The following is a 57671-nucleotide window of genomic DNA, read 5'->3' as shown; positions in this document are numbered from 1 at the left end:
AAATCCTGCAACATTTCAAAGCCTCCATCAATTAACGCTTGCTTTTTAACTCTACTCCATTTTTTTAATTTCTTTTCGAACTCAATAGCCTGATTAGGATTTGTAAAATCCTGATAAAAAACTAAAGAAACCGATCTTCTGCTATGCGTATAGGCTTCTGGATATTTACCTGCATTATGTTCCATAACTCTCCTATTAATATCAGAAGTCACTCCTACATAAAGAGTATCATCATTACAAAGAAGAATATATACATAATAGAATTTCATAATGCTGTTTTTAATTCTACATATTATCTCGACTAAACTATGTCACGTCGAAAGTTTATACGGAGCGGAGACGAAACTCTATTATAACCGCGATGCCCTTTGTCACGTCGAGCGTCAGTCGAGACGATCAGTACAGTCGATTCCGCTACTTATATTAAAACTGAAAATAAATAAATTCTTTATAATCAGAATACGTCCCCAGCGCTACAATCGCAGCAATACACAACGTAACTTTCAACCAACTATAGCTGCCTGAAATAGGTTCAATTTTAGTTCTTGCATTCCATTCAACAAGAATAAAAATAAAAATCAATAATAGAATTTCATAACTGTAGCGTTCATTTTCCAGGTATTGTATTTTAAAATTTTGGTCAGTAAAAATACGACTGATATAATCAAAAGCATCTCCTATCGATTTTGCACGGAAAAACACCCAAGCCAAACACGTTAAAACAAATGTACTGAGAATACTAAAAAAAACTTTCAGAGAACTAAAATCCCATCCTAGTGCTACAGTTTCTATATTAGACCGATTGGTATCTCGAAGTAACAAGGGCAAAAAATACAACGCATTGATAAAGCCCCAGGCGATAAACGTCCAGTTAGCACCATGCCAAAAACCACTCAATAAAAAAATAACAAATACGTTTCTGACTTGTTTTAATTTGCTGCCTCTACTTCCTCCCAAAGGAATATAAACATAATCCCGAAACCAAGACGACAAAGAAATATGCCAACGGCGCCAGAACTCGGCTATATCTCTGGAGAAATACGGATAATTAAAATTTCGCAACAAGTCCAATCCAAATAATTTAGACATCCCCAATGCCATATCCGAATAACCCGAAAAATCGCCATAAATTTGAAAAGCAAAATAAAAAGCGCCCAATATTAACGATAGGGAATTCATTGATTGATAATGATCAAAAATGGCATTGGCATAAGTGGCACAAGTATCAGCAATAACTACTTTTTTAAACAATCCCCAAATGATTTGATACACCCCTTCTTTGGCTTTTTCAAAATCAAACGTTCGCTTTACTTTTACTTGCGGTAACAAATGCGTGGCTCTTTCAATAGGACCAGCTACTAACAACGGAAAATAACTGACAAATAAGGAATAATCAACAAAGTTATATTCGGCTTTGATTCTTTTTAGATAGATATCAATAACATAGGAAAGTCCATGAAACGTATAAAAAGAAATTCCAACAGGTAAAACTACATTCAATAATAAGGGGCTAGTTTGCAATCCAAAACCGTTCAACAATTCCGAAAAGGAAGCAGCAAAAAAATTATAATATTTAAAAATACCCAAGAATCCGAGATTAACACTTATACTCAACCAAAACCAAAATTTACGAGCAGTTTCTGTCTTAGCTTTTTCAATTCGAATACCGGTATAATAATCTAAAAAAGTGGAGAACACCAACAGGAATAAAAACCTCCAATCCCAACAGGAATAGAAATAGTAACTGGCTACAATAAGCAGTGCATTTTGAGTGCTTTTGGTTTTATTAAAAACAAACCAATACAACACAAATACGATGGGAAGAAAAAGAGCAAAAGATAAAGAATTAAAGAACATAGAAGGCTTTGAGATTTGAGAATGTAAAATTAAGATTTATTATCTAACACCAATGCAAAATGTTGCTCAACCATTTTTTGCAAAGAGAAACCATTTTCCACAATTACTCTTGTATTGGATTGTATCGTTGCATGACCTAAATAAACCTTTTCAAGAATTTCTTTCAATTCATGAATATCTTTAGCTTTAAAAATATAGCCGTTTTCTCCATCAACTAATACTTCCTCATTACCGCCAACATTTGTAGTTATTACAGGAACATTAGCAGCTAGACTTTCTAATATAGACAAACTAAAACACTCCATGTGGGTAGGTTGCAGCATATAATCATAATTCAAAAACACGGCTTTCAGGTTGGGACTGCTGCCCATAAAAGCAAAACAATGCTCTACATCATGCTGTTTCATCTTTTCAACCAAAACACTTTTGTAAGGTCCGTCCCCGTAAAGATCAATTTTAATTGTCTTCTGTATTGAGGAAGGAAGCAGTGCGACAGCAGTAATTAAATCTTGAATGCCTTTAGATTCCCTTAAGTGGGAAGCTACTAAAAAATTTGGCTTTACTATGTTGCGATGATTTCTTACTTGAATATCTTCTAGTATAACACCATTGTAAATAGTCTTTGATTTTTTTACTAAATGAGGACCGAAATCATTTATAATTTCATTTACTGTATAGTTTGATACCCCAACAAATAAATCAATATATCTGGAAAACAAAATTCCTTTGATTCTTTTCTCGATTCTCTTTTTTAAGGAATAGTGGTAAATTGGTCTCGGATTATGGTCTATGGCAATTATTTTACCAGTACTGTACTGCTTTATTTTATAAAAAAAAGGAGTACATAATTCGATAAAATGGGTTATAATATGCGTATACTCTGTTTTATTAGTTTTACAAAAACTTAGAAAATAATTTTCTACCGCTTTATCCTCACTGCCAAAAACAGTTAAAGTGTTATACTCCCCATGATCCGATTGATTCGGAAAAAACCAATCCACCTGTATACCATTTGCTGCACATTGTTTGTCAAACTGCCAAAAAAAGTAATCCATTCCTCCCACTCTATCCGGTAGCAGTTGATAATTACAGAGTACTGCTATTTTTTTAGATTCAGTCATTAAATTGTGATAAAGTACTGACAATTCGCTTACTGGTTCCAAATAAGTCTTTACTTATTTGGAAATTAATCATTACCTTTCGTTGTGTTGTTCTGCCCTTAGGGTTAGATAAAGCAACATTAATCTGAGCAATTAACTCGGCAGTGTTTTTGGATACTGTCACAGATTGACTATCAATTACTTTTTTATAATGAACGTAATTCAAAAATCGCTGATCATTGTACAAACCATTTTCGGGATTTCCAAAAACGGTATTAATGACAGGCTTATCAAATAACATAAAGTCTAAACTCATGGTGGAACACATATTAATATTCAAATCAACATATTCTAATATGGAGCGTAAATCCATAATATCTTCCTCACTTGGAATACGTTGTGACCAACTTTCGACATGGTTTTCACGGGTCAGAATCCATTTTGGATTATTCCAGATAATTTCTGGAAACTCCGCTTTAATGGAAGCAAATCGAAAAGACTCTTCTGCGGGTGAAGTTCGCACCAACAATTGGCAAGGAATTCCTATTTTATTTTCTCTAAGTGCTAAAGCAATAGCACGTATCACAACAGGATCATTTGCTCCGATACTGGCATCGGCACAACTGAAACAAATCAATTTGTGATTCAGTTCTAAATTAAACTTGGAATAAAAATCCTGCTTTTCCATTTTGTATTTATCCATTACGTAAGGCTCAAATTGAGGCGTACCAACCACTTTTACATTTTCCTCCTTTACATTCGGATAAAAATACAATAATTCGTTTTTCATCAAATCACTCCAAACCAAAAAATAATCAAATGTCCCAAGCATCCTTCCTTTTGATGCCAAATTATCCCAACTAAAAATAAAAGTACTTACAGGTATTTTTGATTGAATCGCAGCATATAAAAAGGGAGCTAAATATGGGGGCCGTTGATGAGTAAAAAAGACATGAGAAGGCTCATCTTCTTTAAGTAATTTAAAATATTCTTTAGTTATTATATTTTTAGATAAAGAAAGAAATTGCAATTTTTCAACAAATAAAATACTCTTTTGTGAATGAATAAAATGAGTGAAAAAGTAAATAATTTTAATCAATATAGATCGTAAAGAATTTGTTTTAGGATAACCAGAAACCAAATTATCATTCATCCCATAAAACGTCTTATGTTTTTTTAAATGTGCTAATTCTTTCCATTTTCTAAAAATCCATGTCAGCTTACCTTCAGTAAAAATAGAAAGTTCTTTAATAACGATACGCGATGATACCGGAATAGAATGATAAGCTGATATAGGCAAACCGGAATAAATGATAACCTGATCAAATTGTTGTGTAGCTTCAGCAATGAAATCACTCATTACAAAATTTCTGAAGCCTACTCCATCTGTTATTACTATTCCTAATTTTTTCATTTTTTTAAGTTAATTTTATATGTACAATTTTCCATGGCAACATCAAATGTCCTTTAAATTGTGATCCTTCAACAATTCGAGTGGCAATATTTTTTCCTGCTGCACTTTTATGATCTTCATAATGGCTCATTATTGCTTTAGCATCAAATATATCTTCGTAAATAAATAGCTCTCCTTTATTTCCAATTATATTTTTCAAATAATTTTCATCATAAATATTTACATACATAAATGACTCAGGTTCTCCATTTTCATCAAAAACATCTGATAGGGCCTTTTTTGTTATTAAAACTTCATCACTTATTAGCATCCGTATAAATATATCACCCTTTGTAACACGAATGAGCTCATTAATTGCTTTTCCAATGTGAGGAATATGAGGAATAGTATTCGAACATATTGATACTTCATAACTCTTATCCTCCACGACTAAACTTCTAATATCTCCTAATTGAAATTGATAATTTGTGTTTTCTTTGAAAATATCAATTGCATCAATTATATGTTGTTCTGTGATGTCAATACCTAAATATTGAAAACCATCTTTTAATTTTTTTTCAAGACTTAAAATAAAGTGTCCCGTACCACAACCTGCATCGAGTATGGAATTATAACTTTTTGCTTTTTCAAATATTAATTGCGAAATTTGCTTTGCCGCTTCCATTTCACTTTTGATTCCTTTTGCTCTATCTCTTAGTTCTTTGTGATAATAACTTCTTTCCGTCCAATAATTCCATTTTGCCATTTTATTTTCTATTTGCAAATATACTTATGCATTTTTAATTCGTTTCTTTTAAACAATACCTTTATTAACAATATATTTTATATTAATCCTTTCAAAAAAATTTCGACAATAAATTCCTCAGTCATTGCCATGGACTCTTTTGTTGCGCCAGCAATATGAGGAGTTATAATCACGTTATAATTTTGATTTGCCAAAAGGACTAACGGATTCACGGCAATTGAATCTGGATCCAATTCATTTTTCAAAACATCGGTTGCAACTCCAGTTAACACTCCATTTTCAATCAGAATGGCCACTTCTTTTTCATCCCATATACCACCTCTCGAGGTATTTATTAAAACCGAATGTCTTTTAAAGTGAGATAACAATTCTTTGTTTACAAAATTTTTATTTTCAACCGTATAAGGAATATGAATACTCACGATATCGGCCCACTTACACAGTTCTTCAGGAGTTTCAAATTTTTTAAATTGACTCTTTATCGAAACTGTATCAAAAAAACCGACTTCCATATCAAAAACCCTTGCAAATTTGGCCACTTGATTACCTACTCTTCCTAAACCTAAAATCCCTATCTTTTTTTCTTTTAAATTACTATTAATGAATAAATTTCTATCCCATTCTCCATTTTTAACATGATGAAATGAGGAAGGGATTTTCTTTATTAAAGACAATAACAAAGCCCAAGTATGTTCGGCTGTTGATGGGATTGTGCCAAGGAATGCTGTTTGATTTTTTAGTGAAATTACTTTTCCCCCAATACTTTCAAAATAAATCACATCAACATGATCTAATCCAGTTGTAGCGGTCAAAATATATTTTAGTTTTTTTGCTTTCTGAATAATTTCTATATCTATTGAAAAACCTAATCGCACAAAAAGGACTTCAAAATCGCTAATCATCGCAATTAATTCTTGTTTACTTTGTACATTGACTGTTTTTACTTCAAATTGATTTCGCAAAGCTAATAAAGCTTTAGGACTAAAATCATTAGACTCAGTGATTAGTATTTTCATTTTTCCAATCTTGGTATAAAAGTGTTGCCAATTTAAAATCTCTTTGAGTATCAATGTTTGCTAACCAATCAGGATTCATTATAAAAGCTAATTTATTTTCGACCATAAATGATTTTTGTTCAAAAAAAGCCTTTGTTCTAACTGCATAAAAACAGCCATTTCTATAATAAACTGGATTTAAATCTTGTCTTCTTAACGTTTCACCATTTTCTAAAAATGAAGTTAACATACTATTATCAGCTAAATTATACATTCTCGCTGGATGAATCTCATTCATCGGTACTACACTTATAACACCATCAGTTTGCGGATTTTCTTGCAACAATCTAATTATATCATCAAGGTCTTTAGGGGTTCGTAGGGGAGATGTAGGCTGCAGCAAAACTATTATATCAAACTCTTCATTAAGAAATTTGTAAGCATGCTCAACTGCTGTTACAACATTACTAGTATCATCAGCTAATTCCAAAGGTCTTTTAACTACTTCTATCTTATAATTACTTACCATAGCTGCTATTTCATCACTATCGGTAGAAACAACTATTTTTGAAACTAATTTAGAGCTATTAGCGCATTCTATTGCATGTGCTATTAAAGGTTTACCGCCAAGTAACTTGATGTTTTTTTTCGGCACTCCTTTGGAACCACCTCTAGCGGGAATAACAACTAAAATTCTCATTAGTAGGTAATAGTTTTATGAAATTGTAATGGTAATTCATTTAATAATTCAGCAATCTGAGTTCCAGCATTCCCGTCTCCGTAAATAGAGGAGGAAATTGATTTTCCTCTTTCTACAGAGTCTAAAATAGCTTCTTCAATCCTATCCTGACAATAATCAACATCTATACTATTACCCCCACGATCTCTTCTGTTTTGACGAGAACCTATATTAACAACAGGAACTCCTAAGAAAGCGCATTCCCTTATCCCAACACTAGAGTTTCCAATTAAACAATCGCTGTGTTGTAGCAATTGTAAAAAATCTTTCCCTTCCATATTCTTAAAAAAATGAACATTGGGTAACTGGTGCTGTTCTCTAAAAGCGCGAATGCCTGTTGAAGTTCCGTCCGCTCCGGCATCCACGTTGGGCCAAAACCAAAGTGTGGGTTTATTTAACTTATGAATGGCTTCCAGGGTAGCTTCAATATGTTTTCTCGAATCTTGATATTCGGTAGTTACGGGATGCTGCATAACGACTAAATAGCCTTCAGACAAATTGGGTTTTGCTCCTACTCCACCATATTTTTCATAGGGATCAAAATGAAGTGTTTTACTTAGCAGTACTTCGTCAGCCAAATCAATGGATGGGCATCCGGTATTAAAAACCATCTCAGGATCTTCTCCCAATTTGATCACTCTTTCTTTAGCATTTTCAGAGGCTACAAAATGATAATCCGCCAGTTTTGTGATGGCATGACGCACTTTTTCATCAATATTTCCGGTGACTTCACCACCCTGAATATGTGCCAAGGGGATATTCATATAAGAAGCCGCAATAGCTGTAGCCATAGTTTCAAATCGATCGGCAACGGTTACGACTATATCCGGTTTTAAATTATCAAAAACGGTAGATAATTCCAAAATTCCAATTCCAGTTGTTTTAGCTGCGGCAGTTAAATTCTCTCCTTCCAATACATTAAATACTTTTGCAGCAATAGTAAAACCGTCTTTCTCAATATAATTCACAGCAGAACCATAACGATCCAACAAAGCGGATGCGGCAACAACTAATTGCAATTCCAAATCAGAATGATTTTGAATCGCCGACAAAACTGTTTTTACACGACTATAAGAAGGACGTGCCGTTATTACTACAACTATTTTTCTTTTTGGCATTTTAAGTGTATTATTCTTGGGTTTAAAAGTAGACAAAAAACGGGAAAGGGGGAAAGGTAATTTGATGACATTTTAATAACATACGTCAGTTCGAGTGATTTTTAAGGCTAAAAAACGATTTATTAATTAACAACTAAAGGATTAGCTTTAAAAATCGTATCGAGAACCGTGGTGCAACAGAAGCTTCTCGATACATTTTTGGCTTACTATATCTTTGTTTTCACAGCCTTTTCTGTGAAGCCAAAAACACTCGAAGTGACGTCCTGATAATAGAAGTGACGAATTTAAACTTTTCGTTTACAACAAATCTCCTTCATTCAAAAAATCCCATTGATCCAAATCCCTAATCAAAACCTTCCCTATTACTTCTTGAAATCGCAGAGCGTCAATCCCAAACCCTTTTGGCTTTTTAGCCTCTAAGTCATCAAAAGTAATAATATGATTTTTAGGCAATTTTTTATTGACCGCCAATGATTTTTCGAAAATCTGTTTGAGCTCAGAAAAATTACTGTTGTTATTTTTATCAATAGGATTGGAAATTGCGGTTGCAACATTTTTGACGGCTAAAACTAAATCTTTGGTTTCCGCGATGGTTAAAGATGCTTTGGCATCCGGACCAAAAAGTTGCCGGTCAAAAACAACATGAAATTCGAGAATACTGGCTCCCAAAGCAGTTGCTGCGATACAAGTTTCTATTCGGGCAGAATGATCTGAAAAACCAACTGCTATTTTATATCTTTCTTTTAATTCATTAATCACATTCAAACCATAGTGTTCTGGCATAGTCGGATAAGCAGTCGTACATTGCAAAATAGAAAAATTAACTTGTCTTTCCTTCAGGAAATCGACGGTTTGATCTAATTCCGCATAGGAACTCATGCCCGAAGATAAAATTACTGGCTTTCCTGTTTGTGCAATTTTCTCTAAAATCAAGAAATTATTCACCTCACCGGAGCCTATTTTATAACATTTAATTCCTATCTCCTCTAGCCAATCCACAGCTAAATTGCTAAAAGGGGAGCATATAAAGTCAAGACCCAAACTATCGCAATGACGTTTGATACCTTTCCATTGTTCCAAAGAAAACCCCATCCGTTTCCAATAATCAAAGCGGGTGTTGTCTTCTAATGAGAACTGCACTCGAAAAGGCTCGTGTTCACTACTTTCCGCTTCAGCTATATGCAGTTGAAACTTCACGGCATCAACTCCCGTTTGGGCAATTGCATTAATATAGGAATATAGAATACCCAAACTACCTTCATGTGCCTGACCAATTTCAGCTATAATATATGGAGATGATTTTTTTAGTGACATTTTTTCTTTAAGGATTGAGCTTTCTTCTTTTCTAGAAACAAAATTATTTGTTTTTTAGATTTCCAATTTTAGTTTTACTTATTATATTTTTGTTGGTATTAGCTACAATTCAATTAAAATTCAGAATTAATTAATTTTAAAACTTTTATTAATAAATAATGCATCTGTTTTTGAGGCTAATCCATCATTCGTATACAAAACATCATAAAATCTAACCAGTTCAAATCTATTTTCCAGCAAGAAATTATAAATATCACCGAATGAAGATTGTCCAATATAATTTTCATTAAAAAATATCTCAACATATACAAATTGGATTCTATTTTGTTCCATCATTGAGGAAGCTCCCTTCAACACATTAAGTTCATAACCTTCAGTATCTGTTTTTAATAAATTTATATATGAAACATTGTTATCATTACAAAATTCATCAAGCGTGATGACCCTAACCAAATATGTTTCATTAATTTTTGCAGCCCCATAGGCTCTCTTCAAAAGAGAATTTAATGCACTCCACGAATACTCATTAAATTGAAGATTACCACAATTAGAACCTATTGCTAAATTATGAAGACTAACATTAGTATTACTAAAATTAGTTTTTAAATATTCAAAACAATATTTGCTTGGTTCAAAAGCAAATATTGTTGCGGTTGAATAGCTATGATTCATTTTTTTTAATGTTTGTCCTAAATTGGCTCCAACATCAAAAAAAACAATACCCTTATCTGGTAATTTATTTTTGATTGCCAGATACAGGTCTTCATTAAGTATCAAAATTTTATTTTTTTTATGAATTTTATACCCTAGCAAATCGAATATTTTTTTTAATCTATTTTTCATTTTTTTATGTCCTAAAATTTCAACTGACTTAATTGTCTCATTTTAATTATTAAATCTACTTTTACTGGTTTTCTATATTTCAATATTTTTGGCAAACTAAATATTACCTCTAACATAATCATAAAAAACACTTTAAAATATTTGATATCTTTTAACGCATACTTTTTGAAATTATGCCAATAGAGCTTAAAAACATTAAGCAGAGGATAAGGGTAATAAACTAAAAAATAATAAGTTGAATTTTTTAATTGTTTGCCAAATCTAAAATAATTATGACCTTTCATTTTTCTATCTTCCAAATCAATACGATGATTAATTTTAATTGTATTAGTATAAATAATATCATACCCCTTGGCAATAACTTCAATTGAAACACAAGATTCTTCTCCATAAATGTCAATCCACAATGGGAAACCGTTAATAGTTTCATAAACATCTTTGCGAATCGCAAAACCACATCCTTTAAATTCGTTACAATAATATTCCTCTTTATTACTTTCAATTTTATTTAACACTTTATTGTCTGAACTATAAACCCCTTTTATTTCTTGAAAAGCAATAATTCCTACTTTAGTATATTTTTGAAAAACAGCTTTAGTTTGGTCAATAAAATTAGAACTCAAAGGATGTGCATCATCGTCTAAACCAATTAATATTTGTCCTTGTGCTTTTGGATAAAGCATATGTCTAGCAGCAGAAGCACCTATACTTTTTTTTGTCGAATACCATTTTACCCAGTTGTGCTTATCTTTTAATAGATCCGAGTCATCTGAACAGCCATCTAAAAAAACTAGTACTTCATGTGATGATAAATCAAGTATCCTACTTAATACTTCAAGTGTTTGATTCAATTCATTTCTTCTGTTTTTTGACACAATAAGTACTGAAGCCTCCATAGAATAGTTCATTTTATAATACTTTTCAACAATTTAAATTTATTCTCGAATTTCACTGCTTTAATTAAGAATAGCCATATTTGGGGATCAATCCTGCTAACTTTAGAACGTTTCCAATAATCTAAAATTCTTCTCGATAACAAATAACTCAATTTCTTTCTGTCTGCAGTTACTAGTGAATTAGCATTATAAACATAAAAAGAATTAAAGACATCTACTAATAGCTTAATTTTAGTAATAAAATCAGACTTGGACAATTGGCTAATCTGATAATAGTATTCATAGACCTGCTCTGAAGAAAGAGTAATATGCGAATATGTCCAAAACCCGGAAATTATTGTTGATCGTTCTTCAAAATGCTTTTTTAAATTTAGAGGTGAACGATGATTACTATTTTCTAAAATTCTATATTTCATAAAAAAATCTGGTAAATTTGCAACTTGGCCCGTCTTTACAACACGAGTCCATAAATCCCAATCTTCACAAGTATTAATAGTTTCATTGTATCGCAAATTATTTTTCTGAAAATTATCACTTCTAAAAATTACTGATGAATGGCCAAAGGAAGCCGTAAAAAGCAAACAACAATTAATGTATTCATGATTCGTTGGATATTCCCAACCTGATACCGGATTTTGTCGCATATCTTGCAACCAGTAGCCTTGCGTTCCACATAGTATTATTTCTTTATTTTTATCCAAAAATTCCAATTGCTTTTCAAATCTATTAGGATATGACCAATCATCGGCATCCATTCGGGCAATGAACTCATAGTGAGGAAGTAATTCGTCTAATCCCTTATTCAACGATTTAGCAATACCCAAATTAGCTATATTCTTCCTATAAAAAATTCGTTGATCCTTGTATTGTGATATAATTTCTTCCGTGTTATCCGTTGAAAAATCATCATAGATGTACAAATCAAAATTGCCAAAACTTTGATTCAAAACAGAATCAATACTTTCTCTTATATATGGAGCCGCATTATAAGTAGGCAGTAAGACTGCAAGTTTTTTCATTGTTTTTTTCTCTTCTTAAAAAAATTAACCATAAATTAATTTTTTAGCAAATTGTTAATGGTTTTCTTTAAATAATCAGCCGAAAGATAATCTTCTAAATCACTTCGATTCAAAAATAAATTAGCTGGATTTTGTCTCCATAAATGATATAGTTTTTCTATTATCGAGGCGATTTTTGGAATATCGTCTACTTCTGACCAAAATTCGTAATCATTTCCTAACAATCTTTTCGTTTCACTATAGAAAGGGGCTAATGAAAAAATAGTTCTATTAGCTTCGACACAATGCGGGAACTTAGCGGGTAGAAACGGACTGATCTCAGATTTTGCTTCTAAAATAATATTTACTGCGGTATGTTTTTGAAGATGATATACTGCTTCAAAAGAAATGTTCCCGTCTAGAACATGGAGTTCCGGAATACTTTCTTGATATTCTCCAAGCATTTTACTATAACCGGAAGAAGGACCTACCAAAAGAAGACGAACATCCTTTTTAGCCCTTGGGTATTTATTTAAAAATAACTTTAATCCTTCAATTAATCCTTCCGGCGAACGCTGTTGCATCAGGTTTCCTGCATGAAGTAAATTGAATTTTGAAACGTCAAAATAATCTGGAAAAACCATGTTTTTCAGCATATATTTTGCGTTTTGATGTGGTATTACAATCCCTGTTTTTAGAAAATTAGGATAATAGCTACCCATCCATTCTAACAATAATTGACTAGGGAACCCGCTATATTGAGCTTTCTGAGAGACCTTTAAAAAAAAGGCTTCTCGAGCTTTATAACTCGATTCAACCCAATTGTATGGTCGGGGGAAAAAATGAAACGGATAAGGATCATGAACATAAGCTAACCATCTATCATGTAATTCTGGAATCTTTAAAAGAGCATAATGAGGTCTAAAACTTCCCCCTTTACTCAAGGTAAGAACTAAATCAGGTTGAAATTTGAGTTTTTTTAAAGCTCCCACAATACTATTGGTATCATTAAAAAAAGTAAAAGAAAACCCAAATAGCTGTTCTAAAAAAGGAGCAGCATTAATAGTTGAATTTCTGGAAAAAACGCGCTGCAGACGACTTAAAAGATACAACGGACTATATTTTATTTCTGGAATAGAAACGCAATTAACGTCAGAAAGCTGTATGTTTTTTAATGTATAATGGTATACCAAAACATCATAGCCAGATTCGACTAGATTTGTAATTAGGGCAACATTGGCCTTAGAGCCACTACTGTCTTCAATGTTTATAGAATCAACTACCACAAGTATTTTTTTCATAAAATATTACCAATTTATTCTCCAATCAATATTTCGTTTCACAACCTGTGAGAGATTACCCGCTATAATAGTCTGATTTTCATCAAAAATCCCCGTCACGACACTTCCTAAGCCAATTAAATTAATAGATTCGATTTTTACACCCGGAGCAATTAAGGACGAAGAACCAATGTAGACATCATCTTTAATAGTTATTGATAAATCTTTATCACTGTTCTTAGTGTGAATCGAACCATGAGTCCAAAATTGACTATTTCTACCTGCTATCCATGTATTATTTCCTATTTGAATGTTATTCCATAAATCAAAATAATGATTGTTAATAATCCTTGAGTTAGTCCCAATAGAAAAATTTGCACCACCTTGGATTATGTTTCCAGAATGAATTACAGTATTAGATCCAATAAGCAATTCGTTACAAAATATAGTGTTATTGTTAGCCAAATACACATTATCCCCAATGGTAACCTTATTACAATTGATATAACTTTTTCCGATTTTTACATTTTTACCGATCGCATAGCCTAATAATTCCCTTAACAGAAATACTCTTAAAGAAGAGAAAGGCAAATGTTTGATTATTTTTAACACAATTTGTTTTGTTGTCATTCGCAATTTCACAATTTGTTTTGTTTAAAAATATTTAAGTATTTAACAATTTTATCACAAGCATCTCCTTTTCCATAAGGATTTAATTGTAATTCAAAAATTTTAAAATGATCTAACTTATAATTGATACTTTCAACTATGTTATTTTTATCCGTTCCTACTAATTCAGAAAATCCTGCTTCTAGGCCTTCAGGTCTTTCCGAAACGGTTCTGGTGACTAAAACCGGTATTCCCAGGGAAGGTGCTTCTTCTTGAATTCCTCCTGAATCAGTAACAATCAAATAAGATTGTTGCATCAACCAGACAAATGCTGGATAGGAAACAGGTGCGATAAGATATATATTTTTTTTACCATCCAATTCCTCATAAATGACATCCGTTACATTTGGATTCATATGAACAGGATATACGATAGCTACATCATCTCTTTCCGAAATGGTTAGGAGAGCACTACACAAATTTCTAAAACCATCACCATAATTTTCTCTGCGGTGTCCAGTTACTAAAACTATTTTTTTATTCGTTGGGATAACATTTTTTAAAGACTCAATTTCCGGATACAAATATTCTGGTGATTCTATTTTATTAATCGTCCATAATAAGGAATCTATAACGGTGTTGCCCGTTTCTACAATATTACTGTTAGAAATCCCTTCGTTTAATAAATTTTTGGTAGCCTGATTTGTAGGTGTAAAATGAATATCGGCCAATCTGCTGGTGACTTGTCTATTCACTTCTTCGGGAAAAGGAGCTTGTTTATTATACGTTCGTAGTCCTGCTTCAATATGCCCTACCTTTATCCCTGAATTAAAAGCTGCCAAAGCTACTACAGATGAAGTTGTAGTGTCTCCATGCACTAAAACTAAATTAGGTTTTGCGTCTGCAAACACTTCATCAATTTTAAATAATATATTCGCACTCAAACCATTCAGGCTTTGATTGGGTTGCATTAAATTCAAATCATAATCTGGAATAATACCAAAAAAATCTAAAACCTGATCCAGCATTTCACGATGTTGCGCCGTAACACATACTTTTACTTCAAAATTATTATTTAGGAGTTCATGATACAATGGCGCCATTTTTATAGCTTCAGGCCTGGTACCAAAACAGAGTAGAATTTTCATTTATTAAATGTTATTGCTTTTTTTATTCTATACGCTGATAATCTTAAAGGGAAGGTGGCATAAAAAACTTGCCATTTAAATTTTTCAAAAAAGGTCAATGCTAGTAAATTCATGAATTTATTAAACAAATCATACTCTTTAAAACCATAAGATATTGTAACAAAATAACGAATTAAAGAATGGGTAAACAATCCTTTTTCTTTCAGATTTTTGAGAACCAATACAATAGCATCCACGTTTGAAGATGTTCTAATAGGATCAAGTCTATAATACTGTCCTGTCATTGAATTAGAATGTTTTCTTGCAAAAAATAAACTTTTTTCTATTGAAATTCCCTTAATGCCTGTTGACAATATCCTAGAATATAATTCCCATTCTTCCGCATGCAATAGATGTTCAACATAACGATTATTAGTAAAACACTCTTTCTTCCATAAAACAGCGCAAGAATTAAATGGCAAATCTTGATTTAATAATCTTTCAACATCATTTATACCAATAAAAAAAGTATCGTATTCTTTTGACATATCAAATTGATAATCAAAATCATCATAAAAAACATTTCGAATATACCTACAAAATGAAACGTCATTTCTAGATAATTCCAACACGCACAATTCTAAATTTAAAGGATGAACAATATCGTCATCGTCAAAAAAGATAACATAATCTCCTTTTGCCAAATCCAATCCGTAATTACGTGTCCCCGGTAATCCTTTTTTGTATTTTTCAGGACGTTTTAAATATTGAAATCGTTTATCCTCTTCCAGTAGTGGTGAAATAACTGCAACGGTATTATCAGTACCACCATCATCTATAATCAAACATTCCCAATTTGTAAAAGATTGATTTATTATAGATTTCAAAGTTTCTACAATATAAATCTCTCTATTATAGGTCGCCATGATAATCGTTATTTTCGGTTTCATTTACTTAATTTGAAAAATGAATATTTAATTATTATTTTAAAAGAATTCTTGTCAATTATATAAAAGTTATTTTTAATTAAAAATAATGATTGTAGAAAAATATTTTCAGGAGATTTGTTTAATATCCAGATTTCTAATTTCTTTTTAAAAAATACTCTTTTAAGTAATTTAATGTTAGAAAAGTTGATGTTTTTTAATAAGTGTTCTTCAAAATTTTTAATTTTTACATTATGTTTTATTAACCACTCATAGCTTACAACCTGACGAGTCAGAACATTTGTTAAAAAATCTGCAACTACTTCATAATCTTTTTCTAAAATTTTTTTACAAAAATTATTATAGGTTTTTTTTATATTATTCCTAAAAAGTTCACCAGCTTCAATATCATTATTTATTTTGCTTGTTAAACTATCTTCGTGTTTTCTATAATTATATAATATTTTCTTAACTTGAAAATAGCTACTATGAATAATTGCACGCAACCAAAAATCATAATCTTCTATTAGAAATAAATTTTCATCATATCCTTGATTTCTATCAAAAACTTCTTTTTTATAAAGGAAGCATGAGCCTATAAAATTTCCAAAAATAATATTTTCAAAACCTACAAAATGAAAATCTATTATCTTTTCACCGTCCTTATTTATCAAAGCAATATCGCTATAAACAATATCAACATTGTTTTCAAAAAGAGATTTATTAAGCTCTTCAAAAGCATCTAATTCATAAATATTATCATCGCTAGTCCAAGAAATAAGCCCCCCCCTTGCTTGATTATGACCTATATTTAAGCTCGCAGGAAGCTTTTTGTTTTCTTCATTATTTATGATTCTAACTCTATCATCTAACGCTGCATATTGATTGACAATATCCAAAGTACTATCGGTCGAACAATCATTAACGATTATTAACTCAATATTTTTGTATGTTTGATTCAAACAACTTTCTATAGATTGCGACAAATATTTTTCTCCATTGTGCACTGGAAGAATGATCGATATCAAGTTATTTTTTTCCATTGCATAAATTACTATATACCCCCCCCCATTTTTGATCTATTATTTTTTGGGCAAAATTTTTATTCGCAAAAATAATTGCTTTATTGCTCATTTTTGCATACATCTCTGTATCTTCTATTAATAATTTAACTTTATTAAACATACAATCAATATCATATTCATTACAAACAAAACCAGACACTCCATCTTCAATAGTATACTTTACACCTCCAGAATCAAACGCAATTACTGGTAATCCACAAGCTTGCGCTTCTAATGTTGCTAATCCTTGAGTTTCTCTTCTTCCGTCTGGCAATGCGACCGCAGGTAACAAGTACAGACCATGATCCCATAATTCTTGTCGCACTTCCATTTGGGACTTCCTTCCTTTCATAAAAACCTTATCTTGCAATTTATATTGTTTGATCAAATTTTCTAGATTTCCCCTCTCCGACCCTTCCCCAATAATGGTCAAACTAACATCCATTCCTTTATTAATAAGTTGAGCTACTGCCTCAATACAAAAATGATGTCCTTTTACTTTGTCCAAACGGCCAACAGTAATCAATTTCAATGTTTTATGCATTTTTATCTCTTTATTTGGATAAAAAAAGCCCGTATCAACACCGACAGGAATGATTGAAAGTAATTCTTTTGGGCATCCTAATTCAATGATTTTATCCGCCAAATAGGGAGTATTAGCCGTTATTAAATTTCCGTTAACAAATAGATTATTATAATAGCCATTATTAGGAATAAAGCCATTAATAGGGAAAAAAGCATCATGTCCATGAAAAGTTACTACTAATGCAGGTTTAAAACCAGTTTTTTTTAGAATATCTAAAGGTTTTGAATTGGTTCCGTATTGAACATGAAAAATAGCAACTTCATTAAATTGATTATAATAAAACCATTGAAATAACCAAGTTAAACTGAATTTCGTGTTTTCTTTATGAAAATTAATAATTGGTTTAATATTTTTAAAATTTGAAACTAAAATAAAGAACCATTTTAGCAATCTTATACCCTTATTTTTTGGGATCCTATAGTCTTCTATTATAATCTTTTCTTCAATTTCATATTTCTTTATTAAATCCAGTTGTTTACTAGTTTCAAAGTCCAATAATTCTCCAATTAACAATCGTACATCATAGCCGCATTTTATGGCGGTAATAATTTGTGCCAAAATAAACGTTTCAGACAAATGAGGAAATTGCTCTATTTTAAAAATAATTTTATTCATAAAATTTAGATTTCTAAGTAATTAGAACCTTTTATTTTATTTCTCATAACACTCTTTTTTATCGCAGAAACATCTACTTTCCTATATTTTTCAAATAAAGATTTTGCTTTTTCTATTTCAAAAGCAATTACTTTAAAAATTACTTTTTTCAACATATATACCTTAAAATTAAATAGTTGCTTGTGATTATCGGTATTTATGTTTGCATACTTTACATACACACTATTCAGAAATTGCCTAAAGTATTTTTCACTACCTGCTTCTCCTATCTGATAATTACTATTGTTACTATCATGATAAATAATTGCATTAGGTATTATACCAATTTTAAAACCATGGAACAATACTCTTTGACAATAATTATCGTCCTCCCCATATAAAAAAAACAAAGGATCAAATCCTCCAACTTTATAAAAAACATCTTTCGGAATAAACCAAGCTGCAGCATTAATAAAGTATATTTCATAAATATCCTTTGAGTAACAACCTACAATAAGATCTGAAACTAAACTCGACGCATTAAAAGGACTAACAATTTTTAGGAAACTATAATCAACAGCACTTCCATTTCCATTTAAATGAATTGGCGATATAATTCCATAATATGAATTTTGTTGATAGGCAGTAATTAATTTTTTTATACAATCTGTTTGTGCAAAAGCATCTTGATTCAATAAAAATACAGCATCAGCTTCATTTTGTAAAGCATAATTTATTCCTATATTATTAGCTATACCAAAACCGTAATTGGTTGTTTGTGATAACAACTTTACTGAAGGAAAATTTGTTTCAATATAAGTAACAGTATCATCAGAAGAATTGTTATCTACAACTACTACCTCACTTTGGCCGACAATACTTTTTAAGCATTTATCGATCCAATCCATTCCATTATAAGTCACTATAATTGTTAATACTTTCATACGTTTTAATCCAACTTGTTTAGTATGCTTTTTAATTTAACTGCTCCTCCCGCTAAATCAATCCACAGGCGGGTATTATCATCATTGAATGCATCTAATAAACTTCCAAAATCAAACAAATATACATTGAACCCTTTCTTTAAAATTCTTTTTTGCAGGATCCGGCCTGGGCAACCCATCGCTACTACTACTACTTGAAATACGTTCTTGTTTTTATCTAACTCCGCTACCAATTCCTTCTCTATTCTGTCAATTTCATTATAGGAATTAGCCTCCGGTGTCTTAATGTGCTTTTCTGAAAATAATTTCCTTAACACCTCCGGCTTGAGACTCTTATTACCCACAAAAATAGGGTTAGTATTTTTCAAAAAACGCAAAAATTCAATACAGGCTTCTTGATTGAATGTAGCTAGATAATGCAACGCAACAGGCGTATATATATTTTTAAAATCAATAAAAGACTCTGTTACTGCTAAATATTTGAGTGCGTCTACATCAGAAACCAAATGCATATTGGAAGTCATACCTTCTTCATAACCAAACAATTCAGAGTTTAATGGAAAAGCTTTATGAATATTATAACTTTTATACTTTATAGCTTGTCTCATTTCTTTAGCCATTTTTTTATGCGACTGGTGCAATATATCATCTTTTCCAAGCATTAAAAATATATCTCCATCACCAAATCGCATATAAGCTCCAATTTTTTTGTTGGAAATACTGTTTTGAATATCTATTAAGGTTTCTATTGACGATCTTATCTTTATATTTTGAGTAAGGAACAGTTTTTCTTTCTCTGAAATTTTTGGCCAAATTTCTTTAGTTTTATATATTCCGTAAAAATTCAATATTGCTTTAATTTTATTTTTGATTAACTCCATTCTGATTTTAAAAATGTTTTTGGTGACCAAATTGATGTATATTCAAAACCTGTATTATTTACATCATGACTAAGAATATTAAAATTAATAGCACTTTGCCAATCTTCAAAATTATCATCGCCTGGAACATGTAATACAAAACGTATTGAATAATCCCCGGGTAACAAACCGGCCGAGTCTATTTTACAATTTATTAAAGTCGTTTGTTTTGGATAATATATATTATTCATCTTACCGCTTGAACAAATAGCAAATTGTTCATCAAAACTGTTATAAATAAACCAAACTGCGGCATATTGACGAGTTTCTTCTAGATCCGGTTGTATAATTAAATCCAAGCTAATAATTTCGCCAGCAGAGAAAAAACTTTTATGTATGCCTTTTATATTTGTCAATTCACATTGCAAAATTTTTGGTCCTTTACTATATTCTTTAATTTTGTTAATGACCGGATTCAAATAAGTTAATTTATTTTGCTGATTAATATAAAAATCAATTGCGGCATTTGTGCTACCACTGAATACGGAACATCCATTATTTAAAACTATACATCTAGAGCATAATTTTCTTACTGCTGCCATATTGTGGCTTACGAATATTACTGTTCTGCCATTCGTTCGGGATATATCTTGCATCTTTCCGATGGCTTTTTTCTGGAATTCATCATCCCCTACTGCTAAAACCTCATCTATTACCAATATTTCTGGCTCAAGAAAAGCGGCAACTGCAAATGCCAATCGCACTGTCATTCCGCTACTATAACGCTTTACAGGGGTGTCAATATAACGTTCGCATCCTGAAAAATCAATAATTTCGTCCAGTTTTGAAGTAACTTCTTTTTTGGTCATGCCTAGGATAGCGCCATTAAGATAAACATTTTCTCTACCTGTCAGTTCTGGATTAAATCCTGTTCCTACTTCAAGTAAAGAGGCAATTCGTCCTCTGGACTTGATGCTTCCGGTTGTGGGAGCAGTGACTTTAGACAATATTTTTAACAAAGTAGATTTTCCTGCACCATTTTTCCCAATAATCCCCAAAACCTCCCCATGCATTAGATCAAAATTAATATCTTGTAAAGCCCATACATAATCACTCGTACCTTTAGTACTTCGGTTATTGCTATCTCCTATTTTTAAGTATGGGTTTTCTTTACCACGTATCTGATGCCACCACCGGTTCAAATCATGACTCAATGTACCAGTGCCTACCTGCCCCAAGCGGTACTGTTTGGATATATTTTCGGCTTTTAATATAATGTCTTTACTCATAATTATTGTACGTACTTAAAAAAATCTGTAGTTCAACAGCTCTTTCTCTTTTGATCCTTTTTTAGATCTTTGTATAAACGAACATATTTTTAAAAAATCTTATGATTTATAAAAAATTAGTGATTTTAGAGCTAATTTAATTTCACTTTTGATGTCTAATTTAAAATGAAGTGAATATTTAATTTTAAGATATTCAAAATATGTTTTAGGTACAAAATTATTTCTTTTTAAGAAATAACTATTAATTACTATTTTTTCCAAATTTAACATCTCTTTTTTAAAACCTATTGGTTCATATAAAGCTTTAGTATTTGATTTTAATAATTTTATTTGTACCTTTTTAAAAACATTAATATCATTATAATTAATATCCAGCCCGTTATTTAAAACCTTATTTAAAACAATACGCTCATCCGACAATAATTCCAGTTCTAATAAATTAAATAGGTTGCGTTTTGTTTCAAACACACTTTGTTTTTGTTTAGCACCATTTTTTTTAGAAACCTGACTATTGTGGATGCGATAATGCAGTAAAACTTCCTGTAAATTACGGAAAATTCCTTTCGATATCAACCTAACCCATAAATCATAATCTTCTGCAGGTTCTTTTAAAACATCATAAACAATATGCAACTCATCTAATGATCGCCTTCTCATCATTACAGAAGGGTGTGCCATACAATTTCCTTTTAAAAATGCTAATTTAATAGCGTCATGATCCTCTGGTAGTTTTATAATTCTATTCGACCCAATGATACTAAACCATGTCCCACATACTATGACATTCTGATTCGCTTCTAAAAAAGCAACTTGCTTTGCAAAACGTAGCGAAAGGCTAATATCGTCTCCATCCATTCTAGCTATATATTTACCTTTAGCTAATTGTAACCCCAAATTTAAACTATTCGAAAGCCCCGTATTTATCGGTTTTTGAATTAACTGAATACGAGAATCATTAAATTTTTTTATAATAGAAACGGTTTTGTCTGTTGATGCATCATCTATTATTATAAACTCAAAATCCTTTTCAGTTTGATTTAAAATACTATTAATAGCTTCATTTATATACAATTGACAGTTGTAAACTGGCATCAATACAGTTATTTTGGGCGGAGAATTTAAATAAGAATCCATTCGGGAGGTATTAAATCATTAGCCTTTTTTTCGACATTTGCAAACCAAAGCTTTGGTGCAATTACTACTTTGGTGGGGTTATCATTCAACCAAGCAGCCCACCAACTAAAAGTACTGTTAGCTATAATATTATGACTACAAAAACTCATTAAACACATATCCTTCCAACTATTTTCATTTTTATTATGATCTATAAATAATTTCGGATAAGGTAAATACTCAAATTGTTCCTTTACCCAATCACTATCATCCGAAAAGAATAGTAATGTAAATGTTTTGTATTGAGAAGCTAATAATGAAATCGCATCCAAATAATAACCTAAAGCACAATTACCATGAAATTGTTGCGTGATTTTATCATTCACATAATCTCCTCTCCTAATATGTACCGAAATTGTATTAGATTTTTCAATAATGGATAATATATTTTTATTTTGCAAGTCTAATTCTTCTATGGGAAATGAAAATATCTTTTTTATAAATTTTTCATTTCCAATAAAATATTTATAACTCTGAAAGTAACCATTTATATAGACTGGAGATCTTAAATCTAAAGCTTTTTTATAAAATCCAAAATAAGGTTCGATATATATTTTAGGATAATTTAGACTACATTTTCTTTTTAGCTTATTTAGATTCGTCAAATGATGAAATGAAATTATATTCGGGCTAGAAGCCTCATTATATGCGTTATTAAAAATAGCTAGCTCAAAATTTCTAGGAGTGCAAACATCTCTTGTTCCATTTAATTTAAAGAGCTTCTTATCTATTAAAACTAATGCTTTATTATTTTTTGCAAGAACACTTGCAAATGCAAATTGAAACATTTGGTTTCCAAGACCTCCTTGAAGTTGAATGATAATCATTTTTTTCTTGCTATAACATGATACCCAAAACATAACAGCTCTGATGAATTAGAATCAGTATCCGATAAATTCTGAAGTAATGCCTTTAACTTAATAATTCCATTAGTTTGGGTTTTATTAAACTTTTTATTACTATACTTTTTAGCCATATGCGGTAATCTATTTACCTCTTGAGCTAAATACTCAAAATAATTTCCGTTAGGAATTATTTCAATAGTCTTAAAACCATTTTTTTCTAACTCTTCTTCATAAAAAAATCTATTAAATCCAGAATAAAAATGATATGGTGCAAAATGAGTTAAACTACAAAATGGCGCTGTTATAATTAGATAACCATCACTTTTCAGAAGTCGTGAAAATTCTTTTATTGCCTCTCGTGGATTAACAATATGCTCAAAAACCTCAGTACACATTACGGCATCAAAAGACTCATCCTCTCTTGGAATAGAGGCAATATCAGAAATAATATCAAGGTGACCATAATCCCACTTTACCATTTGCAATCCTGAATTTAAATTTTCTGGCTTATATTGTGCAAAGTCTTGTGAAACATATTGAAGATGTTTACAAAATTCCTTAAATTGTTGTTCCCCTGCACCCGCATCTAATATTTTAAAACCTGCAGGAATTTTTTTTAAAGCTTCCTCAAGCCAGTTAATCCTTGTACTCTCATTTAAAGTCCCAACGATTATAGGTTGACTATTTTTTTTGAAAATATATTTTTTTATGGTCTGTTTTAAATTCATTTGAAAAATTTTTAGAGTTAAAATAATGAAAACATATCACCTTATTCCTTATTTTATATTTATTCTATTAACAATTAAATTTATCATTTCAAACTATTGGTCTATATAATAAGCTTTTCACAACTACCTGTCGAACAGCATAACACAGTTTGGATGTTAGTTTTTCTGCCAATTTTCCTTTCTTACAAATATTGTATTAATATGAGTATCCGCATATAACATATAACCTTTATTAACGATATAGTCTATTAGTTTTAAATTTTTTATTCCATTTCCACTGGTAGAAAAAGAAATTGTTTCAATACAAATAACAATAGGATAATTATTTTCAAAGTCTAATTCTCTAATAATAATCTCATCAACACCTTCAGCATCTAAACTTAAAAATTGCGGAAAAATACCATTTGAAAAATTTTTTAAAACATCCGCTAATGTCTCAACTTTAATTTTTTCAATACTTTTTATTACATAATTACCTTGTAAGGAATACTTATCTGCTTCTTCTTTTGAAAATGTATTCAAAGTAGGTGAAGAGATAATATAAAAATCTAATTCACAATTACAATCACTAATACCAATGTTCAGATTTATATCTTCTTTTCTATGTTTTAAAAATTCCTTAAATAGAGTTGGATCTGGTTCTATATTAATTCCTCTGCAACCATTCATATAAAATAAAGCTGTATTGCTAATAAAATAAGGATGATGAGCACCAATGTCAATGTAAGTTGGTTTCTGAATACCCAAATTATCAAAAATAAATTTGACAATTAAATCTTCTCCACTTTGTGAATATGAGATTTTCTTGTTATTGCCATCTTTAGAACTAAAAAATTTCGCAATGAATTTACGTTTTATTTTACTTAATAACATATTCCTCTATCTCAATTTAGTTCTTAATTATTATGTAATGCAGGAAACCTTATCAATTTCCTTTTTTAAAATGAAAATGTATCGACTTCGAAAAGATAGAAAATGTTTTAAAATAATTCTTATTCAAATAAAACTGATCGCCAACTTGACCTTCAATTTCTGATTTAACTAAATAGAACCCATTATAATTCATAAAATTCTCAATATCCACTCTTAAAGGCTGGCCATTATACAATTCAATATCTGCAACTTCAAGCCAAATAGCCTTTATCTTTTTCATACAGTCTTTTGCCCCCATTAAAACCTTTAATTCAGCGCCTTGAACATCCATGTGTACAAAATCAACTTCATCTATTTTGTTTTCTACAAAAAAGGAATGCAGTGTTAACGTATTTACGTTTATTTGTTTATCAAAAAACAACCATTTTTGATTATTCTCCTTTTCAGGGGAAAGTAGTGAGCTGGACTTATTACCAAAATTCCAATCTAATTCGTTTGATTCATGATCTGGATGCCCTGAAGACACGTGAAACTCTGAGATCCCTTTTTCATCCGAAACTGCTACAGGCATCAGTATTACGTTTTCGACTTTATATTTCTCTAAGTTCCCAGTAATAAGTTTCTGATTTTCAGGTAATGGCTCAAATATATAAATAGAAGAAAAAGGAAAAATTCTCGAGTATCTAATAGACTCCTCTCCTTCGCAGCCTCCAATATCTAAAATTGTTAATTTATCATCCGTTTTGAATAATTTTAAAAGATCTTTTTTTAGAGGTGAATCAGTAAGAATATAATTATTCCTATTATATAAAGTCATACTTGTCATTTTAGTGTTATTTATCTCCGTTTTCTAAAATTCTAAACCGTATCTATAAAACTCTTCTCCGTCTTATTAAAAATCAACACACCCACAAAGAATACAATAACTGTTACTAAAAACGTATAACCCAATCCCCAAATGGAAATTTGTCCTACATCCAATAACATATAACGGGCAGTTTCTATTATATAAGCCAATGGATTGTATTGCACTAACCAGCCATAGGAAGGCAATTTTTCTTTGATCAAAGCCATAGGATACATCACTGCCGACAAATACATCAACAATTGTACACCAAAACCAATCAAATTACTAAAATCCCTGTATTTAGTCACCAACGATGAGATAAACATTCCCAATCCTAATCCTAAAACACCCATCAGTACAATTAACAATGGGAAGAACACCACAGAACCATTAAGTCCAACAGTAGCTCCTTTTAGATAATAGAAAACATAAAACGCTATAAATATCAGAAACTGAATTCCAAATTTAATCAAATTAGAGATAACGATGGAAATAGGCACAATCAATCGCGGGAAATATACTTTACCAAAAATACCCGCATTAGCACCAAAAGTATTTGAGGTTCCCGTAAGACAAGCCGTAAAGTAATTCCAAACCGTGATTCCCGCCAAATTAAACAAAAACGGAGGTACTGTTCCAGTATCAATTCCCGCCAAATTGTTAAAAATAATGGTAAAGGTAATCGAGGTAAACAAAGGTTGTATCAGGTACCAAAGTGGTCCTAAAACGGTTTGTTTATAAACGGTAACTACATCTCTCTTTACAAAAAGCATTAGCAGATCACGATATTGCCAAACTTCTTTGAGGTTAAGTGAAAAGAATTTATTTTTTGGTGTTATTTCAAACAGCCACGTGGTATTGGTATGTTCGGGTTGGTTCATTGGTTTATGCTAAAATCCTAGTTTTGGTTTTGTCTTATCAAACATGTCGTTAAATGCTTTGATTTCGAAGCAAATATAAATAATTTGTACTTTTTATTTCCCAAAAAAAATGACGTCGTATTGTCTTTATTTTGAAGTAAAATCTTGTATTTAATTACTGCAAAGAATCATATCCACCATAAAAAACGAAACTTCCGGGCACGCTTCGCGACTCTAACTAACAGTAGTAAGGCGAAGCCCACTTGTCAATAAGAGTTGTTTTTCAGCGAATATACTATTCCTTTATAAATAATAGCAATAATTAACAATCAATCGACAATATTGATACATTCGAAGTGTATACCTCTGTTTTTACCTTAATTTAGTAATCCTCATATACAGCATATAGGTTCTGGATTTTCGACTCCGTTTAGTCCTGAAGCTTCGGGAGGGATAAAAATAAAATTCTTCGGTTAGTGCAATAAATAGCGAGTCCTTAAGTCAATATCATACTTGATTTTTCTACTAATAAAAAAGCCCCAAAAAAGTTAAATTCTTTTTGGGGGCATTTCATGCTCTGTATATTTTATCTCTTTTACGCCTCCACCTACTATTTTTATTATAATCCCTTCTAAACTCATAAATCTTCCTTCTCAGGCAAAGACCTAAAAACCAAAACAAATTAAATCCTATTATTTTATACCATTCCATACTTCAGATATAGAAAGGTACAAGAATTTAACTCTCATCATAAAGTAGCTTACTCCTTTATTGACAAGTAATAATCACGAATTGACATCTAGTTGAAAAGCCAAAAAAAAAAAACATGTTAGCATCTTTAAATTACTTTTACTAATTATTAAAACATTAATAACTAACAATATAATGTTTATTTTAGCTAATTTACTACTGAATCAGTCACTATTTATATGGAATCGCGATTTTTTGGATGTATTTTCAGTTCTATGATTTCTTTTTCCAGTTCTTCAATTTTTTCTTTTTGCAATATTAAAAGTTCTGTTTTTACATTAAAACTAGGGATATTATTTTTTTTAATTTCTATACTACCCTCTTCTAAAACCAACCAATTCAAAGATATCTCGGGGTATGTTTTTATGAAACTTCTAAGATTGTCAATAGAAACTTTCTGTTTTTCATTTTTTAAATCATTTAGCTCTGCCTTATCAATACCAAGTACTTCAGCGAGGTCAGCATATGTCCTAATATGTCCCTTTCCTTTTAGAAAATTATAGGCTGTAAAAAAGCGCTCATTATCTGTCATTTTAAAAAAGTATAAAAGTTTAGTACTTATCTTTTATTGTGTTCTACAAGACTTTATCTATTGTTAAATATATTTATTTTTTCTTACAAATCATCCAAGGAATTGCTATTTATTAGAAGCATTTCCAATTTACTTAGATGTAACTTCAAGTAGTTTAACACTAAATTCCTAATTGTAAGGCTATAAAAAAGACACCATCAAAGCATCTTTCATTTCTTTCTCTTGCAACTATCATTGAGATGCTTGGTTCTCATACATTCATAAAATCTCCCTCTCAAATAAAGACCTAAAAACCACACGACAACTCCCCCTATTATCTCATACCATTTCATATATCAAATATAGACAGTACAGCAACTTGGCTATTATCTCAACAACAGAAACTCCTTTATTGACAACTATTAATCCCGAATTGATAAGTATTTCGTATCGCTATAAAACAGAAAAGATACCTTAAGCAAGGTATCTTTTCTGTTTTATAGCGTGATTTGAATTAATTATAACACTTTAATGGAAAAATAAATCTGATTCATTTTTCCGTTTTTTTCTAAGTTACTTACATTAATTTCAACTTCTTCATTCTTAACTTTATGAAAAAATAAATTATGTCCTTTTTTAACGAAGCCTAGACAATTATTCCCTTTAAAAATTTTTACCGCATTTTTATCAAACTTATTTTCTGGATCAAGCTCAAATCTAAGTTTATCTCCTATTTCGACACAATCATTTTTTAAATTAAAATGAGTTAATGCTGCAATATTTGAAACAAAATTAATACCTATTCCATTATGTTTTTTAGGAAATTCTGCTAAAAATTCAAATGTATCGGTAGCTAATTCTCCCTGTGTAATTCCTAATTCATCAAACCAGTCAAGACCTTCTAAATTTGCATTCCAAAAAGAAAGATAATCATACCTGTCAGCTCTTGTTTTAGGCATAAGCCTTAAACTTAGTGCTGTTTTTAAATTAGTACTGTATTCTTTATCTAAATCCGGAAATTCCGGATAATTTAAAAACCCTTCTGTTGCTGCTTTTTTTACCTCCTCTTTCTGATATTTAAACACAATAGTATCCCCTGTAGGAGTTTCTCGTGTTAAAACTCCAACTAAAAAACGACTTTTCCCTTTACCTTGTCGCCAACTTAAATAAATTTTTTTTAGTATCATATATTAGAAGTCATTCAAAAGCTTCTCAATTCTTAATTTTAGTAACTTAACAACTAACTCTTTCCTTTTTGGAGTCAAGTTGTATATTTTATTTGCAAATATAACACCATTATCAATGTTATTTACAATGTCTGTAATTATGTTTTCATTATATTTTTCCCTGACCCGAGAAATTGCATTCCCTATTGGTATTGGATATTTTTCAACTATACGTTTTAATAACTCAATATGTGGCATTGATTCACCAAACCATTTAACATGAGATACTGCTTTCTCACCAAATAAATATTTTTCAAGTATTTTACCATCTTCTAAAAAATTATCAATCTTATCGTCTATTACATTATAGGCCAAACAATTCCCATTATCAAATAAAGGTGAAAAACGCCCAGTAACCTCTAAAGACAAATCTATTTTTTTGCTAAAACCAAGATACCTTTGCTTTGATTTTTTAAAACTAATTTCTCTTATAAGAGCCCAGTTTTGCTGATGACGATCTCGATTCCCAATGATACTGTCAAAAACAAGCATTTCAATAAAATCATCTAAAAGTAATGTATATGTACTATCTGATTTAAAATATTCTTCTACTAATTGAAAAGTATGATCTGTTCCTTTTTTGGTTTCAAATTCAGGTAAAATCCTTATCAAAAGTTGTTGGCCATGCATTAATTCTTCAGTGAACCCAGTGGTCATTGAGGGTGACAAACAACCTCCAAGCCCATCTAATATAGCAGGTTGATATTCGAGCACATTAAATCCAAATTCTTGACCGATCTTAAAAGCAATAATTTCATTCCAAAACTCCCATGGATATTTTTCCTTTGGTTCCTTGAAATAAAATAAATCAAAAGTTACAGGATGTAATACAACCTTTTTAATTCTCTTCCCAATAGGAACGAATCTTTGATTTCCTGAAGGCCATTTTGAAATATCAATTAGTTCCAAGTGTTTACAATTTAAGTGAAATTCCGTGAGTAAATTTATATGATTACATTATTCTTTTTTGCTTGTTTATAGAAAGTAAGTCCCATTTAACACCATTCCATAAGTCAATATTATTTAAGGGTATAGTTCAAATCTAGAATTATTAAATGAAATCAAATTAGCTACTATGCAGTGAGGGAATTGAATATTACGATTAGCATTTTTTCAATAAAAAAAGATGAGCATCTTTTTTTATATCTTTAACTACTATATTACTCAAATAGTATCTTAATATCTACTTTTAAAGCTTCCGCTATTTTGGTAAGAGTTTTAACTGTTGGATTACTTTGACCTCTTTCGATTCTTCTAATCTGATTTTCTGACATACCTATTTCAATAGCTAACTTGAATTGAGAAAAATCTGTTGTTTCTTCTCTAATTCTCCTTATGGTAGCTCCAAGTGTAATTAGCACTTTATTTTGTTCTTCTTTTATCACAGGATAAATTTGCGTTATAAAAAAATATTAATCCCACACATATATGTGTGGCGTCATATTTTTTTATTATATTTGCTTTTGAATACATATATTTGCGATTCTTCATATAATAATATTGAAGCATTCGCTTTGAATCTCGCTTTTGAAAACTGGTAATTTTTAATTAGGAACGAGTGGATAAGTAAGATGCTCACGCCCCATGGCGTGGGCTCACTTATTGTTCCTCGGTATACCAGTACCTCAAAGGCAGTAAGCTGAGTTCTGCGCCATTTTTTTATTCTCTAGGCACAACACACCGCTTATATTCTTAGCACCGCTTCTTCATTTTTCATAGTCTCGCAGCAGTTTAACACGCTAAAACCCGCATGCCTATGAATAAAATAAAACACATCTCTATAACAGCCTAAGCTAAACCTTAGCGGTGGTTCCAATCACTAAACCACAAAATCCCAGTTAGGAAAACGCCCTTTTCGTAACTGGCGCAAGATTCCTATGCTCAACTAAAAACTAAGACTGAAAACTTAAAAAAAAACGCCTATGACTAAATAAAGACACAACCCCAGACTTTATGACTTTCGACTTTAAGACTAAATAAAAGACACCTGCACCGAAAGGTCCTTTGAATAAAACACCTAGTTAATTTAATTTGAATTTGTTAATAAAAGGTGCAGGTTATTTAGCCGCAACAGCAACTCATAACCTTTAACCCTTAACCAGTAAATAAAAAAAATGCCTATGAAATACTACAAACAAATACAAATAGGAATAATTATACTTTTTATAGTAACGATGTGCCTGTGGCTTTATAGTTGCCATTGTTTCACCGAAATAGATCTTCCTAAGTAAAACAAAAAAAAGGCCCTCTAACTCTTCTTGGCGGACGAATAGAGGACCATCGCTAACAAAACTAACGTTTCATTTAACTAAACAAATATTATGAAAATTATTTCATTAAACAATGGCTTAGGAGCACTTTGGTATTCGCTTATTTTTGGCCTGTACTTCTTCTGTACCCCTGCTATAGCCAACAAGGTATTGAGGCAAAACCAGCCCCTAATACTACTAACGCAAATAAAAGGCACTATAACCGATGGAAATAACTCCTTACCAGGAGTAACCATTTCCGTAAAAGGGAAACTTACAACAACCATCTCGGATTACTACGGGCAATACACAATTGCAGCATCACCTGACGATACGTTAGTTTTCTCTTTTATGGGATTCAAAACAGTCCTGGTGCAAATAGACGGACGGGAAACAATCAACATCCAACTAAAAGAAGATGCAACAACCCTAAAAGAAGTACTGGTCAATACCGGTTACTATTCCGTAAAAGAAAGTGAACGCACGGGAAGTATTGCAAAAATAACAGCAGCAGCCATAGAAAAGCAACCCGTTACTAATGTGCTGGCGGTGATGCAGGGTCGCATGCCTGGTGTCAATATCACCCAGACCACAGGTGTTCCGGGTGGCGGTTTCGACATTCAAATTCGGGGAAAAAACAGCTTAAGAACAGATGGAAATAACCCATTATATATTATTGATGGTATGCCGTACGCATCAGAAAATTTAGGCAATACTCTCCTTTCCAGTACAATCCTTTCTGCTGCGGGTATTAACCCCCTCAATGGCATCAATCCTTCCGATATAGAAAACATAGAAATCCTAAAAGATGCCGATGCCACAGCCATATATGGTTCTCGTGGTGCAAATGGTGTCGTCCTCATTACCACCAAAAAAGGAAAATCAGGTAAAACAACGTTTACACTGAATGCCTACAGCGGAACAGGTAAAGTCACCCGAACGCTGAATTTAATGAATACACCTCAATATCTCGAAATGCGCAGGGAGGCATTTGCTAATGATGGCTTCACCCAATACCCTGATTGGGCTTATGATATCAACGGGACTTGGGATCAAAACCGATACACCAATTGGCAAAAAGAACTCATTGGCGGAACAGCATTGACCCAAAATATCGAGACCGCCGTTTCTGGTGGTACCAGCAATACACAGTTCCTCATACGCGGAACAAGGTTCAAAGAAACGACCGTATTCCCAGGTAATTTCGCCTATGGCAAAACTGCCCTCCATTTCAATATCAACCATATCGCCGACAATAATAAATTCAGCATCAGTCTTTCCGGTAACTATGTGGCTGATAAAAACAACCTGTTGGGTACAGATCTTACACGGGAAGCAAGTGTCCTGTCCCCCAATGCACCTGAATTATATGATCCAAATGGCAATCTGAATTGGGAGAACTCGACCTGGGATAACCCGCTGCGTCTTTTAGAGGAGAAATACCTCGCCAAAACCAACAATCTTACAGCAAGCAGTGCCATCGGCTATAAAATCATGCCTGGCTTAGAGGTAAAAACTACTTTAGGGTTTACAGACAACCGCTTAGAAGAGTCTAAAAAATCCCCTTCAACGGTCTACAATCCAGCTTGGGGTCTCAACAGTTCTGCATCCTATTTCCTATTGAACCAAGCCAAAAAACAGTCCTGGAGCATCGAACCCCAACTGACCTACCAACAAGAAGTGGGCTTGGGCACATTCAAAATACTGGCAGGAGCCACTTTTCAAGAGCAGACCAGAGAACAACAGGCCCTCTATGCTTCCGGTTTTTCCAGCAATAGTCTGCTAACCAACATTGCTTCGGCTGCCCATATAGCCATACTCAACAACGACAACAGCACCTATCGTTACAATGCTGTTTTTGGACGTGTAAATTACAACTTGCAGCAAAAATACATCCTTAACCTAACCGGACGTCGGGATGGTTCCAGTCGTTTTGGCGCGGATAAGCACTTTGCTAATTTTGGTGCTGTAGGCGCTGCTTGGTTGTTTGGCAAAGAAGACTTTATCGACGAAGCCCTCCCCTTCTTAAGTTTCGGGAAGTTAAGAGCCAGCTACGGAACCACGGGAAACGACCAAATAGGTGACTACCAGTTTTTAAATACCTACAGTTCTTCGGGGATAAGTTATCAAGGCATCACCGGCCTGCAGCCCACCCGTTTGTATAATCCTGATTTTAGCTGGGAAACCAATAAAAAACTGGAAGTAGCTTTAGAAACGGGCTTTTTAAAGGACCGTGTTCTTCTTAGCACGGCGTACTATAGCAATTGCTCTTCGAACCAGCTGGTAGGCATTCCGTTGCCCGGCACAACAGGATTCACTTCTATCCAAGCCAATCTAAACGCCACTGTGGAAAATACAGGCTGGGAACTGGAATTGAGAACCGTGAATTTCCAGAACAGGCAATTCAAATGGAGCACTATGGCTAACGCTACAATAGCCCGTAATAAATTAATCGCGTTTCCTGGATTAGCTGCCTCTACTTATGCTAATCAGTATGAAATAGGCCAGCCGCTGGACATCCGAAAAGTATACCATTTCACGGGTATAAATCCGCAAACAGGAATATATCAATTTGAAGATTACAATCATGACGGAGCCATAACAGCACCAGAGGACCGTCAGAATATAGTCCACACCAATCCTAATTTCTTTGGTGGGCTACAAAACAGCCTGACCTATAAAAATTGGCAGTTGGATTTTCTTTTTCAATTCGTGAAGCAGTTGGGAATCAACTTCAATTACACAGGGGTGCTTCCGGGTGTTGGAAATAACCAACCCGTTGCAGTACTGGATCGCTGGCAACAGCCAGGCGACACCAGTGCATTTCAGCAATATACTGCTGGCTTTAATAATGATGTCGTAAATGCATTTTACAATTACAGCAGCAGTGATGCGGTCTTCACTGACGCCTCTTTTATAAGGCTAAAAAACCTTTCGATAAGCTATACCCTTCCTGACTCCTGGTCAAAAATAGGCCGATGCCGTCTGTATTTGCAGGGTCAAAATTTGCTCACGATAACCAGTTTCAAAGGACCTGATCCGGAAAATCAATCGCAAGGCAGCCTGCCTCCTTTGCGTGTGTTGACTATGGGAATACAATTGAATTTTTAAACTTAAAAACAAAATAACATGAAATTCATACGAAATAATTTTATCAATATAGTTGAAATACTATGGCTTATAAGTTTCTTTATAACGTTGACCATATTCTTTTCCAGTTGTGAGAGTTTTGTCGATGTAGATGTGCCTGACTCACAGCTTACCGGCGAAAGCGTTTTTCAGGATAAGGCCACTGCTGAAGCGGCTTTAGTAAACATCTATGGGAGACTTCGGAACAATGTTCTGGTGACAGGAGATTTGAATGGACTTTCAATCCTACTGGGAAGTTACGGGGATGAACTGGCTTATTACAGTAACGGCAGTCTTCCCGAAGAAGCTTTTTTTAAAAACAACCTATTGCCTTCCAATACAACAGTTACGGGCACCTGGAACGACAGCTACAATTTAGTATTTGCTGCCAATGCAGTACTGGAAGGCGTTGACAGGTCGACGGGAATTTCACAGAACGATAAAAATCAATTAAAGGGAGAAGCTCTGTTTGTGCGATCGTACATCCACTTTTATCTACTGAACCTCTTTGGAGAAATCCCATATATCACCTCAACCGCCTATCAAGTCAACGCTAAAGCAAAAAAATTGAGCCAAGAAATACTGTACCCATTGCTAATTACTGATCTGAAAACAGCAGAAACACTGCTACCGGCAAATTACATCGGTGGAGAGCGGGTACGCCCCAATCGAACTGTAGCCGAAGCTTTCCTTGCAAGAGTACAGCTGTATGCTAGCAACTGGGAAGCAGCAGAAATAGCATCCAATTTAGTGATCAACAATACTGCAACATACGCATTACAAGATGACTTGGATAAGGTTTTTCTAAAAAACGGTACAAGCACACTCTGGCAACTAAAACCACAAGGAGATGGACAAAATACTTTAGAAGGGCAAAATTTCATCTTTGCATCCGGTCCCCCTCCCAACAGAGCCTTAACTGTGGATTTGAGTAATGCATTTGAAACAGGAGACCAGAGAAAAAACCATTGGATAGGTACTGTTTCTGATGGAACCCAAAACTGGTATTACCCTAATAAATACAAGCAAAATAATAATACAGGCTCCTCTGCCGAATATTCCATTTTGTTCCGCTTGGAAGAAGTGTATTTAATCCGGGCAGAAGCCCGAGCACAACAGGGAAACAGCATTGGGGCAAAAGAAGACCTCAACAAAATCAGGAATCGTGCGGGTCTGGCAAATACCACTGCCAACACAAAGCAAGAAATTCTGGAAGCAATATTGCAAGAGCGCCGTGTGGAACTGTTCACCGAACAAGGCCAACGCTGGTTTGACCTCAAAAGAAGCGGGCAATCTAATCCAGTATTATCAGCTATAAAACCAGGCTGGAATACAACAGACATATTATGGCCATTGCCAGAAACGGAACTTTTGTTGAACAGTAATCTGCTTCCGCAAAATCCCGGATACTAAAGCAATTCCTAAAGTATGGTTATTAAAAACGGTAAGCTCTTACAAGTCATCCCGAACGGAATCGAATACGAAATATTTTTTTGTTCCAACATCTCAGGTTTTTTAAAATGAAATGAACCAAAAAAGGCATTGAGCGTAAATTTTTAATACTAGACAATCTTGAATCCAATTCATTCTTCGCTCCCTCTTCTAGGAGAGGGCCGGGAAGAGGAAAAACAACAATTATGAAACTACTATACAGAATAAATACGATTACACTACTCTTTATTGTATTGCAAATATTGCCACTAAAGTGTCATTCACAACAAAAACGGAAATTGACCCCTGATGACTATAAATTATGGAATACGTTAGCATCCGGTAAATTAGCGGACGATGGCAGTTGGATATCCTACACCATCAGTCATGCGGATGATAAAGACACGCTCTATCTGAAGAATACGACAACCAACTTCAAGTACAGTTTTCCATCAGGACATGGTGAAACTTTTACGCCCAATAGCAATTGGTTTTCGTTTATAAAAAATGATAGTCTAAACCTTTTAAACCTACATACTGGAAAAATGCGTCGATTTGAAGGGCTTTCCCAAGGTACCTTTACACCAGATAGCCGATACGTGCTATTGTACAACGAAGCTTTGAAAACATTTACGTTTCATAATCTGAAAACCTTTATAACAACCACCATTGAAAACGTAAAGGAAAAAAACCTAAACCCAAACGGCAATATGTTGGCAATTATTACCGAGGAAAAAGGATTGAAAACAGTAAAAACAATTGATCTTTCCAACACACTTCGAGCAACAACAATCGCAGCGAACTCCCAAAACAGCTACTCGGGCTTAGCATGGAACAAATCCGGAAAGGCATTAGCTTTCTTTGAAGAATACAAAAATGAAAATCCAGAATTAAGCTGCAACAAAGTTCATTTCTGCTCCAAAATGGATAGCACACCGAAAAGTAAAATACTTGATCCATTGACAACAGCTTCCTTTCCAAAAGACTGTTGGATACCCCTATCAAAACTCTACCTCTCTGACGACAGCAAACAATTGTTCTTAAACATCCGTGCCGTAGCGAATGAAAAAGAAATAGTACAAACGGAGACCCAGAAAAAACTATCCGAAATTAGCATTTGGAACGCCAATGACAAACAAGTACCACCACCAAAAAAAGAAGAAAAACCGTGGGTAAGTATAGAAAAATGGTCCGTCTGGTGGCCAGAAAACAATAAAATTGTAGCTGTAGAAGATGACCAGCATCCGAATGCCGTGCTAACTGGTGACCAAAAAAATGCGCTAGTATATAACACTATCGAATACCTTCCCCAATTTGAATATGTGGGAGAGTACATCGATCTCTATCTGAAAGATTTAAAAACAGGGAATAAAAAATTGATTGTAAAAAAAATAATCAACGAATTTAAGCACACAGTGGTCTCCCCCTCTGGAAAATATGTAGCTTATTTTAAATTAAACAATTGGTGGGTATACAATATTGCCACGGGAAAAAGCAATTGTATTACTGCTAAAATGAACATTCCTTTTTATGATGTAGAGTGCGATCAGGCTGGTGCCATTCCTCCTTATGATCTTCCCGGTTGGACTTCAAATGATGAAAAAATCATTCTCTACGACCAGTTTGATATTTGGCTGATGACAAATGATGGCAGTAAAAAAGAGAAAATAACGGACGGCAGAAAAAGACAAATCACTTATCGTATTTATGACGGCCAAATTCAGCGCTTGGTTCGAAATAATTTTTATGGCTTCATGGCAAAATCATATACTGACAAAGAGGGATTATTACTTGAAACTATGGACAATACTACACTGCAACAAACCTACTCCATTTGGAATAAATCATCAGGAATAAAAGAATTGATTCGCAAGGACATGAAGTTGTTTGCGCTTCAAAAGGCAAAAAACAGTCCTGTGTTTCAGTTTATGGAAAGTCGATTTGATGTTTCTCCAAAACTAATACTGCTGACCGCTTCCGGAAAAGAAAAACAAATAGCACAAGCCAATGGGCAACAAAAAGACTTTTTTTGGGGAAAATCAGAATTGATTCATTACCTAAATGCCGATGGAAAGCCATTAAAAGGGGCACTATTTTATCCTGCAGATTATGTTCCGGGAAGGAAATATCCAATGATCGTAAACATTTACCAAAAAAAATCGGATGAGGTATATAATTACGTAGCACCCTCTTTGAAATTAATCAATGGTTTTAATCCAACCAACTTCACGACAGAAGAGTATTTTGTACTGATGCCAGACTTAGCATACAAGTTAAACGAGCCCGGAAATTCGGCACTTAATTGTGTGGAGGCAGCAGTAGCTAAAGTTATAGAAATGGGCTCGGTAGACAAAAACAATATAGGACTGATAGGACATTCTTATGGCGGCGTAGAAACAACTTATATTATCGGTCATACTAATATCTTTAAAACTGCTGTAGCGGGCGCTCCGGCAACGGACTTACTAAGCTTCTATTTGTCATCTGGTGGCTATGGGCAATCAAATATTTGGCGTTTTGAAAACCAGCAATTCCGAATACAAGCTCCATTTTACTCCGAGGAATTTTTAAAAAATTCTCCTATTGGGAGCGTTCAAAACATCAATACCCCTTTACTAATATGGACTGGGAATGAGGATAAGTCCGTAGACTGGTCAAATAGTACGAAACTGCAAACTGCGTTGTGGAGGTTGCATAAAAAAAGTACTCTTATTGTTTATCCCGGACAAGAACATGTCCTCACAGATCAGACCTATCAAGAAGATCTTTATTTCCGTGTCAAAAACTGGTTTGACTACTATTTAAAAGGAGTACCTCCAGCGGGCTGGATGGCTAATAATTAAAATAAAAAAGGTGTCCGATCTCCGGACACCTTTAATCATTAATTTAAAAGTTCTTAATTATTTCTGTAAAGAACCTTCGTACAGTTTGAATCCTGAGGATTAATCTTGCCGTAGGCCTGACGTTGAATCCCATTGACCAAAAGGGTGCACAGCGGTCCAACATTTGTATTACAGGTTACAGCTTCACTGCATGGTGATGGAGCATCAATATAACCCGTTTGTACTGCCAAAACTCCCTTACCTGAAGTTTGTGAGGCAAAAGCACCTGCAATGGCAAACATAATCGCTGCCACAGGTAGAACTGTTTTTAAAATTCTAGTTTTCATAATAATAAAATTTAAACATGAGGATCTACTCTATTTTACAGGTTTTCGATCTTCCCCTGATACTGGCCGGTATATCATATATATTTTTATTTGTTGAATCTGATTATAACCATTCGTGAGTCATCATTCCAAGCATGTACTCTAACAATTTACCCTTTCAAAAGAGATACATTCAAACTTACTCCGTGCTTTTTGCAGCGTGAAAAAACACAAAAATGGATAGAATTACGTGTCAGGGAAATCATTAATCCTGAAGGGTAAAATCAAAACTATTGGCTTTTAATTTATAAGTAACAATATAGTGTTCCGTCAGGGCTATGAGTAAATTCCCATAAACTTTAAAACTCTTTACTTTCTCGTTCTTGTAATTATATAAATAGAAACTGAACTCATAGGTTTGCTTTTGCAAATTATAAACATCAACTATAGACGCTTCTTTTAACATTGCTTCAGGCTCATAACGACCAAGACGATTCGATATGACGAAAAGATATTTCCCTGCAGAAGTACTAAACAATTGAATCATTGGTGGCTGTATCACAAGCTTTTTTTCCTTCTTGGTATGCAGATATGCGACTTTTATAGAAGCATGACTGACGGTATCAATAGTTTTACCACGATACACTGTCTGCAAATTCCGGTCGGCAACAACAAATGCATTGCGATAATAATACACATAAATCAGTTGCTGGAGCTGCTTATTATAAGTAAGCATACCATCAGTATCAAAGGTACCATCAACTTGTTTTTGAAGTAAATGAGGTGCCAATTTCAGATGAAAACTATCATTAGTAAAGAGTGTCCCCAGTACATACTCATTGGTAAACGGATTCATACTTCTTAAAGCAAAATGATTAGAATCCATAGGCTCCAATAGGGAAAAATATTTTTTCTCTTTAACTAAAGGTCTTCCAAACCACTCAGATATGGTGCCCTTAAAAATAATAGGTACCGTTCCATCAATAAGGTAAAAATAGGGGGCATTTATGCGTATCTGAACAGCCGAAAAAGTATAATTATGTCGTCTCTCCAATCGAAGACGTATTGGTTTCACATCATGGAGGCTGGTATCGATACTTAACAGGTGTAACGGTGCAGTGACATTTCCAAGATAAATACGATCATTTGCGACACCCGCGATATAATAAGAGTTATACGTAATAGGTAAGCCGTTTAACTGAGTTACGGGATGATGTGGATACCTGCGCAAAAAACTGTTATTACGATGTATGGAATGCTCCGATAAAGCATACAATAAAACGACTAGCGATACGCTGGATAAAAAACAAATGGACAGAATTAAAGCATTACGTTTCTTAAAAAAAAACAAGAAATTTACAGGTTCCTTTTGGACAGAATTAACCTCAAAATAAACCGGCTCTCTGCTTAAAACTAATCCAAAAATAGCTACAACTATAAAGCCAATATTAAAAAACAAGTGCTGTGTCCAGTTCATTTTTTCAAGAATACCACCGCAAGAACAAGGAATAAAAGCACTAAAATATAAAATGATAATGATATAAGTAGTAAACATCACCATGAGGCTAAAGGAAGCAAAAAGTCCCGCAAGACGAAATTTAGGAAAAATCAAAAGTAAGGAAATAAAAAGTTCAACTGTCGGCACACCCACTGCGGCCCAACCCGCAAAAACACTGACCAAAGGTGATTGTCCCAATTGCAAACGAAATTGCTCAAAATCCAGCAATTTACTCACTGCCGCATAAATAAACAATACAACATATAGCAGACAGATACTGTTAAGAAGAATGATTTGAGTTGTTGCACGTAGTTTCATATCGATAAACATTTAAATTTAATCCGATATAAAATTCCGATAAACAAAAGACTAAGGCTTTGCAAATCGGTAGTATTTAGTTGTCAAAAAGGTATTATTTACACACCCATTATAAAACAGCATCGTATTTAAGGCAGTAGAAAAGGCTGTCGCTATTGCTTTCTTGTAATTTTATTAGGTGCATAGCCATACGATTTCCTAAATGCTTTTGAAAAATTAGAGTAATCTATAAACCCGCTCATTGCGGCAATTTCTTTAAGTGGTATGCCAGTATTCTCAATTAACAAATGTGCTTTTTTTAAGCGTTCTACATTATAAAATTGATAAATAGTGGTTTTAAATAAATGTTTAAAACCATATTTTAACTTATACTCATTTGTACCAAAAATATGAGATAGCTCTTTTAAATTTGGTAAAGGACTATCAATATGAATTAAAATATAATCGTAAACCTGCTGAATTAATTGTACATCGGACAAACGATAAACGAACTCTTTTCTTGGAATCACAGGGACAGCAGAAGAATCATCGGCAATAACATTATCCCTAACTGCTGTAGTAACTATTGTAGTAACTAAGCTAATTAATATTTTAGTACTATCCATAAAACGGCAAATGTTACAAAAAGCAGGCACAAGCAATTGGTTTTGGCTTACAAAAACCAACTCCAAGTTTTCTGAATAACTACTATTCTTTGACAATTTCTCCTTGATGCTATTAAAAGACACAGCGGATTCTTCTGATAAAATAATTTCAAAAGCGGCTCCATAAAGCATTTTTGGACTGTATCCCAATAAAACAGATACATCTGTACTTATCTTTTTTACTATCCAACTGGAATCTACAATAAAACTGGCCTGAACATAGGAACTATAGCTGTTGTGTGGATTTACATAAGTCAGATGAGAAAAAGAGGACTTTAATTCTTCGGCTACCATATTCAACAGCAATATTAAAGATTCCACTTCATCATCAGCTGTACTCCGCTGAATACGATAGCTGAAATTCCCTACTGCCATTTCAAGCAACATTTGGCGAATAGGCCTAATACGTTGATGATTAATTTTATCTTCCATGAAATACCATAGCATTTAAAAAGAGTTTTTAGTACAACTAAATATAATTGGAAACAAATGCTATCGCGGCCAATTGATCTGTAAATAGTCGGGTAGGAACACTGGGTTTATTAATTTTAAGATAAAAATAACTTACCATCACAGAAACTTGTTCGTTGACCAGTAAACCAACTGCTTTAATAAGCAACGAACCCGATTGTGCTAAATAATCTCGTGCTGGTTTATCCATGGATACAATGCCTCGGGCATCACAAAAAATAGGATAAGCCACATCATTTTGAAACTGAATCCTATCAGCTACAATACATTCCGCAGCCTCTAAATTAATGCTGACATTATCTTTATATATAAAAAAAAGAATAGTCCCATCAATCCAAAAACGGGCAAATTCATTCTCAAAGCCGTCTAGATCCATTTGGTAATATTAAGTAAAACAGCACAAATAAATGAAATATTATTCATAAATAATTAACAAATACTAATAATTTTATACAAAAAGCAACAATTATTCATTATTGTTGTCAATTCGGGAGTATTACATGTCATATAGGGATTTTCGCATAAAAAAGCCAAAATATCTAATTTTTTATACTCACTTTTATAAAAATAATCAAAACCTTACACTATGGCAAAAATTAAACACAACAACTTTATTGATACCGTTGATGAAGTATTTTCAGGAGCGAAAAAAGAGGGCGTAATGCATCTTTATGCAGAGGATAAATCCTTAAATGGGAGAACAATTCAAATAAAAGGCAAAGAAATGTTCCATTTTGGAACTACAGGTTACCTTGGATTAGAGCAAGATAGCAGATTGAAAGAAGCAGCAATTGATGCCATAAAAAAATTTGGAACCCAATTTCCATTATCTAAATCCTACATATCAAATCCACTATATGCAGAACTAGAAGCTAAAATGGAGGCTATGTACGGTATTCCTACTATTATCACCAAGAACAGTACCCTCGGTCATATGGCGGTAATTCCAACAGCGGTGAGAGATGAAGACGGAGTCATTCTCGATCATCAGGTCCACTGGAGTGTTCAAACTGCTTGCCAATTACTCAAATTAAGAGGTATTCCAGTCGAAATGATTAAGCACAGCAATATGGTTTTGCTAGAAGATAAAATCAAACAATTGATGTCAAAATGCAAAAAAATTTGGTATATGGCTGACGGAGTCTATTCCATGTTTGGTGACTATGCTCCTATTGCAGCACTAATGGAACTTAGTAAAAAATATCCACAACTGCATCTGTATTTTGATGACGTCCACGGGATGAGTTGGAAGGGTAAAAACGGCACGGGCTACGTGTTAAGCGTACTCAAAGAAATACCGGACAACGTGATGATTATGGGGACATTAAGCAAAACATTTGGAGCCAGTGGCGCCGTTTTACTTTGTCCAAATGCAAAGCTTCGCGAAAAAATAAAAGTTTTTGGTGGCCCGCTAACTTTCTCCGCACAACTGGAGCCAGCTTCGGTAGCTGCTGCCATAGCTGCTGCAGATATCCACCTGTCTGTAGAGATCACCATTTTACAATCGGAACTAGCCGAAAAAATAGCCTATTTTAATGAATTAATTTCTAAAACGGCTTTACCAATAATAGTCAAAAACGATTCACCGGTGTTTTTTCTTGGTACGGCAATACCAATAACTTCTTATAAATTAGTTCAAAACCTATTCGAAGAAGGATTCTTTGTCAATCCTGCAATATATCCAGCGGTTCCTGTTCAAAACACAGGGATTCGCATCACACTTTCGAGACACAACCAAAAAGAAGAAATAAAAGCATTAGTCGAAGCAATAGAAAAGTATTTACCCATCGTGCTCAAAGAAACAGGAAATAGCTTAAGCAAAATACAAAGTGCATTTGGTTCGGTCGAGACCCATACTACTATAGACATAATAGTTGACAAATCCTCGTTACAACTGAAATATGAAACATCGATATCAAAAATGGACAAACCTACTTGGAATGAGTTACTAGGACAACAAAGCACATTTGATTGGGAGGGCCTTCATTTTTTAGAAGTTGCTTTTGCCAATTCTGATGAACCTGCAAACAAATGGGACTTCCACTACTACATAATCAAGGACAAAAATGAAATTCCTTTAATAGCCACTTTTTTTACTTATGGACTTTGGAAAGACGACATGATGGCAACAGAATCAATATCAAAGCATTTAGAAGAGGAAAGAATAAAAAATCCTTTATATCTAACCTCTAAAGTGTTAGGAATGGGGTCTTTATTCACCGAAGGAAATCATTGCTATCTTAATACATCACATCCATTAATAGAAGAAGCTATTCTAATGCTATTGCAAGAGATAGAAACTCTTTACAATCATTTAAATGCTGATATGTTAGTATTAAGGGACTTTGAAGAAAATGAACAATTAAATCGCATATTCCATAATCAAGGTTACTTAAAAGTTACTATGCCCGACTCCTGTGTGGTTGAAAATCTGGAATGGGACACTCCACAAGCCTTTACCAACAAACTTTCCCCACGTTCTAAACGCCATTTTATCGAAGAAGTGCTTCCCTTTGAAAAGGCTTTTGATGTAGTAATAAAAAATGAACTAACTATAATAGAAACGGAACAGATCTATCAACTCTATAAAAACGTAAAAAACAATAATCTCGCCTTTAACACTTTTACCTATCCTCCTAACGTATTTATAGCCATGGTCACCGACCCAAATTGGGAATTTATAATGCTATATTTAAAAGATGAAGACAATGAGCAACAACAGGGGCAATTAGTGGGCACGCTTTTTTGTTATAAAAACAGCAACTATACCTATTCTCCCTCTTTGATAGGAATGGATTATAACTATGTTAGAGAATTTCAGATTTACAGACAACTTTTGTATCAAGGAATTAAACGCGCCAAGGAACTAAATTTTAAAAAAATAGATTTTGGTTTTTCAGCCACTTTTGAAAAGAAAAAACTGGGTGCCACAGTAATTCCGAAAGTAGCCTACGTTCAAGCAAGAGATAATTTTTCAATGGAATTGATGGGAACGCTTCAAAACGATGATAAAACACACTAAAAAATAACAAACCAAAAATATATTATAATTCGTCAATATCCTCCATTTTGTAATTCCAACAAAGGAGGACACGACGCCTTGAGCCAACTGACCACTGAAAACTAATCACTGAACACTGATTAATGAACACTGATTACTGATCACTGATTACTGATTACTGATCACTGAAAACTGAACACTGATCACTGAATACTAATTACTGATCACTGAATACTGAACACTGACCACTGACCACTAAATACTGACCACTAAAAAACCAAATATTAAAAAACCGAACACTCCCAAATGAATTACATGAAACACCATCTCACTGGTTTCTTTGACCGCATAATACAAGACCAGAACCTCAACCCTACTCACATCAGTCTATACATTACATTATTCCAGTATTGGAATATAAACCATTTCCAAAACCCAATAAGCATAACTAGAGAAGAAGTGATGCGTATCAGTAAAATTTGTTCCACGGCAACCTATCACAAATGCATAAAAGAACTAAACGAAAAAGGGTATATAAAATACGAGCCCTCGTTCAATCCATTCAAAGGCAGCATGGTAATTCTATTTAATTTTTCAGAAGATCAAAACCAGTTGAAAAAAGGGTGAAGACGAAAAAAATAATCTTCGGATAAAAAATAGCAATCTCAACAAATCGCTCCACTCGCCCTTATATTTTTAAGGATTATATTCCTGATATTACTTAACTTTTAGGAATTCATAACCACAAAAACACACCCCTAACCCCTCTCAAGAGGGGAATACGCGAGTGGTTTCTCTTTGAGGGAACATTTATTTTTTTAAACTGAGCTTTCAAATTGTACCCTGCTCTTCGAGGTCTTCCGACCTCCCGTTCACACTCATGTGCACAATAATCAAGAAAAAAATTGTCTTCAAAGAAAAAATAGCAATCGCAACCAACTCGCTCCACTTGCCCATATATTTTTAGAGCAAAAAATCACAGTAAGAATTTTAGCCTTGGCCGCAGGGAGTGACCCCCGAGTCGAGTGCGGAGCATGAGCGGCTGGGGTCGCGATAGAGAAATTTGTCTGATGATTTTTGGGTTAAAAATATTCAGGCTTGATCTTTTGTTTCTTTTGCATCAAGGCAAATCGAAGATTCAGCAAACACCACTTAAAATAGAATTTTAGTGAGCTAAAAGAAAAAAAAATTACTTGCAAATAAAAAATAGCAATCGCAACCAACTCGCTCCATTCGCCCTTATATTTTTAGAGCAAAAAATGACAGTAAGAATTTTAGCCTTGGCCACAGGGAGTGACCCCCGAGCCGAGTGTGAAACACGAGCGGCTGGGGTCGCGATGGGGAAATACGTCCGATGATTTTTGGTGTAAAAATATTGAGGCTTGATCTTTTGTTTCTTTTGCATCAAGGCAAAAGAAAAAATTGTATTCAACGAAAAAATAGCAATCGCAACAACTCGCTAAACTCGCCTTTATAGCTTTAAGGATTATATTCCTGATTATTTACTTTTAGGAATTTATAACCACAAAAACACACCCCTACCCCCTCTCAAGAGGGGAATACGTGAGCTGTTTCTCTTTGAGGGAACATTTATTTTTTTATACTGATCTTTAAAATTGTGATTTTAGTGTAAGTTATTTAAAAGTCGTATCCCCCGTAAAACACCCATATTATCTACCGACCTCGAACTATTACTTTTTATTCCAAATCGAACATTAGATGGTCAAAACTGACAATTTAGCTACAAAACATAAGTATTGTATTCGTGCGAATGTATCATCTTCAACAAACAATTTAAAAAAGAATAAACGGTTAAATAGTAATCAACTTATACGAAGTACTCCTACCGCTTCCTTCTTGCTCAAGAATACCTTTACCCATTAAATCTTGAATATCTCTAAGGGAGGTATCGGTAGAAACTTTAGTTATTTTGGCATATTTAGAAACAGTAAGCTTGCCAAAAAAAGCATCAAACAGCAGTTGAAGTATTTTTTGTTGACGTGGATTAAAGTTGGTAGCACGGTGAGTTTCCCAAAATTGAGAACGCTTTAAGGTTGCAGCAACAGTTTCATCGGTCTGTGCCATAGAGCGTAACAAACAATCAAGAAACCATTCCAACCAGTCAGTAATATCCAAATTACCTTTTTGCGTACTTTCCAATATAGAATAATACGTATCACGCTCAGCTTGAATTTGAGCCGACATCGAATAAAACCGTTGTTTACTTTGGTCGGCACGAGCCAGTAGCATATCGGTTATAGCTCTTGTGATACGTCCGTTTCCATCGTCAAATGGATGTATGGTAACAAACCACAAATGGGCAAAAGCGGCCTTCAATACAGGATCAATATCTTTCTTTGAATTAAACCACTCTAAAAAAGTATTCATTTCTGTCGGTACTTTATCAGCACTTGGTGCCTCAAAATGTATAGTTTCTTTTCCCATTGGACCAGAAGTAACCTGCATGGCATCATCTCTCCAGGCTGCAATTTTTATTTTATACATTCCACTTCGTCCGGTCGGAAAAAGAGCAGCGTGCCATCCAAACAAACGTTCATCACTTAAAGGCTCATCATATCTTTGTGTAGCGTCCAATAGCATTTCTACAACACCTTCAACATCGCGTTCAGCAGGAACAGCACCGGCAATCTCAATCCCCAAACGCCTTGCAATGGAAGAACGAACCTGTTCTGGATTCAATTGCTCTCCTTCAATTTCACTTGACTTTAGTACGTCCAAAGTCAATGTTTGAAGCACTGTTTCCTCTTGCAATCGAAACCCAAGTCCTTGCATAACGCCAAGTATTTTGCCTTGCCTATGTCTAACGCTTCCTAGCAGCGGCGTAATCACATCTGCATTCCAAGTGAACTTTGGCCAATCATTTTTTTGATGAATATACATATCTACCGCATTTTTGCGGTAAATATAAAACTTATTTACCGCAAATAAAATAATATGCGGTGATTACATCTATCAATCACCGCATTTTTGCGGTATATACAAAACTTATTTACCGCATTAGTATAAAAAAGTATGCAATATGGGAATCAAACACCACACCAATTGCAACTCGAGCAGCCTTCAAATAGTTTTGTCTCCTGATTCAAGTACCGAATCAGTCAAATTGTGAATCTATTTTAGGATTAAGTATAAATATGTAAACTCTTTTCAGGACGAGACAGGTAGTGACCCCCGAGTCGAGTGTGAAACACGAGCGGCTGGGGTCGCTATAGAGAAATACGTCTTATGATTTTTGGGATAAAAATATGCAGGCTTGATCTTTTGTTTCTTTTGCATCAAGGCAAATCGAAGATTCAGCAAACACCACTTAAAATAAAATTTTAGTGAGCTAAAAGAAAAAAATTACTTGCAAATAAAAAATAGCAATCGCAACCAACTCGCTCCACTTGCCCTTATATTTTTAGAGCAAAAAATCACAGTAAGAATTTTAGCCTTGGCCGCAGGGAGTGACCCCCGAGTCGAGTGCGGAGCATGAGCGGCTGCGGTCGCGATAGGGAAATGCGTCCGATGATTTTTGGGATAAAAATATTGAGGCTTGAAATCGAAGATTCATGAATACAAAAAAAACAATATTAACCCATGAATATTTTTTGTTTCTTTCGAAATCGAAGATTCACGAAGTCCAATAAATTATTAAAGCGTGAGTAATCAAGACAAAAGAAAAAAATAACCCATGAATATTTTTTGTTTCTTTCGAAATCGAAAATTCACGAACTCCATTAAATTATCTAGAACCTTGAGCGATTACTTCTGCATCGCAATCACGAACTACGACCGTCTTTAAATAAAAAACATTAGAAAAATAAAGAAGAAGTAAAAGCAGAAGCGTTCTGCAAGTTTAAGTTAAATTTTATTTATCAGAATTTAAAACTTTTTCAATGTCATTGTAAGTAGTTACTATATAATCAATATTCGGATTATTATTATGATATAAAAATGAAGTGTACAGATTATAATTTATTCCTTCAGAATCAAAGGATATAATATTATCAATTTTAGTAACAAAATTATTAAATGAGCTATTCCTGTACCATCTGTCAAAAACACTAAACCGAATTTTTCCCTTTTCTTGATCGTCTGAACATATATATATTAGAGAATTGTTGACATTAGAAAAAAAAGCACAAATTATATTTTCAATAGTTTTGGACACTAAGTGGTCGAATGGCTCGAGTGCATCGCTAACCTTCTCTATAACAATTTGATAAACATTTTCAATTAACACATCGCTGGTTGAAATCGAATTTAGAGTTTCATCCACTAAAAAAGCAATCCTATATATAATATTATTTTTGGTGGTAAAACTATAAGTGCTTGTGAATTCGTCGAAGGTGTAATTATAAAGGTTTTGCAAACTTAATTCCTTTTTCTGTTAACGTATTAAGAGGAGTTTTACCTTTCAAATAGGAACGTACAATTTCTTTATCTGAAACCATTTTGGTTACAGACTTAATTATAGTTTCTTTATTTATTATTCTTGTTTTCATAATTACCACGCAAATATAAGAAAATTATTTTATTTGATTACTGCAATTTAATCAAAAATAACATCTAACAGTAGCTTATCTAAAACTTTAAGGGTCTTAATTTCAAGTAAATATAGTCAATTAAAATTATTCACCTCCAACTGTCATTCTCGTTATAATACCTTCTGCTCTCATAAATTTTTCCTCTTATATAAGTTCGCACGAGGGTAATTAGTATCACTATAATTATTTCATTACCATTCCATCCCTGAAATATAGAAAGGCATAGGAATTCAACTTTCATAATAAAGTAGCTTACTCCGTTATTGACAACTATTAATCCCGAATTGACAAGTATTCGGTATCGCTACAAACCAAAAAAAGATACCTAAGCATCCTTTTCGTTTTATTTTTAATTTACAAATCTAATAATTTAAAAAATTCCGAAAGCTTAATATTACTAGCCTCTCAAATTATATTTAAAGTATTTTGGGGTCGCGATAGAGAAATGCATCCTATGATTTTTGGGATAAAAATATTGAGGCTTGATCTTTTGTTTCTTTTGCATCAAGGCAAATCGAAGATTCAGAAACCCGAGCGAAGCGAACAGGCGAAGCAAACACTACTTAAAATAAAATTTTAGTGAGCTAAAAGAAAAAAAAATCTTCAATAAATAATAATAGTAGCAGTAAACATATTTCCTAACCTTCCTAAAAAACAAAAAAAAGCCCATTCCTTTCGGTTTGGGCTTTAATCTGCTTAATTCTTATTCACAAAAACTAAACTACTCCTTATACTTCTTAATTACAAATTTCAGCACCATCGATATCCCAAAACTGACTATCGCTCCAACAGCCGCCAATAAAACAGTTTTCAAAATATCCTCCGAATGTAAATTCGGCACAACACTCAAAAATGTACCACCAGCAGTACCCATCAGGGTAGGATTACTCGCCGTCATGCTGCACTAGATTAGGGTCTTCATCGTAGGGCGTAGTAAGCTGACTAACTGCCGACAGTACACCTCCGACAACCGCCAGATACCCACCAACCGAACCGATCACTACAGGCAGGGCAATGGGTGATGTCAATATAACACCTCCTACTGCAGCCATTGTCAATCCGATATTTCGCAGCATTTTAAAAAATTTAGGAACTGGAGCTTTAGCTCTTTTTACAATATTCATAAGTATAAATTTTAAGATTGAACAATTAATGAAACTATCGCAGATCGCTCCAAAGCTTCGTAAACTAATTTTTTTACTTTAGCAAAAGCTTTTCGCGACTGCAAACCTAAACCAACCCCGGAAAGTTGGGTTACAGGAGCAATACAACCTTTTAATTCCTTTGCGGCATTATTAGCAGGATGCAACAAAATAGAACTTCTGTTTTTTACGGCAACCACTTCAATATGCCATTGAAATTTCCGACTGTATCGCTTTCGCAATAAATAGTACCCTTCGGGAATACAGGAAACCCGCTTTTCATTTTCTCTCCAAGGAAGTTCAATGGTACAACAGATGAATTGACCATCACAAGCAAGTTTCCCGTTAGTTCCCCCAGGGAAATAAGTTCTGGTAAGTACTAAAACCATCTTACAGTCCGCTAACTTGTACCAATGCCAATGGATTATAAGAACCATTTTTCAATGGATACATTCGTCCATTTACTTCTTGATAAAATTCAACACCAAGAGCCAGAAACAAAGGTTTTGTGCTACCGGGCGTTACCGCATTCGCATGACTGATGGCGGAAGTTGGAGTCATATCCCACGGAAGAATCCCCGTTTCTGAAGTGGCAGTAACAAACACTTCTGCTTCAAAATCAATTTCAGCACCGGCTGATATAATTTTGAAATGGGTGGTTCCACCTGGAGCTGCAATCATATTTGCAGGTATAAAGGAATCAAAATCAACAGTAATAGAACCACTAACCCGATCAATTTCGCCAACGAATGGCACAAATAAAGTAGTGCCCAGCTTTCCACCGATATTGAATTCAAATCCCACAAGCAATTCTGCCTCGCCATCAATGACATTACGCAAACCACGCTCGTTAGTTAAATCCGCCTGAATAACCTTAATCATACTTTGAGTAAGGCGACTCACCATTCTGCTGTCCGCAGAATTCAGAAGTAAAGTTCGTAAAGCCGTTCGTAAAGTTTTACCTGCTTTTCCGGCTCGGCCAAATTCAGAGCCATTTTCACGTGTTCTCTGGAACGCTGGATCGCTTGCAATTCTGCTCGCATCAACACCTCCTTTTTCACGTGCCAAATGACCATCTTTGGTTTTGTAAAAAGTAATATCACCAATAGTACCTTTCAATTTAATTATTCCTTTCTGTCTTGCCATAATCACTAAAATTTAAGTTTGAAAATAATTTTACTACTCGTTCATCCTGAATATTCGTTGCAACTAAATCGGGAATGATTTCAACAAAGGTTCAATCAATTAAATCACTTTTCAAAAAGCCGATGTCAATCATGGTACTAAAAGGCCTACAATTACCCATTTTAGTCAATCCATAAGTGATTAATTTTCATAACTTTACACCCATATACAGAATAAAAACCCTTAGACGGGTTTTACAAGAACAAAGTCCACCGACTTTGGTAAGCTATTAAAAATTAAAAATGTGATTGCAAGTAACATCAGGGTGTGTATTTATCCAAAAGATGTACAACGTATTACCGGTAAAACATACAGACAAGCAAGGTTGTATCTGCATAAGATCAAAACCAACTTGAATAAAGAACCACATCAACTACTCTCAATAGAGGAGTTTTGTGACTTTTCAGGGCTTAAAATGGAACATGTTTTGCGTTGTATAATCGGCTAGGATTTAAAGCAGCAAAATTGGGCTGATGTACTTTTCTAAGATAGCAACACCTGTTCAATAAGCAGTTCAAATTTCAAATATTGATATAAGAACGAAAAACGAATCACGAAAAACGAACAACGAAAAAAAACATGGCAAAAGTAGTAGCACCCTTCTTAATCATAGGAACATTAGACGACATAAACTTTGTAGTGACAGCAGACGGTAACAATTATGCAAGAGCCAAAGGAAAAACAGGTGTAACGTCCACAGAATTTAAAAACAATCCTATTTACGACAGGATACGAAATCAAGGACAGGAATTTGGTCACTGCTCAAAAAAATCATTCCTTTTTCGTCAACTGGCAGTTCGTTTCAACAAACTGGCAAAAGACGGAAGTGTTGCTGGCAGGGCTAACAAACTACTTTTCGAAATTCTCCAAGAAGACAATACCCAACCGCAGGGACAACGAACACTGGCAGAAGGATTGAAAACAACTGATGGTAAGGAATTTTTATTATTTTTTGAAAGCAACAAACTAAGACCATTGGAAAAGGTTCTTAAAATAAAGCAGCATCACAGTCCTAAAAACCAAATAGTCACCTTCACTGATTTCATCGCTAAGGAACATTTAGACTGGCCTGAAGAAGCCACCCATGTACATTTAGCATCAGCGACAGCCAACTGGGATTACGAGAACGACAGTTACGATACCTGTTACAGCGCTGAAATAATACTGAATAAAGAGTCTGACAAACAAACCATAACACTAGCAACCACTAAGCCAATAGGAAACCACCTGCACCTGACATTCCTGTTCATCGGCTTTGCAATTCAAGTACGAAAAAACCACAAGTTCCTACACCGAAAACACAACACTAATACAATAATTGCCTGTTACAATCCCTAACTTCAAAACCAAATTCTGAACACTACGATTTGTAATCTGCATACAGTGATCAGATCACTGTATGCAGATTACATTTTTATAAAATTATCGACTTATTTATATAAAAAACAACTAAAAATTTAATGTTAGCAGAGTCGAATTCCCCTCTTGAAATCGAAGATTCAACGACTCCAAAATTAAATAATAACTGGAGCTATAGGGGTTAGGGGGTGCGTTTTTTGTCTTAAGGAAAAATATCCCTTTGATGATATTAGTCTAAAGTTATCACAGCATTTAAAAAAACAGACCAAGTACAAGTTCATTAGACTTTGCATTGGTATCTATATAAGTAACTAGATAAAATTATATAGATAATCCCTACTCTAAATCATATCGTATCAGTTCGCTTGATTTTATAAATTAGCGACAGCGTTTTTATAAAATCGTATAGAGAACCGTTGTACTTCCTATACTTCTCGATACATTTTGACTTAACAAATCCGCACCTTCAAACACATCCATTCAAGTCAAAACACTCGAAGTGACGGTCCAGAGGCACACCGCATTCATTAATTCGAGTGGGTTTATAAAAGTATAACTCCATTTTCGACTCCATTTAGGGTCAGGGTAAAACGAAAATTAAAGAGAAAGCCCCAAGTTTTCGGCTCCCTTTAGGGTTGGTGGAATACAGCAATTTTATGAAATGAAACAAAAATGGTATCGAGAACCAGGAATTTTTATACAATAAAAAACAATGTTACAAAAGAAATAAATACAAGGCAACATACGTTAAAAATCAGTAACTTTAATACGCTCCAAAACAACACATAAAATACTGATAATAAAACAAGTATCTCGTTAAAAATTACTCTAAAAAAGAACTATGAACAATCAAAACATCAGCCAAAAATTGATTAGCAGTCATCTTCTTTCAGGCGAAATGAAACCGGGAAGCGAAATTGGATTAAAGATAGATCATGTGTTGCAGCAAGACGCTACCGGAACCTTAATTATGCTTGAATTGGAAGCTTTTCAATTAGAAATAACCAAAGCGGAAGTCGCCGTTCAATATGTCGATCATAATCTACTCCAGACCGATTACAAAAATATGGATGATCATCTTTTTCTGCAATCGGCTGCTGCCCGCTTTGGGTATTGGTTTAGCAGACCGGGGAACGGAATCAGTCATGCCGTGCATATGGAACGATTTGGCAAACCCGGCAGTACGCTGCTAGGTTCTGACAGCCATACTTGCGCAGGTGGTGGGATAGGAATGCTGGCCATTGGTACCGGTGGATTGGATGTAGCTCTTGCAGCTGCCGGGGAGCCATATTTTGTGAAGATGCCAAAAATCATGGGCATTAAACTCACAGGCAAATTGCCCGACTGGGTCAGTGCAAAAGATGTAATTTTAGAAATGTTAAGACGTTACGATGTAAATGGTGGTCGAGGATATATTTTAGAATATTATGGTCCGGGACTGAAACACCTGAGTGCTTGGGACCGACACGTAATTGCCAACATGGGGGCCGAAATGGGGGCCACTTCTTCGGTATTCCCATCTGATGAAATCACAAAAGAGTTTCTTCGAAAAGAAGGACGGGAAGACCAATGGCTGGAATTGAAAGCAGACGAAGGAGCTACTTATGATCATAATGAAGAAATTAATTTATCAGAGCTAGAACCTTTAATTGCAATTCCCAGTAGCCCCGGGAATGTAGTTCCTGTTAGAGAAGTGAGTGGCAGACCAGTAGCACAAGTGGTATTGGGTTCATCAGCCAATCCGGGACTTCGTGATTTCTGGATTGTTTCCCAAATTGTAAAAGGACAATTCTCATCTCCGGAGGTTTCCTTTGATGTCAACCCTTCCACGCGTCAGATATTACAAAATCTGACCGAGATGGGCGCCCTTGCTGCCTTGATTGCTGCCGGTGCCCGCGTTCATCAATCAGGTTGTATGGGTTGCATTGGTATGGGGCAGGCGCCAGCGACCAATAGCATTAGTCTCCGAACAATGCCTCGCAATTTCACCGGACGCTCCGGAACACTTGATGATCAGGTATACCTGTGTAGCCCGGAAACCCTTGCGGCGGCGGCACTTACAGGGAAAATTACTGATCCCAGAGATCTGGAGAAACTATTCAATATTGGATATCCGCAATGGGAAGAACCGCATACTATTACAGTGAATCAGCAAATGCTAATTGCCCCGAATGGAAAATCGGTCGAATTGATCAAAGGGCCAAATATTAAAACCCTACCCGAATTTGGAGAACTTCCAGACGAATTGGAAATACCCATTCTTTTAAAAATGGGAGACGATATTTCTACCGATGAAATACTAAAAGCGGGTGCCGATGTATTGCCGCTGCGCTCCAATATTCCCGAAATCAGCAAATATTCCTATTATGTGATTGACCAGCACTTCTACAATCGGGCTATAGAAAACCAAAATAAGTACATAGGTTTTTGTGTGGTAGCGGGCGAAAATTATGCGCAGGGTTCAAGTAGAGAACATGCGGCCTTAGCCCCACGCTATTTAGGTCAGCTGTTTACAATTTCAAAATCGTATGCCCGAATCGGTTGGCAGAACCTGATTAACTTTGGCATTATTCCTTTCGAATTTCAAAATAAAGATGATTTTGACAAACTGGAACAGGGGGATTTGCTAAGAGTAGAAGGAATTAGGTCAGCAATAAAAAATAGAGAAGTTCTAAATGCGAAAGTACTTGGAAAGCAAATAGAAATTCCGCTCGTCTTAAACATAAGTGACCGCCAAATTGAACTAATCTTAAAAGGTGGCGCTATAAATTACGTAAAGGATAAGAAACACTTAACTAGGTGAAAAATTTGAAATTTTTATTATTAGTAGTAATAAGCAGGTTGTGGCAGTTAGTGATACACAAATCTAATTAAATTATAAATCCTCAATAAATAAAGTCCATACGAGACATTTATAATAATAATTACCTGAAAAAAAAAAAACTTAATAATTTTAAAACTTCAAAACTCCGACTACTAATTAACTTAAAACCATTTAAATTAAACAGAAATCACAATCTTGACAAACCGTTTATGATAGGTAGCTGAGACTGATTACTAAAAACTGATCACTAATTACTGAACACCGAACACAGATCACTGAACACTGATCACTGAACACTGATCACTGAATACTGATTACTGAACACTGACCACTGAACACTGAACACTGAACACTGAACACTGAATACTAAAAACTAAACACTGAACACTGAACACTGATCACTAAAAACTGATTACTGAAAACTGAACACTGATCACTGAATACTGATCACTGAATACTGATCACTGAACACTGATCCCTGATCACTGAACACTAAACATTTTTTTCTACCTTTGTGTAATGTTTACAATATTCAAATCAAAACCCGTACTCAAAGATTTAATTCCTGATGGTCATATCGACATTCATTCCCATCTTTTGCCGGGTATTGATGACGGTGCTCGAACTTTTGAGGATACGTTACGGCTTACACAAGCACTTCAGGGTTTTGGAGTTTCCCAGTTTATTACTACACCTCATATTATTCAGTATGTTTGGGACAACACACATGATCAAATCCTTTCCAATAAAGAAACCACTGTTTTAGAATTAGAAAAAAACAAAATCACTGTTCCCTTTAATGCTGCTGCTGAGTATTTGATGGATGATCAGTTTGTACAACTTTTTCAATCTCACGAATTATTAACATTGAAAGCTAATTATGTATTGGTCGAAATGTCCTACATCAATGCGCCAATCCAATTATATTCCATACTTTTTGATTTGCAGGTGGCAGGCTATATTCCTGTTTTAGCCCATCCAGAGCGTTATCTCTTTTACCATAATAATTTCAGCGAATACGAAAAACTAAAAAGAGCGGGTTGTTTATTTCAATTGAATTTATTGTCAGTAGTGGGTTATTATGGTGCTGAAATTACAAAAATAGCAGAACAATTGCTACAGAAAGGAATGTATACTTATGTAGGCTCCGATGTGCACCATGACAATCACATTGCTTCTTTTGAACAAAAAGTAAAAATAAAAGACTTGGTACCGCTAAAAGAAGCGATCGCCAACAATCAGTTTTTCAAGTTAGACTAAATTAAAGTTCAACCACTATTGCTTTTAATACAGGTTTCACAATACATCCCACTTGTAATTACTATTTTGAATCTCATAATAATAACTATGTAGCTTACAAATAGGAAGAAAGTTATTTCCAACTTACACAGTTTTAACCCTGAATATTTTTTTCTTATCACGTAAAAAAGTAAAGATTAACATCAGAAAAAAATAGCAATCGCTACAACTCGCTATAGTCGCCCTTATATTATTGAACTAAAAAAATCACGGTAAGAATTTCAGCGCTGGCAGAAGGGAGTGACCCCCGAGTCGAGTGTGAAACACGAGCGGCTGGGGTCGCGATAGGGAAATACGTCCGATGATTTTTGG

Annotated in this window: 50 protein-coding genes (1 of these 50 only partly in view); 8 read left to right on the top strand and 42 right to left on the bottom strand. The window is 33.9% G+C overall.

The window, feature by feature from the left end:
- From BUC23_RS11895 to BUC23_RS11745, 31 genes are all read right to left on the bottom strand, one after another.
- A protein-coding gene (locus BUC23_RS11895) for a GIY-YIG nuclease family protein (protein WP_073209704.1) crosses the window boundary here: on the bottom strand, window positions 1-269 show its 5' portion. Its footprint begins 64 nt before the window's first position; the window shows 269 of its 333 coding nt (coding positions 1-269); the start codon lies at window positions 267-269; its stop codon lies off the left edge, out of view.
- Window positions 270-423: 154 nt separating this feature from the next.
- Window positions 424-1857, bottom strand: a complete 1434-nt coding sequence (locus BUC23_RS11890) for an MBOAT family O-acyltransferase (RefSeq protein WP_073209702.1) — start codon at window positions 1855-1857, stop codon at window positions 424-426.
- A 29-nt stretch (window positions 1858-1886) separates the two neighbouring features.
- Window positions 1887-2978: a glycosyltransferase family 4 protein gene (locus BUC23_RS11885; RefSeq protein ID WP_244153802.1), complete on the bottom strand. Its 1092-nt coding sequence runs from the start codon at window positions 2976-2978 to the stop codon at window positions 1887-1889.
- Window positions 2971-4371 (bottom strand): hypothetical protein, encoded by a 1401-nt coding sequence (locus BUC23_RS11880; protein ID WP_073209700.1) that lies wholly within the window; start codon window positions 4369-4371, stop codon window positions 2971-2973. The genes BUC23_RS11885 and BUC23_RS11880 overlap by 8 nt, the downstream gene beginning before the upstream one ends.
- A 4-nt stretch (window positions 4372-4375) precedes the next feature.
- Window positions 4376-5116, bottom strand: a complete 741-nt coding sequence (locus BUC23_RS11875) for a class I SAM-dependent methyltransferase (RefSeq protein WP_073209698.1) — start codon at window positions 5114-5116, stop codon at window positions 4376-4378.
- A 77-nt stretch (window positions 5117-5193) separates the two neighbouring features.
- Window positions 5194-6132, bottom strand: a complete 939-nt coding sequence (locus BUC23_RS11870; protein ID WP_073209696.1) for an NAD(P)-dependent oxidoreductase — start codon at window positions 6130-6132, stop codon at window positions 5194-5196.
- Window positions 6113-6811, bottom strand: coding sequence for an acylneuraminate cytidylyltransferase family protein (locus BUC23_RS11865; protein ID WP_073209694.1), 699 nt, complete (start codon window positions 6809-6811; stop codon window positions 6113-6115). The genes BUC23_RS11870 and BUC23_RS11865 overlap by 20 nt, the downstream gene beginning before the upstream one ends.
- Complete coding sequence (gene neuC / locus BUC23_RS11860) at window positions 6811-7968, bottom strand: UDP-N-acetylglucosamine 2-epimerase (protein ID WP_073209692.1); 1158 nt, start codon at window positions 7966-7968, stop codon at window positions 6811-6813. Before neuC ends, BUC23_RS11865 begins: the two co-directional genes overlap by 1 nt.
- A gap of 297 nt (window positions 7969-8265) precedes the next feature.
- Window positions 8266-9282 (bottom strand): N-acetylneuraminate synthase family protein, encoded by a 1017-nt coding sequence (locus BUC23_RS11855; protein WP_073209690.1) that lies wholly within the window; start codon window positions 9280-9282, stop codon window positions 8266-8268.
- A 126-nt stretch (window positions 9283-9408) separates the two neighbouring features.
- Window positions 9409-10125: an FkbM family methyltransferase gene (locus BUC23_RS11850; protein ID WP_073209689.1), complete on the bottom strand. Its 717-nt coding sequence runs from the start codon at window positions 10123-10125 to the stop codon at window positions 9409-9411.
- Between the two features lie 11 nt (window positions 10126-10136).
- Entirely contained in the window at window positions 10137-11021 is an 885-nt protein-coding gene (locus tag BUC23_RS11845) for a glycosyltransferase family 2 protein (RefSeq protein ID WP_073209784.1), read from the bottom strand.
- 8 nt (window positions 11022-11029) lie between these two features.
- Window positions 11030-12040: a glycosyltransferase family 2 protein gene (locus BUC23_RS11840; protein WP_073209687.1), complete on the bottom strand. Its 1011-nt coding sequence runs from the start codon at window positions 12038-12040 to the stop codon at window positions 11030-11032.
- 35 nt (window positions 12041-12075) lie between these two features.
- Window positions 12076-13320: a glycosyltransferase family protein gene (locus BUC23_RS11835; protein WP_073209685.1), complete on the bottom strand. Its 1245-nt coding sequence runs from the start codon at window positions 13318-13320 to the stop codon at window positions 12076-12078.
- Window positions 13321-13326: 6 nt separating this feature from the next.
- Complete coding sequence (locus BUC23_RS11830; RefSeq protein ID WP_073209683.1) at window positions 13327-13929, bottom strand: acyltransferase; 603 nt, start codon at window positions 13927-13929, stop codon at window positions 13327-13329.
- Between the two features lie 8 nt (window positions 13930-13937).
- Complete coding sequence (wecB, locus tag BUC23_RS11825) at window positions 13938-15056, bottom strand: non-hydrolyzing UDP-N-acetylglucosamine 2-epimerase (protein WP_073209681.1); 1119 nt, start codon at window positions 15054-15056, stop codon at window positions 13938-13940.
- Entirely contained in the window at window positions 15053-15985 is a 933-nt protein-coding gene (locus BUC23_RS11820; RefSeq protein ID WP_073209679.1) for a glycosyltransferase family 2 protein, read from the bottom strand. Before BUC23_RS11820 ends, wecB begins: the two co-directional genes overlap by 4 nt.
- Window positions 15982-17004: a glycosyltransferase family 2 protein gene (locus BUC23_RS11815; protein ID WP_073209677.1), complete on the bottom strand. Its 1023-nt coding sequence runs from the start codon at window positions 17002-17004 to the stop codon at window positions 15982-15984. Before BUC23_RS11815 ends, BUC23_RS11820 begins: the two co-directional genes overlap by 4 nt.
- The gene (locus BUC23_RS11810; RefSeq protein ID WP_073209676.1) at window positions 16991-18226 is read right to left on the bottom strand and encodes a glycosyltransferase; all 1236 of its coding nucleotides are present in this window, start codon (window positions 18224-18226) and stop codon (window positions 16991-16993) included. Before BUC23_RS11810 ends, BUC23_RS11815 begins: the two co-directional genes overlap by 14 nt.
- 5 nt (window positions 18227-18231) lie before the next feature.
- Window positions 18232-19149 carry a glycosyltransferase family 2 protein gene (locus BUC23_RS11805; RefSeq protein ID WP_073209674.1) on the bottom strand — a complete coding sequence of 306 codons (918 nt, stop codon included), beginning with the start codon at window positions 19147-19149 and terminating at the stop codon, window positions 18232-18234.
- Between the two features lie 5 nt (window positions 19150-19154).
- Window positions 19155-20030, bottom strand: coding sequence for a GT-D fold domain-containing glycosyltransferase (locus tag BUC23_RS11800; RefSeq protein ID WP_139259853.1), 876 nt, complete (start codon window positions 20028-20030; stop codon window positions 19155-19157).
- Window positions 20021-21298, bottom strand: a complete 1278-nt coding sequence (locus BUC23_RS11795) for an ABC transporter ATP-binding protein (RefSeq protein WP_073209670.1) — start codon at window positions 21296-21298, stop codon at window positions 20021-20023. Before BUC23_RS11795 ends, BUC23_RS11800 begins: the two co-directional genes overlap by 10 nt.
- Before the next feature lie 99 nt (window positions 21299-21397).
- Window positions 21398-22432, bottom strand: coding sequence for a glycosyltransferase family 2 protein (locus BUC23_RS11790; protein WP_073209668.1), 1035 nt, complete (start codon window positions 22430-22432; stop codon window positions 21398-21400).
- Window positions 22417-23298, bottom strand: a complete 882-nt coding sequence (locus BUC23_RS11785) for an alpha-1,2-fucosyltransferase (RefSeq protein ID WP_084538345.1) — start codon at window positions 23296-23298, stop codon at window positions 22417-22419. The genes BUC23_RS11790 and BUC23_RS11785 overlap by 16 nt, the downstream gene beginning before the upstream one ends.
- Window positions 23295-24044 (bottom strand): class I SAM-dependent methyltransferase, encoded by a 750-nt coding sequence (locus BUC23_RS11780; protein ID WP_073209664.1) that lies wholly within the window; start codon window positions 24042-24044, stop codon window positions 23295-23297. The genes BUC23_RS11785 and BUC23_RS11780 overlap by 4 nt, the downstream gene beginning before the upstream one ends.
- A gap of 156 nt (window positions 24045-24200) precedes the next feature.
- On the bottom strand, window positions 24201-24917 hold the full coding sequence (locus tag BUC23_RS11775; protein WP_073209662.1) for an FkbM family methyltransferase: 717 nt from the start codon (window positions 24915-24917) through the stop codon (window positions 24201-24203).
- A 52-nt stretch (window positions 24918-24969) separates the two neighbouring features.
- Window positions 24970-25734, bottom strand: coding sequence for an FkbM family methyltransferase (locus BUC23_RS11770; RefSeq protein ID WP_073209660.1), 765 nt, complete (start codon window positions 25732-25734; stop codon window positions 24970-24972).
- Between the two features lie 41 nt (window positions 25735-25775).
- Window positions 25776-26645 carry an ABC transporter permease gene (locus BUC23_RS11765; protein ID WP_073209658.1) on the bottom strand — a complete coding sequence of 290 codons (870 nt, stop codon included), beginning with the start codon at window positions 26643-26645 and terminating at the stop codon, window positions 25776-25778.
- 904 nt (window positions 26646-27549) lie between these two features.
- On the bottom strand, window positions 27550-27906 hold the full coding sequence (locus BUC23_RS11760; RefSeq protein WP_073209657.1) for a helix-turn-helix domain-containing protein: 357 nt from the start codon (window positions 27904-27906) through the stop codon (window positions 27550-27552).
- Window positions 27907-28403: 497 nt separating this feature from the next.
- Window positions 28404-29072, bottom strand: coding sequence for a hypothetical protein (locus BUC23_RS11755; RefSeq protein ID WP_073209655.1), 669 nt, complete (start codon window positions 29070-29072; stop codon window positions 28404-28406).
- A gap of 3 nt (window positions 29073-29075) precedes the next feature.
- On the bottom strand, window positions 29076-30020 hold the full coding sequence (locus BUC23_RS11750) for a HipA domain-containing protein (protein ID WP_073209653.1): 945 nt from the start codon (window positions 30018-30020) through the stop codon (window positions 29076-29078).
- 251 nt (window positions 30021-30271) lie between these two features.
- Window positions 30272-30496: a helix-turn-helix domain-containing protein gene (locus tag BUC23_RS11745; protein WP_073209651.1), complete on the bottom strand. Its 225-nt coding sequence runs from the start codon at window positions 30494-30496 to the stop codon at window positions 30272-30274.
- 936 nt (window positions 30497-31432) lie between these two features.
- On the opposite strand from BUC23_RS11745, the gene BUC23_RS11740 reads away from it, so the two are divergent.
- The 3 genes from BUC23_RS11740 to BUC23_RS11730 all read left to right on the top strand — a co-directional run bounded on the left by BUC23_RS11740 (window position 31433) and on the right by BUC23_RS11730 (window position 38763).
- Window positions 31433-34471, top strand: coding sequence for a SusC/RagA family TonB-linked outer membrane protein (locus BUC23_RS11740; RefSeq protein ID WP_073209649.1), 3039 nt, complete (start codon window positions 31433-31435; stop codon window positions 34469-34471).
- Between the two features lie 18 nt (window positions 34472-34489).
- Window positions 34490-35902, top strand: coding sequence for a RagB/SusD family nutrient uptake outer membrane protein (locus BUC23_RS11735; RefSeq protein WP_073209647.1), 1413 nt, complete (start codon window positions 34490-34492; stop codon window positions 35900-35902).
- Between the two features lie 224 nt (window positions 35903-36126).
- On the top strand, window positions 36127-38763 hold the full coding sequence (locus BUC23_RS11730; protein ID WP_084538342.1) for a S9 family peptidase: 2637 nt from the start codon (window positions 36127-36129) through the stop codon (window positions 38761-38763).
- 53 nt (window positions 38764-38816) lie between these two features.
- Here BUC23_RS11730 and BUC23_RS11725 read toward each other — a convergent pair whose 3' ends face one another.
- From BUC23_RS11725 to BUC23_RS11710, 4 genes are all read right to left on the bottom strand, one after another.
- Window positions 38817-39089, bottom strand: a complete 273-nt coding sequence (locus BUC23_RS11725) for a DUF6520 family protein (protein ID WP_073209643.1) — start codon at window positions 39087-39089, stop codon at window positions 38817-38819.
- Between the two features lie 244 nt (window positions 39090-39333).
- Complete coding sequence (locus tag BUC23_RS11720; RefSeq protein ID WP_073209782.1) at window positions 39334-40884, bottom strand: DoxX family protein; 1551 nt, start codon at window positions 40882-40884, stop codon at window positions 39334-39336.
- 152 nt (window positions 40885-41036) lie between these two features.
- Window positions 41037-41975: an AraC family transcriptional regulator gene (locus BUC23_RS11715; protein ID WP_084538340.1), complete on the bottom strand. Its 939-nt coding sequence runs from the start codon at window positions 41973-41975 to the stop codon at window positions 41037-41039.
- A gap of 22 nt (window positions 41976-41997) precedes the next feature.
- On the bottom strand, window positions 41998-42375 hold the full coding sequence (locus BUC23_RS11710; protein WP_073209640.1) for a DUF7793 family protein: 378 nt from the start codon (window positions 42373-42375) through the stop codon (window positions 41998-42000).
- A 210-nt stretch (window positions 42376-42585) separates the two neighbouring features.
- Between BUC23_RS11710 and BUC23_RS11705 the strand changes: the two genes are divergently transcribed.
- A complete protein-coding gene (locus BUC23_RS11705; protein ID WP_073209638.1) occupies window positions 42586-45021 on the top strand; it encodes an aminotransferase class I/II-fold pyridoxal phosphate-dependent enzyme in 2436 nt (811 codons plus the stop codon).
- 294 nt (window positions 45022-45315) lie between these two features.
- The gene (locus BUC23_RS11700) at window positions 45316-45627 is read left to right on the top strand and encodes a hypothetical protein (protein ID WP_244153801.1); all 312 of its coding nucleotides are present in this window, start codon (window positions 45316-45318) and stop codon (window positions 45625-45627) included.
- A 1185-nt stretch (window positions 45628-46812) separates the two neighbouring features.
- Here the strand turns inward: BUC23_RS11700 and BUC23_RS11695 are convergent.
- From BUC23_RS11695 to BUC23_RS11675, 7 genes are all read right to left on the bottom strand, one after another.
- Window positions 46813-47901 (bottom strand): Fic family protein, encoded by a 1089-nt coding sequence (locus BUC23_RS11695; protein ID WP_073209636.1) that lies wholly within the window; start codon window positions 47899-47901, stop codon window positions 46813-46815.
- A 970-nt stretch (window positions 47902-48871) separates the two neighbouring features.
- Window positions 48872-49375: a DUF6169 family protein gene (locus BUC23_RS11690; RefSeq protein WP_073209634.1), complete on the bottom strand. Its 504-nt coding sequence runs from the start codon at window positions 49373-49375 to the stop codon at window positions 48872-48874.
- Window positions 49359-49508 (bottom strand): hypothetical protein, encoded by a 150-nt coding sequence (locus tag BUC23_RS17530; RefSeq protein WP_167365581.1) that lies wholly within the window; start codon window positions 49506-49508, stop codon window positions 49359-49361. The genes BUC23_RS11690 and BUC23_RS17530 overlap by 17 nt, the downstream gene beginning before the upstream one ends.
- A 763-nt stretch (window positions 49509-50271) precedes the next feature.
- Window positions 50272-50448 carry a hypothetical protein gene (locus BUC23_RS17355; RefSeq protein WP_167365580.1) on the bottom strand — a complete coding sequence of 59 codons (177 nt, stop codon included), beginning with the start codon at window positions 50446-50448 and terminating at the stop codon, window positions 50272-50274.
- A complete protein-coding gene (locus tag BUC23_RS11685; RefSeq protein ID WP_073209632.1) occupies window positions 50435-50674 on the bottom strand; it encodes a hypothetical protein in 240 nt (79 codons plus the stop codon). Before BUC23_RS11685 ends, BUC23_RS17355 begins: the two co-directional genes overlap by 14 nt.
- Before the next feature lie 11 nt (window positions 50675-50685).
- Window positions 50686-51081, bottom strand: a complete 396-nt coding sequence (locus tag BUC23_RS11680) for a DUF5675 family protein (protein ID WP_073209630.1) — start codon at window positions 51079-51081, stop codon at window positions 50686-50688.
- Window position 51082: 1 nt separating this feature from the next.
- Window positions 51083-51838, bottom strand: coding sequence for a hypothetical protein (locus BUC23_RS11675; protein WP_073209629.1), 756 nt, complete (start codon window positions 51836-51838; stop codon window positions 51083-51085).
- Window positions 51839-52456: 618 nt separating this feature from the next.
- Here BUC23_RS11675 and BUC23_RS11665 point away from each other — a divergent pair.
- The 3 genes from BUC23_RS11665 (at window position 52457) to BUC23_RS11655 (ending at window position 57320) form a co-directional block, all read left to right on the top strand.
- Window positions 52457-53215 (top strand): hypothetical protein, encoded by a 759-nt coding sequence (locus BUC23_RS11665; protein ID WP_073209625.1) that lies wholly within the window; start codon window positions 52457-52459, stop codon window positions 53213-53215.
- 862 nt (window positions 53216-54077) lie between these two features.
- Window positions 54078-56039, top strand: a complete 1962-nt coding sequence (locus BUC23_RS11660) for an aconitate hydratase (RefSeq protein WP_073209623.1) — start codon at window positions 54078-54080, stop codon at window positions 56037-56039.
- A gap of 540 nt (window positions 56040-56579) precedes the next feature.
- Window positions 56580-57320, top strand: a complete 741-nt coding sequence (locus BUC23_RS11655; RefSeq protein ID WP_073209621.1) for a tyrosine-protein phosphatase — start codon at window positions 56580-56582, stop codon at window positions 57318-57320.
- Window positions 57321-57671: the final 351 nt, after the last annotated feature.

It is taken from the genome of Flavobacterium xinjiangense (assembly GCF_900142885.1).
GTDB lineage: Bacteria > Bacteroidota > Bacteroidia > Flavobacteriales > Flavobacteriaceae > Flavobacterium > Flavobacterium xinjiangense.
This window is presented reverse-complemented; position numbering and strand designations above follow the sequence as displayed.

Excerpts from the sequence above, each read along its gene's own strand:
- BUC23_RS11840 (WP_073209687.1), bottom strand. The coding sequence starts at position 12,040 with ATGAAAAAACTTGCAGTCTTACTGCCTACTTATAATGCGGCTCCATAT.
- BUC23_RS11675 (WP_073209629.1), bottom strand. The coding sequence starts at position 51,838 with ATGGCAAGACAGAAAGGAATAATTAAATTGAAAGGTACTATTGGTGAT.
- BUC23_RS11855 (WP_073209690.1), bottom strand. The coding sequence starts at position 9,282 with ATGTCACTAAAAAAATCATCTCCATATATTATAGCTGAAATTGGTCAG.
- BUC23_RS11865 (WP_073209694.1), bottom strand. The coding sequence starts at position 6,811 with ATGAGAATTTTAGTTGTTATTCCCGCTAGAGGTGGTTCCAAAGGAGTG.
- BUC23_RS11680 (WP_073209630.1), bottom strand. The coding sequence starts at position 51,081 with ATGGTTTTAGTACTTACCAGAACTTATTTCCCTGGGGGAACTAACGGG.
- BUC23_RS11765 (WP_073209658.1), bottom strand. The coding sequence starts at position 26,645 with ATGAACCAACCCGAACATACCAATACCACGTGGCTGTTTGAAATAACA.
- BUC23_RS11770 (WP_073209660.1), bottom strand. The coding sequence starts at position 25,734 with ATGACTTTATATAATAGGAATAATTATATTCTTACTGATTCACCTCTA.
- BUC23_RS11850 (WP_073209689.1), bottom strand. The coding sequence starts at position 10,125 with ATGAAAAATAGATTAAAAAAAATATTCGATTTGCTAGGGTATAAAATT.
- BUC23_RS11890 (WP_073209702.1), bottom strand. The coding sequence starts at position 1,857 with ATGTTCTTTAATTCTTTATCTTTTGCTCTTTTTCTTCCCATCGTATTT.
- BUC23_RS11830 (WP_073209683.1), bottom strand. The coding sequence starts at position 13,929 with ATGACAACAAAACAAATTGTGTTAAAAATAATCAAACATTTGCCTTTC.
- BUC23_RS11695 (WP_073209636.1), bottom strand. The coding sequence starts at position 47,901 with ATGTATATTCATCAAAAAAATGATTGGCCAAAGTTCACTTGGAATGCA.
- wecB (WP_073209681.1), bottom strand. The coding sequence starts at position 15,056 with ATGAAAATTCTACTCTGTTTTGGTACCAGGCCTGAAGCTATAAAAATG.
- BUC23_RS11705 (WP_073209638.1), top strand. The coding sequence starts at position 42,586 with ATGGCAAAAATTAAACACAACAACTTTATTGATACCGTTGATGAAGTA.
- BUC23_RS11795 (WP_073209670.1), bottom strand. The coding sequence starts at position 21,298 with ATGAGTAAAGACATTATATTAAAAGCCGAAAATATATCCAAACAGTAC.
- BUC23_RS11665 (WP_073209625.1), top strand. The coding sequence starts at position 52,457 with ATGGCAAAAGTAGTAGCACCCTTCTTAATCATAGGAACATTAGACGAC.
- BUC23_RS11815 (WP_073209677.1), bottom strand. The coding sequence starts at position 17,004 with ATGGAAAAAAATAACTTGATATCGATCATTCTTCCAGTGCACAATGGA.
- BUC23_RS11655 (WP_073209621.1), top strand. The coding sequence starts at position 56,580 with ATGTTTACAATATTCAAATCAAAACCCGTACTCAAAGATTTAATTCCT.
- BUC23_RS11785 (WP_084538345.1), bottom strand. The coding sequence starts at position 23,298 with ATGATTATCATTCAACTTCAAGGAGGTCTTGGAAACCAAATGTTTCAA.
- BUC23_RS11820 (WP_073209679.1), bottom strand. The coding sequence starts at position 15,985 with ATGAAACCGAAAATAACGATTATCATGGCGACCTATAATAGAGAGATT.
- neuC (WP_073209692.1), bottom strand. The coding sequence starts at position 7,968 with ATGCCAAAAAGAAAAATAGTTGTAGTAATAACGGCACGTCCTTCTTAT.
- BUC23_RS11775 (WP_073209662.1), bottom strand. The coding sequence starts at position 24,917 with ATGTTATTAAGTAAAATAAAACGTAAATTCATTGCGAAATTTTTTAGT.
- BUC23_RS11800 (WP_139259853.1), bottom strand. The coding sequence starts at position 20,030 with ATGGAGTTAATCAAAAATAAAATTAAAGCAATATTGAATTTTTACGGA.
- BUC23_RS11725 (WP_073209643.1), bottom strand. The coding sequence starts at position 39,089 with ATGAAAACTAGAATTTTAAAAACAGTTCTACCTGTGGCAGCGATTATG.
- BUC23_RS11870 (WP_073209696.1), bottom strand. The coding sequence starts at position 6,132 with ATGAAAATACTAATCACTGAGTCTAATGATTTTAGTCCTAAAGCTTTA.
- BUC23_RS17530 (WP_167365581.1), bottom strand. The coding sequence starts at position 49,508 with ATGAAAACAAGAATAATAAATAAAGAAACTATAATTAAGTCTGTAACC.
- BUC23_RS11780 (WP_073209664.1), bottom strand. The coding sequence starts at position 24,044 with ATGAATTTAAAACAGACCATAAAAAAATATATTTTCAAAAAAAATAGT.
- BUC23_RS11875 (WP_073209698.1), bottom strand. The coding sequence starts at position 5,116 with ATGGCAAAATGGAATTATTGGACGGAAAGAAGTTATTATCACAAAGAA.
- BUC23_RS11660 (WP_073209623.1), top strand. The coding sequence starts at position 54,078 with ATGAACAATCAAAACATCAGCCAAAAATTGATTAGCAGTCATCTTCTT.
- BUC23_RS11755 (WP_073209655.1), bottom strand. The coding sequence starts at position 29,072 with ATGATACTAAAAAAAATTTATTTAAGTTGGCGACAAGGTAAAGGGAAA.
- BUC23_RS11685 (WP_073209632.1), bottom strand. The coding sequence starts at position 50,674 with ATGAATATTGTAAAAAGAGCTAAAGCTCCAGTTCCTAAATTTTTTAAA.
- BUC23_RS11740 (WP_073209649.1), top strand. The coding sequence starts at position 31,433 with ATGAAAATTATTTCATTAAACAATGGCTTAGGAGCACTTTGGTATTCG.
- BUC23_RS11720 (WP_073209782.1), bottom strand. The coding sequence starts at position 40,884 with ATGAAACTACGTGCAACAACTCAAATCATTCTTCTTAACAGTATCTGT.
- BUC23_RS11845 (WP_073209784.1), bottom strand. The coding sequence starts at position 11,021 with ATGGAGGCTTCAGTACTTATTGTGTCAAAAAACAGAAGAAATGAATTG.
- BUC23_RS11710 (WP_073209640.1), bottom strand. The coding sequence starts at position 42,375 with ATGGATCTAGACGGCTTTGAGAATGAATTTGCCCGTTTTTGGATTGAT.
- BUC23_RS11885 (WP_244153802.1), bottom strand. The coding sequence starts at position 2,978 with ATGACTGAATCTAAAAAAATAGCAGTACTCTGTAATTATCAACTGCTA.
- BUC23_RS11880 (WP_073209700.1), bottom strand. The coding sequence starts at position 4,371 with ATGAAAAAATTAGGAATAGTAATAACAGATGGAGTAGGCTTCAGAAAT.
- BUC23_RS11790 (WP_073209668.1), bottom strand. The coding sequence starts at position 22,432 with ATGGATTCTTATTTAAATTCTCCGCCCAAAATAACTGTATTGATGCCA.
- BUC23_RS11735 (WP_073209647.1), top strand. The coding sequence starts at position 34,490 with ATGAAATTCATACGAAATAATTTTATCAATATAGTTGAAATACTATGG.
- BUC23_RS11810 (WP_073209676.1), bottom strand. The coding sequence starts at position 18,226 with ATGAATAAAATTATTTTTAAAATAGAGCAATTTCCTCATTTGTCTGAA.
- BUC23_RS11700 (WP_244153801.1), top strand. The coding sequence starts at position 45,316 with ATGAAACACCATCTCACTGGTTTCTTTGACCGCATAATACAAGACCAG.
- BUC23_RS11730 (WP_084538342.1), top strand. The coding sequence starts at position 36,127 with ATGAAACTACTATACAGAATAAATACGATTACACTACTCTTTATTGTA.
- BUC23_RS11760 (WP_073209657.1), bottom strand. The coding sequence starts at position 27,906 with ATGACAGATAATGAGCGCTTTTTTACAGCCTATAATTTTCTAAAAGGA.
- BUC23_RS11835 (WP_073209685.1), bottom strand. The coding sequence starts at position 13,320 with ATGAAAAAAATACTTGTGGTAGTTGATTCTATAAACATTGAAGACAGT.
- BUC23_RS11715 (WP_084538340.1), bottom strand. The coding sequence starts at position 41,975 with ATGCTATGGTATTTCATGGAAGATAAAATTAATCATCAACGTATTAGG.
- BUC23_RS17355 (WP_167365580.1), bottom strand. The coding sequence starts at position 50,448 with ATGACGGCGAGTAATCCTACCCTGATGGGTACTGCTGGTGGTACATTT.
- BUC23_RS11805 (WP_073209674.1), bottom strand. The coding sequence starts at position 19,149 with ATGAAAGTATTAACAATTATAGTGACTTATAATGGAATGGATTGGATC.